The 57,671-nt window shown below is 40.8% G+C and carries 59 protein-coding genes and 4 pseudogenes (1 of these 63 running past the window's edge); 42 read left to right on the top strand and 21 right to left on the bottom strand.

Translation table 11 applies throughout. The features are described from left to right. On the top strand, positions 1–1,197 hold the 3' portion of the coding sequence (locus AC3WLU_RS13910; protein WP_063574873.1) for an ethanolamine ammonia-lyase subunit EutB. Its footprint begins 168 nt before the window's first position; 1,197 of the gene's 1,365 nt are visible here — the last part of the coding sequence; the start codon falls outside the window, past its left edge; its stop codon occupies positions 1,195–1,197. Positions 1,198–1,220: 23 nt separating this feature from the next. After that, a pseudogene (gene eutC, locus AC3WLU_RS13905) lies at positions 1,221–1,955 on the top strand (ethanolamine ammonia-lyase subunit EutC); the annotation flags it as partial. Between the two features lie 320 nt (positions 1,956–2,275). Here eutC and AC3WLU_RS13900 read toward each other — a convergent pair. Beyond that, positions 2,276–3,001, bottom strand: a complete 726-nt coding sequence (locus AC3WLU_RS13900) for a DUF4261 domain-containing protein (protein WP_098865850.1) — start codon at positions 2,999–3,001, stop codon at positions 2,276–2,278. 259 nt (positions 3,002–3,260) lie between these two features. Here AC3WLU_RS13900 and AC3WLU_RS13895 point away from each other — a divergent pair, with 259 nt between their 5' ends. Then, positions 3,261–3,980 (top strand): YebC/PmpR family DNA-binding transcriptional regulator, encoded by a 720-nt coding sequence (locus tag AC3WLU_RS13895; RefSeq protein WP_492597423.1) that lies wholly within the window; start codon positions 3,261–3,263, stop codon positions 3,978–3,980. Positions 3,981–4,079: 99 nt separating this feature from the next. Here AC3WLU_RS13895 and AC3WLU_RS13890 read toward each other — a convergent pair whose 3' ends face one another. After that, on the bottom strand, positions 4,080–5,486 hold the full coding sequence (locus AC3WLU_RS13890; RefSeq protein ID WP_400449006.1) for a polysaccharide deacetylase family protein: 1,407 nt from the start codon (positions 5,484–5,486) through the stop codon (positions 4,080–4,082). Between the two features lie 185 nt (positions 5,487–5,671). On the opposite strand from AC3WLU_RS13890, the gene sigV reads away from it, so the two are divergent. Then, positions 5,672–6,187 carry an RNA polymerase sigma factor SigV gene (gene sigV / locus AC3WLU_RS13885; RefSeq protein ID WP_492597422.1) on the top strand — a complete coding sequence of 172 codons (516 nt, stop codon included), beginning with the start codon at positions 5,672–5,674 and terminating at the stop codon, positions 6,185–6,187. Further along, the gene (gene rsiV / locus AC3WLU_RS13880) at positions 6,172–7,041 is read left to right on the top strand and encodes an anti-sigma-V factor RsiV (protein ID WP_400449005.1); all 870 of its coding nucleotides are present in this window, start codon (positions 6,172–6,174) and stop codon (positions 7,039–7,041) included. The genes sigV and rsiV overlap by 16 nt, the downstream gene beginning before the upstream one ends. Positions 7,042–7,125: 84 nt before the next feature. Here the strand turns inward: rsiV and AC3WLU_RS13875 are convergent, their stop codons facing one another. Next, the gene (locus tag AC3WLU_RS13875) at positions 7,126–7,350 is read right to left on the bottom strand and encodes a hypothetical protein (RefSeq protein WP_057279147.1); all 225 of its coding nucleotides are present in this window, start codon (positions 7,348–7,350) and stop codon (positions 7,126–7,128) included. Between the two features lie 339 nt (positions 7,351–7,689). Here AC3WLU_RS13875 and AC3WLU_RS13870 point away from each other — a divergent pair, with 339 nt between their 5' ends. Then, entirely contained in the window at positions 7,690–9,183 is a 1,494-nt protein-coding gene (locus AC3WLU_RS13870; RefSeq protein ID WP_440438788.1) for a peptide MFS transporter, read from the top strand. 4 nt (positions 9,184–9,187) lie between these two features. Here AC3WLU_RS13870 and AC3WLU_RS13865 read toward each other — a convergent pair whose 3' ends face one another. Further along, positions 9,188–9,319: a hypothetical protein gene (locus AC3WLU_RS13865; RefSeq protein WP_492597421.1), complete on the bottom strand. Its 132-nt coding sequence runs from the start codon at positions 9,317–9,319 to the stop codon at positions 9,188–9,190. 38 nt (positions 9,320–9,357) lie between these two features. Continuing rightward, positions 9,358–9,630: a YesK family protein gene (locus AC3WLU_RS13860; protein ID WP_440438786.1), complete on the bottom strand. Its 273-nt coding sequence runs from the start codon at positions 9,628–9,630 to the stop codon at positions 9,358–9,360. Positions 9,631–10,416: 786 nt separating this feature from the next. On the opposite strand from AC3WLU_RS13860, the gene AC3WLU_RS13855 reads away from it, so the two are divergent. After that, positions 10,417–10,608, top strand: coding sequence for a hypothetical protein (locus tag AC3WLU_RS13855; protein WP_063574880.1), 192 nt, complete (start codon positions 10,417–10,419; stop codon positions 10,606–10,608). A 210-nt stretch (positions 10,609–10,818) separates the two neighbouring features. Here AC3WLU_RS13855 and AC3WLU_RS13850 read toward each other — a convergent pair whose 3' ends face one another. The 4 genes from AC3WLU_RS13850 to AC3WLU_RS13835 form a co-directional block, all read right to left on the bottom strand. Then, complete coding sequence (locus AC3WLU_RS13850) at positions 10,819–11,766, bottom strand: hypothetical protein (RefSeq protein WP_098865844.1); 948 nt, start codon at positions 11,764–11,766, stop codon at positions 10,819–10,821. A gap of 225 nt (positions 11,767–11,991) precedes the next feature. Then, on the bottom strand, positions 11,992–13,374 hold the full coding sequence (gene bioA, locus AC3WLU_RS13845) for an adenosylmethionine--8-amino-7-oxononanoate transaminase (RefSeq protein WP_492597420.1): 1,383 nt from the start codon (positions 13,372–13,374) through the stop codon (positions 11,992–11,994). After that, entirely contained in the window at positions 13,371–14,078 is a 708-nt protein-coding gene (gene bioD / locus AC3WLU_RS13840) for a dethiobiotin synthase (protein WP_053536598.1), read from the bottom strand. Before bioD ends, bioA begins: the two co-directional genes overlap by 4 nt. Next, positions 14,057–14,641, bottom strand: a complete 585-nt coding sequence (locus AC3WLU_RS13835; RefSeq protein WP_034310656.1) for a biotin transporter BioY — start codon at positions 14,639–14,641, stop codon at positions 14,057–14,059. Before AC3WLU_RS13835 ends, bioD begins: the two co-directional genes overlap by 22 nt. 496 nt (positions 14,642–15,137) lie before the next feature. Here AC3WLU_RS13835 and bioB point away from each other — a divergent pair, with 496 nt between their 5' ends. From bioB to modA, 5 genes are all read left to right on the top strand, one after another. After that, positions 15,138–16,103, top strand: coding sequence for a biotin synthase BioB (gene bioB / locus AC3WLU_RS13830; protein ID WP_218013321.1), 966 nt, complete (start codon positions 15,138–15,140; stop codon positions 16,101–16,103). Positions 16,104–17,054: 951 nt separating this feature from the next. Next, positions 17,055–17,753, top strand: a complete 699-nt coding sequence (locus AC3WLU_RS13825; protein WP_492597448.1) for a polysaccharide deacetylase family protein — start codon at positions 17,055–17,057, stop codon at positions 17,751–17,753. Positions 17,754–17,770: 17 nt separating this feature from the next. Further along, positions 17,771–18,370 carry a DedA family protein gene (locus tag AC3WLU_RS13820; protein WP_492597419.1) on the top strand — a complete coding sequence of 200 codons (600 nt, stop codon included), beginning with the start codon at positions 17,771–17,773 and terminating at the stop codon, positions 18,368–18,370. Positions 18,371–18,502: 132 nt separating this feature from the next. Next, the gene (locus tag AC3WLU_RS13815; RefSeq protein ID WP_492597418.1) at positions 18,503–19,669 is read left to right on the top strand and encodes an MGDG synthase family glycosyltransferase; all 1,167 of its coding nucleotides are present in this window, start codon (positions 18,503–18,505) and stop codon (positions 19,667–19,669) included. An 82-nt stretch (positions 19,670–19,751) separates the two neighbouring features. Beyond that, a complete protein-coding gene (gene modA / locus AC3WLU_RS13810; protein WP_492597417.1) occupies positions 19,752–20,543 on the top strand; it encodes a molybdate ABC transporter substrate-binding protein in 792 nt (263 codons plus the stop codon). Between the two features lie 231 nt (positions 20,544–20,774). Here the strand turns inward: modA and AC3WLU_RS13805 are convergent, their stop codons facing one another. Continuing rightward, on the bottom strand, positions 20,775–21,557 hold the full coding sequence (locus AC3WLU_RS13805) for a COG4705 family protein (RefSeq protein WP_492597416.1): 783 nt from the start codon (positions 21,555–21,557) through the stop codon (positions 20,775–20,777). A 362-nt stretch (positions 21,558–21,919) separates the two neighbouring features. On the opposite strand from AC3WLU_RS13805, the gene AC3WLU_RS13800 reads away from it, so the two are divergent. The 10 genes and pseudogenes from AC3WLU_RS13800 (at position 21,920) to AC3WLU_RS13755 (ending at position 30,321) form a co-directional block, all read left to right on the top strand. Beyond that, a complete protein-coding gene (locus tag AC3WLU_RS13800) occupies positions 21,920–22,618 on the top strand; it encodes a response regulator transcription factor (RefSeq protein WP_492597415.1) in 699 nt (232 codons plus the stop codon). A 3-nt stretch (positions 22,619–22,621) separates the two neighbouring features. After that, positions 22,622–23,983: a sensor histidine kinase gene (locus AC3WLU_RS13795; protein WP_492597414.1), complete on the top strand. Its 1,362-nt coding sequence runs from the start codon at positions 22,622–22,624 to the stop codon at positions 23,981–23,983. An 84-nt stretch (positions 23,984–24,067) separates the two neighbouring features. Next, entirely contained in the window at positions 24,068–24,757 is a 690-nt protein-coding gene (locus AC3WLU_RS13790; protein WP_492597413.1) for a polysaccharide deacetylase family protein, read from the top strand. A gap of 19 nt (positions 24,758–24,776) precedes the next feature. Further along, complete coding sequence (locus AC3WLU_RS13785) at positions 24,777–25,376, top strand: DedA family protein (RefSeq protein ID WP_413003117.1); 600 nt, start codon at positions 24,777–24,779, stop codon at positions 25,374–25,376. 259 nt (positions 25,377–25,635) lie between these two features. Next, complete coding sequence (locus AC3WLU_RS13780) at positions 25,636–26,802, top strand: MGDG synthase family glycosyltransferase (RefSeq protein WP_492597412.1); 1,167 nt, start codon at positions 25,636–25,638, stop codon at positions 26,800–26,802. Positions 26,803–26,983: 181 nt separating this feature from the next. Beyond that, complete coding sequence (gene uptA / locus AC3WLU_RS13775; RefSeq protein WP_492597411.1) at positions 26,984–27,586, top strand: undecaprenyl phosphate transporter UptA; 603 nt, start codon at positions 26,984–26,986, stop codon at positions 27,584–27,586. 562 nt (positions 27,587–28,148) lie between these two features. Further along, positions 28,149–28,639 (top strand): annotated as a pseudogene (locus tag AC3WLU_RS13770) (GNAT family N-acetyltransferase). Between the two features lie 119 nt (positions 28,640–28,758). Continuing rightward, entirely contained in the window at positions 28,759–29,106 is a 348-nt protein-coding gene (locus AC3WLU_RS13765) for a hypothetical protein (protein ID WP_413003123.1), read from the top strand. 61 nt (positions 29,107–29,167) lie between these two features. Then, a complete protein-coding gene (locus tag AC3WLU_RS13760; protein WP_413003125.1) occupies positions 29,168–29,668 on the top strand; it encodes a hypothetical protein in 501 nt (166 codons plus the stop codon). A 143-nt stretch (positions 29,669–29,811) separates the two neighbouring features. Further along, a complete protein-coding gene (locus tag AC3WLU_RS13755; protein ID WP_492597447.1) occupies positions 29,812–30,321 on the top strand; it encodes a GrpB family protein in 510 nt (169 codons plus the stop codon). Positions 30,322–30,389: 68 nt separating this feature from the next. On the opposite strand, the gene AC3WLU_RS13750 is transcribed toward AC3WLU_RS13755, so the two are convergent. The 3 genes from AC3WLU_RS13750 to kduI all read right to left on the bottom strand — a co-directional run bounded on the left by AC3WLU_RS13750 (position 30,390) and on the right by kduI (position 33,234). Beyond that, complete coding sequence (locus tag AC3WLU_RS13750; protein ID WP_063589890.1) at positions 30,390–31,397, bottom strand: LacI family DNA-binding transcriptional regulator; 1,008 nt, start codon at positions 31,395–31,397, stop codon at positions 30,390–30,392. A 184-nt stretch (positions 31,398–31,581) separates the two neighbouring features. Further along, positions 31,582–32,358, bottom strand: coding sequence for a 2-dehydro-3-deoxy-D-gluconate 5-dehydrogenase KduD (gene kduD / locus AC3WLU_RS13745; RefSeq protein ID WP_492597410.1), 777 nt, complete (start codon positions 32,356–32,358; stop codon positions 31,582–31,584). A gap of 45 nt (positions 32,359–32,403) precedes the next feature. Further along, positions 32,404–33,234: a 5-dehydro-4-deoxy-D-glucuronate isomerase gene (gene kduI / locus AC3WLU_RS13740; RefSeq protein ID WP_492597446.1), complete on the bottom strand. Its 831-nt coding sequence runs from the start codon at positions 33,232–33,234 to the stop codon at positions 32,404–32,406. Between the two features lie 309 nt (positions 33,235–33,543). Between kduI and AC3WLU_RS13735 the strand changes: the two genes are divergently transcribed. The 9 genes from AC3WLU_RS13735 (at position 33,544) to AC3WLU_RS13695 (ending at position 41,021) form a co-directional block, all read left to right on the top strand. After that, complete coding sequence (locus tag AC3WLU_RS13735) at positions 33,544–34,509, top strand: sugar kinase (protein WP_268592061.1); 966 nt, start codon at positions 33,544–33,546, stop codon at positions 34,507–34,509. A gap of 84 nt (positions 34,510–34,593) precedes the next feature. After that, positions 34,594–35,619, top strand: a complete 1,026-nt coding sequence (locus tag AC3WLU_RS13730) for a 2-keto-3-deoxygluconate permease (RefSeq protein WP_034310693.1) — start codon at positions 34,594–34,596, stop codon at positions 35,617–35,619. Positions 35,620–35,762: 143 nt separating this feature from the next. Next, positions 35,763–36,317: a GrpB family protein gene (locus tag AC3WLU_RS13725; protein WP_492597409.1), complete on the top strand. Its 555-nt coding sequence runs from the start codon at positions 35,763–35,765 to the stop codon at positions 36,315–36,317. After that, positions 36,289–36,627, top strand: a complete 339-nt coding sequence (locus AC3WLU_RS13720) for a DUF4937 domain-containing protein (RefSeq protein ID WP_492597408.1) — start codon at positions 36,289–36,291, stop codon at positions 36,625–36,627. The genes AC3WLU_RS13725 and AC3WLU_RS13720 overlap by 29 nt, the downstream gene beginning before the upstream one ends. Before the next feature lie 338 nt (positions 36,628–36,965). After that, entirely contained in the window at positions 36,966–37,721 is a 756-nt protein-coding gene (locus AC3WLU_RS13715; protein WP_034310704.1) for an AAA family ATPase, read from the top strand. Between the two features lie 179 nt (positions 37,722–37,900). Beyond that, the gene (locus AC3WLU_RS13710) at positions 37,901–38,281 is read left to right on the top strand and encodes a GntR family transcriptional regulator (RefSeq protein ID WP_034310706.1); all 381 of its coding nucleotides are present in this window, start codon (positions 37,901–37,903) and stop codon (positions 38,279–38,281) included. Next, entirely contained in the window at positions 38,278–38,964 is a 687-nt protein-coding gene (locus AC3WLU_RS13705; protein ID WP_057279131.1) for an ABC transporter ATP-binding protein, read from the top strand. The genes AC3WLU_RS13710 and AC3WLU_RS13705 overlap by 4 nt, the downstream gene beginning before the upstream one ends. Beyond that, a complete protein-coding gene (locus tag AC3WLU_RS13700; RefSeq protein WP_278089323.1) occupies positions 38,961–39,788 on the top strand; it encodes a hypothetical protein in 828 nt (275 codons plus the stop codon). The genes AC3WLU_RS13705 and AC3WLU_RS13700 overlap by 4 nt, the downstream gene beginning before the upstream one ends. Before the next feature lie 24 nt (positions 39,789–39,812). Further along, positions 39,813–41,021 (top strand): hypothetical protein, encoded by a 1,209-nt coding sequence (locus AC3WLU_RS13695; RefSeq protein WP_492597407.1) that lies wholly within the window; start codon positions 39,813–39,815, stop codon positions 41,019–41,021. Between the two features lie 59 nt (positions 41,022–41,080). On the opposite strand, the gene AC3WLU_RS13690 is transcribed toward AC3WLU_RS13695, so the two are convergent. From AC3WLU_RS13690 to AC3WLU_RS13680, 3 genes are all read right to left on the bottom strand, one after another. After that, complete coding sequence (locus tag AC3WLU_RS13690) at positions 41,081–42,280, bottom strand: MFS transporter (protein ID WP_492597406.1); 1,200 nt, start codon at positions 42,278–42,280, stop codon at positions 41,081–41,083. A gap of 12 nt (positions 42,281–42,292) precedes the next feature. Then, entirely contained in the window at positions 42,293–42,712 is a 420-nt protein-coding gene (locus AC3WLU_RS13685; RefSeq protein WP_048686687.1) for a MarR family winged helix-turn-helix transcriptional regulator, read from the bottom strand. 178 nt (positions 42,713–42,890) lie between these two features. Continuing rightward, a complete protein-coding gene (locus AC3WLU_RS13680; RefSeq protein WP_492597405.1) occupies positions 42,891–43,079 on the bottom strand; it encodes a hypothetical protein in 189 nt (62 codons plus the stop codon). A gap of 82 nt (positions 43,080–43,161) precedes the next feature. On the opposite strand from AC3WLU_RS13680, the pseudogene AC3WLU_RS13675 reads away from it, so the two are divergent. After that, positions 43,162–43,555: pseudogene (locus AC3WLU_RS13675) on the top strand (VOC family protein). Here AC3WLU_RS13675 and AC3WLU_RS13670 read toward each other — a convergent pair. After that, on the bottom strand, positions 43,552–44,196 hold the full coding sequence (locus AC3WLU_RS13670; protein ID WP_098864699.1) for a DUF6944 family repetitive protein: 645 nt from the start codon (positions 44,194–44,196) through the stop codon (positions 43,552–43,554). The pseudogene AC3WLU_RS13675 and the gene AC3WLU_RS13670 overlap by 4 nt on opposite strands. A gap of 135 nt (positions 44,197–44,331) precedes the next feature. Between AC3WLU_RS13670 and AC3WLU_RS13665 the strand changes: the two genes are divergently transcribed. The 9 genes and pseudogenes from AC3WLU_RS13665 (at position 44,332) to AC3WLU_RS13625 (ending at position 53,680) form a co-directional block, all read left to right on the top strand. Next, entirely contained in the window at positions 44,332–44,814 is a 483-nt protein-coding gene (locus tag AC3WLU_RS13665) for a DUF4306 domain-containing protein (RefSeq protein ID WP_492597404.1), read from the top strand. 216 nt (positions 44,815–45,030) lie between these two features. Continuing rightward, positions 45,031–45,678 carry a pentapeptide repeat-containing protein gene (locus tag AC3WLU_RS13660; protein ID WP_492597403.1) on the top strand — a complete coding sequence of 216 codons (648 nt, stop codon included), beginning with the start codon at positions 45,031–45,033 and terminating at the stop codon, positions 45,676–45,678. 168 nt (positions 45,679–45,846) lie between these two features. After that, the gene (locus AC3WLU_RS13655; protein ID WP_492597402.1) at positions 45,847–46,428 is read left to right on the top strand and encodes a VOC family protein; all 582 of its coding nucleotides are present in this window, start codon (positions 45,847–45,849) and stop codon (positions 46,426–46,428) included. A gap of 233 nt (positions 46,429–46,661) precedes the next feature. Beyond that, a complete protein-coding gene (gene plsY, locus AC3WLU_RS13650; protein WP_492597401.1) occupies positions 46,662–47,246 on the top strand; it encodes a glycerol-3-phosphate 1-O-acyltransferase PlsY in 585 nt (194 codons plus the stop codon). 84 nt (positions 47,247–47,330) lie between these two features. Beyond that, the gene (locus AC3WLU_RS13645) at positions 47,331–48,608 is read left to right on the top strand and encodes a family 8 glycosyl hydrolase (protein ID WP_492597400.1); all 1,278 of its coding nucleotides are present in this window, start codon (positions 47,331–47,333) and stop codon (positions 48,606–48,608) included. Between the two features lie 45 nt (positions 48,609–48,653). After that, positions 48,654–49,048, top strand: a pseudogene (locus tag AC3WLU_RS13640) (VOC family protein). Between the two features lie 743 nt (positions 49,049–49,791). Next, on the top strand, positions 49,792–50,154 hold the full coding sequence (locus AC3WLU_RS13635; RefSeq protein WP_371748549.1) for a thioredoxin family protein: 363 nt from the start codon (positions 49,792–49,794) through the stop codon (positions 50,152–50,154). A 167-nt stretch (positions 50,155–50,321) separates the two neighbouring features. Further along, positions 50,322–50,828, top strand: coding sequence for an Rrf2 family transcriptional regulator (locus tag AC3WLU_RS13630; RefSeq protein WP_063574903.1), 507 nt, complete (start codon positions 50,322–50,324; stop codon positions 50,826–50,828). A 2-nt stretch (positions 50,829–50,830) separates the two neighbouring features. Continuing rightward, complete coding sequence (locus tag AC3WLU_RS13625) at positions 50,831–53,680, top strand: YhgE/Pip family protein (protein WP_413003190.1); 2,850 nt, start codon at positions 50,831–50,833, stop codon at positions 53,678–53,680. A 39-nt stretch (positions 53,681–53,719) separates the two neighbouring features. On the opposite strand, the gene AC3WLU_RS13620 is transcribed toward AC3WLU_RS13625, so the two are convergent. The 4 genes from AC3WLU_RS13620 to AC3WLU_RS13605 form a co-directional block, all read right to left on the bottom strand. After that, entirely contained in the window at positions 53,720–54,091 is a 372-nt protein-coding gene (locus tag AC3WLU_RS13620; RefSeq protein ID WP_098864694.1) for an ArsR/SmtB family transcription factor, read from the bottom strand. Next, positions 54,092–54,520, bottom strand: coding sequence for an SRPBCC family protein (locus AC3WLU_RS13615; RefSeq protein ID WP_095391274.1), 429 nt, complete (start codon positions 54,518–54,520; stop codon positions 54,092–54,094). It abuts the gene before it with no gap. A 119-nt stretch (positions 54,521–54,639) separates the two neighbouring features. Continuing rightward, positions 54,640–55,083, bottom strand: a complete 444-nt coding sequence (locus tag AC3WLU_RS13610; protein WP_054399099.1) for a DUF6376 family protein — start codon at positions 55,081–55,083, stop codon at positions 54,640–54,642. Between the two features lie 34 nt (positions 55,084–55,117). Next, a complete protein-coding gene (locus AC3WLU_RS13605; RefSeq protein WP_057279117.1) occupies positions 55,118–55,723 on the bottom strand; it encodes a protein kinase family protein in 606 nt (201 codons plus the stop codon). Between the two features lie 584 nt (positions 55,724–56,307). On the opposite strand from AC3WLU_RS13605, the gene AC3WLU_RS13600 reads away from it, so the two are divergent. Then, positions 56,308–57,671, top strand: a 1,364-nt coding sequence (locus tag AC3WLU_RS13600; RefSeq protein WP_492597399.1) for an SH3 domain-containing protein, incomplete at its 3' end; no start/stop codon positions are given.

Below are 57,671 nucleotides of genomic sequence, written 5' to 3'. Positions count from 1 at the left end.
GCGGACATCAGGAACTATCCCCTGCTTTCCCCGGAAGAGGATGAGGTGTCGCGGATCATAGATGGTCTCATCAATGGAACCATCTATCAATCCGTGAAGAATTGGAGCGTTGCCGAACTGCGTGAATATATTTTGAGTGACGAAACGACAGGCGAGGACTTAAAGCGATTAAGCAGGGGATTGAATAGTGAAATGATTGCAGCGGCAGCCAAGTTGATGTCGAACCTCGACCTTATCCATGCAGCCAATAAAATCGAAGTGCTCACCAAGAATAATGGCACGATCGGATACAAAGGAACGCTTGCTTCGCGCCTTCAGCCTAACCACCCGACAGACAATGTGGATGGTATGCTGGCTTCTTTAAAAGAAGGCCTCTCCTATGGAATCGGGGATGCACTCATTGGAATCAACCCTGTCGATGATTCGGTCGAAAGCGTAAAGCGGCTGCTTCATGCGACACAGGATGTCATCCAGAAATGGAACATCCCGACACAAAATTGTGTGCTTGCGCATGTGACCACGCAAATGAAGGCCGTTCAGCAGGGGGCGCCTGCTGATATGATCTTTCAAAGCATAGCCGGAACGGAAACGGCCAATCGCTCTTTTGGAATTAACGTACAATTGCTCGAAGAAGCTAATGAGATAGCGAAGGCCTATGGCACCGGCACAGGCCCGCAGCATCTTTATTTTGAAACGGGGCAAGGCTCCGAGTTATCGGCCGAAGCGCATTTCGGTATCGATCAGGTGACGCTTGAAGCCAGGAACTATGGATTTGCCCGTTATTTTGACCCGTACATTGTCAATACGGTCGTCGGTTTCATCGGACCTGAATATCTATATAACAGCAAGCAGGTCATCCGGGCTGGGTTAGAAGATCACTTCATGGGGAAAATGCATGGACTGCCGATGGGGGTGGATATTTGCTATACGAATCATATGAAGGCGGATCAAAATGATATCGAGGACTTGGGTGTACTTTTAACGGCGGCTGGTGTGAATTTCATCATCGCTACTCCGATGGGTGATGACTGCATGTTAAACTATCAGTCTTTGAGTTATCACGATATAGCGACTTTGAGGCAAACGATGGATAAGCGGCCTGCCCCATTATATGAAGCTTGGCTGGAGAAGATGGGGATTATGGAGAACGGAAAATTAACGAAGCTTGCCGGTGATCCAACTATATTTAACCATTAGGAGTGGATGATATGGGAATGAATAATAAGGAAGATTTGGATGCCATGATAGCGAAAACCCCTGCGCGGATAGGGGTAGGCAGGTCAGGGACCCGGCCGAAAACGGATTCGTGGCTGAAATTCCGTTTTGACCATGCAGCGGCCGTCGATGCTGTATATGGTGAAGTCAGTGATATTCTTTTGAAGCGCTTGGATTTATTCAAGGTGAAAACGAAGGCCGATGATAAGGAAGTCTATTTACGGCGTCCGGATTATGGCAGGAAGCTTTCGGATGAAGCAAAGAGGGTGATAGATGCCAAATGCATAAAGGCTCCGACGGTTCAAATCATCATTTCCGATGGCTTAAGTGCCAAGGCAATCGAAGAAAATGTCGAGGACGTCTATTTATCTTTCAAACAATCTTTGACAGTGGCAGGTCTGGATACGGGTACACCATTTTATATTGAAAAGGGCCGGGTTGCCGTGATGGATGATATCGGTGAAATCCTTGGACCTGAGGTCATTGTCCTGTTGATCGGTGAACGGCCCGGTCTTGTCAGTGCTGAATCATTGAGCGCTTACATTTGCTATAAACCACGTTTGGGCACCATTGAAGCGGAGAGGATGGTCATTTCCAACATCCATAAAGGAGGGATCCCCCCTGTTGAAGCTGGAGCGCATCTTGGCACGGTCATTCAAAAGATCCTCAAATACCAAGCGAGCGGCATGTCCCTCGTGAAGAAGGAACATGAAGAAGAAAAGCGTGAAAAACTCGGTTGAACCCCTAGTGTCTAAAAAAGGAAGTTCGGATGGTCTCATTTGACGATCATTAAGAATAGGTCGTTGATTTCCTCTCCAGGCACTCGCTTTATATGTTTTTTTATTGTTTTATGAATCCGTTATTGGATGGAAGAAAAGTGCGACACTCCTGCCGAAAAGCTGGCTAGCCAAGACCCCACAGGCGCTTGAGCCGAGGAGGCTTGGCAGACAGTCGGCGGAAATGGAGCGGATTTCTGGAATCGACTGGAGTACTTTTTAAATAAAAAAACTGCAGGCACTCGCTTTATTTGCCTGCAGTCTGGGGGGAGCAGATCGCTCCCCTATTTACTTGTCCCTAAATTCCATAAACCAAACGGGTTGTAGAAGGGATGTTCTTCTTCATATCTAAAGTCTTGAAGGCCCGTCAATATAAAGTCGGGTGCATCTTGCTGAATGCTAAAGGTTTCGCCATTCTTAAAGAGAGGCCGTTCACCTACATGGTAATAATTAAATGTGTTAAGCAGGGCAGCCGCCTCTTTCGGACTCATTGTGTTAAGTGTCACGGCATCCGGAAGACCAAAGGCTTTCATTCCGAAAGAACAATAATAGTCTTCCTCTCCGATGATCGTGACAAAATGGGCATATACCGAGAGAATATCCGGGCTATGATGAAGATGCAGCCAATCTTCCTTTGAATGGGCAATTCCCGCCGTTTCTATTTTCACTGCCATTCCGCCTGCCTTGAGGATCGCTGCCCCGGCATCGATCAAATCGATAACAGTTCCGGTATCGGATACATCGGCTATTATATAAACGGTAAAGGTATGGCCATTGATTTCCTCTAATGCATTCTCTGAAAAGGCGTCTTTACTGGCGTAAGAAAAGCTCTCTTTTAAAGTGGGTTCATAATCATGGATCTCCGCCTGAAACGTAATGTTCTTATCACTGTTATGAAAAACATTCCCGGCTAACAGATACCCTTCGCTTTGGGAAGCAACCGTTTGAATCAATTCTGTCCGGTCCTTCCATTTCCCGGGTATCCCGATGATGATTTGGTTGTCCTTCATGGATCATCTCTCCTTTCCAATCACTTCATACTATACCACTACTGATGTTTTCCATAGCATTTCATGAAAAATGGCGTAAAGTACCGATAAATGCCAGTGAGGGATGTGCAGGACTTTTTCAAAATTATACAATTGATGTATAATATAATCTAGTAAACGTATAGCCTATCTTCAAAGGAATTCCCCTTGTGGGTTTTCTCATAGGGCCGTATCTTAATTATCTATTCGTATATATCAATGATGAAAGAGAGTGTTTATAATGGGTCGTAAGTGGAATAACATTAAAGAAAAAAAAGCGTCAAAAGATGCTAATACTAGTCGGATTTATGCTAAGTTCGGACGGGAAATATATGTAGTGGCAAAACAAGGCGAACCAGATCCAGAATCCAATCAGGCATTAAGGGTCGTACTTGAGCGTGCTAAAACGTACAATGTTCCAAGAGCGATCATTGACCGTGCGATTGAAAAAGCCAAAGGCGGTTCGGAAGAAAACTATGACGAACTTCGTTATGAAGGATTCGGTCCAAATGGTTCAATGGTCATCGTGGATGCATTGACAAACAACGTGAACCGGACGGCATCCGATGTACGTGCCGCATTTGGGAAAAATGGCGGGAATATGGGTGTCAGCGGATCTGTTGCTTATATGTTCGATGCAACGGCTGTCATCGGGATTGAAGGTAAAACGGCTGATGATGTTCTTGAACTGTTAATGGAAGCGGATGTTGATGTACGTGACATCATTGAAGAAGAAGAAAGTATCATCGTTTATGCCGAGCCTGAACAATTCCATGCTGTACAACAAGCATTCAAGGATGCAGGAATCAGCGATTTTACAGTGGCAGAGCTGACGATGCTTGCACAAAATGACCTAACCCTTCCGGAAGATGCACAAGCACAATTCGAAAAAATGATTGATGCATTGGAAGATCTGGAAGATGTTCAACAAGTTTATCATAATGTAGATCTTGGTGAATGATAAAATGAGCAGGCCTTTGCTATATGATCAAAGGCCTGCTTATTTCATTTGAAAGGAAAGAGCCTGTTTACGAATCACGAAACAGGCTCTTTCCTTTTATTATTCACTTATGGTGATTCCGGAAAGTTCACGGTCTTTCTTTACCTTTTCCAATTCTGAAATAGTGACAAGTTGATAATCTTGGTCATGCAGTTGTTTAATGATTTTTCCTGCAGCCTGGGCGCTAGTTTGATAGATATCATGCATTAATATGACTCTGCCATCTTTGGCTTTGCTCATCACTTTGTTTACGATTTTCTTTTCATTGCGTTCTTTCCAATCCTCTGGATCGACATCCCAAAGTGAGACTTTCATATCCTCCATGTATTCCCGCACATTATGGTTAATCGCTCCATATGGGGGACGGACGAGATTTGGCTCAGTACCTGTAGCTTTTTTTACAGCGTCTTGGGTCTTTTCGATTTGATCTTCGATTTTGTTCTTGCTTAAGCGCGTCAGCTGCGGATGATCCCATGAATGGTTGCCGATCTCATTTCCTTCCTGCAGCATTTTTTGCAGAACTTCCGGATAGTGCTGTACGCGGCTTCCAAGTACGAAAAACGTCGCGTGACCATCATACTTTTTCAGGACTTCCAGGATGGACATGGTATGACTTGGATGCGGCCCGTCATCGAACGTCAAGGCAATGACCTTTTTTGAAGGGTCGATCCATTCATTTTGCACGGGCAGTTTGGCGACGATGTGTTTCGGCTGCCATTCCTTTACACGATCCTCATTCAAATCTTGACTTTGATATGAATCTAGCAAACTATCTTTAAAAAGATCCTTCTTGATGGCTATTGTATGGGTCTTAGTTGAATCATCAGTCTTAACGTAGAAAACGAGCGTATTTTTCAAGACTGAAAAAGAATTGAAGTTGGCTGCCTTCAGTTTGTTTTCCTTTTTAATGAGACTGTTTGAAATGCCTTCTTCTTCCTTCTGCGTTAACTCTTCAAAAACAATATCGGATAAAACGGATAAATAATCAGTATCCGTGGCAAAGATGTCTTCTATGGAGAGCTTTTGCTGAGATGGAATATCATAAGTGAAGATCTGGGTTCCAGACTGCTTCTTTCCTTCCACTTGCTCATATTTATCGAAGGAAATCGTAATGGTCTGTTTGCTGAAATGGAGGATCGTATAGGTGAGGTTAAGCTCGGAAGCTTTTCCGTCGGATGCTTTCCATTTCTTTTCATAATCCTTAATTTCTTTCTTTATGTAGGCTTCTAGCTGCTTGTCGATATTTTCTAAATGCAGAACGGGCCTGCTGGCTGAATACCCGCCTTTCGTATTATCTTTCACATACGTTTGAATATCGGCTTCTGGGTAATTTTTATCAGTTGTATAGGCCGAAACGGTTCTCTTCTTATCAAAAGCAAGGCTTTTGATGGCTAACCCCATCGTTCCTGCAGCAGCTGTTAGACAAAATAGAAAAATAAAGACTTTTTTATAATTTAATTTCCTCATGATGCACTCCACCTCGATAATCATTCTACTATATAGACGCGCCAAAAGCCTTAAAAGTTTGTAAAAAATTTCATTTTTTTATATTTATATATTTTCTTGCTCAGTTTCAAACTTTTATGGCTGCACCAACGTCTATTCTTTGTACCCAGGATACGTAATTTAAATGTAAGGAGCTCTAACATGTAATGAAAAACCCAGAAATGAATCAATTAATCGCGGCCCGGATAACCGAAAGGCAAGAGAATTTGTACAGACTTGCTTTTTACTATGTCAAAAACCAAGAGGATGCCCTGGATATCGTGCAGGAATCAATCAGGAAAGCGCTAGCCTCCAGCAGCAAAATCAAAGACGCCGCTTCTATAGATAGTTGGTTATATAAGATCATCGTCCGAACGGCACTGGATGTTTTGCGGAAGCAGAAGAAACTGACCGTCGCCGATGATGAAACAATAGAATACTTGCGCCGCGGTGAGGAGGATCACTATCCTGACCTGGATTTGCAAAAGGCCCTGGAAGGACTTTCAGTCAAGTACAAAACGGTAGTCGTCCTCCGTTTCTTTGAGGACCTGAAGCTGGACGAGATAGCGGAAGTGCTGGAAGAAAACGTAAGCACGATTAAAACGAGATTATATAAAGCGCTGCAACTATTGCGGATCAACATGACTGAACGGGAGGAAACGAAAAGATGGAAAAAAAATTAAAAGATCTGCGGGAAGAATATCTTAAAATACCGATACCAAAGGAATTGAATGATGTCGTTCAAGCAGCCTTGAATGAAAAGCCAAGGAAAAAGCCGAGGATTGGCAGGAATATCCTCGTGACAGCGGCTGCAGCGCTCCTGATCGTGACAGCTTCCGTAAACATCAGTCCGGCAGCGGCGAAAGCCATGAGTGATATACCGATAGTCGAGAAGGTCATTAAAGTGATTACCTTCGTCGAATGGAAAGAAGAAGCGAATAATTCTTCGGCAGTAATCAAAACGCCTGCAATATCCGGTCTCGAGAATAAACAGCTCGAAGATAGCTTGAATGAAAAATACTTATCGGAAAGCAAGCAGCTTTATAAGGAATTCACGGATTCCATGTCAAAACTGAAGGAAGGGGAAAAGGGCAATATCTCGGTGGAAAGCGGATATGTGATATTGACGGATAATGAAACGATATTATCCGTACAGCGTTATACGGATACGATTTCTGCTTCCAGTTCTACAGAAAGTCAATTCGATACAGTCGACAAGAAAAACGAAGTGCTGTTAACGCTAAATAGCTTATTTAAAGATGATCGCTATCTTCAGGTGATCAGCGAAAACATCAAGGAACAGATGAAGCGGCAGATGGCTGAAGATCCGGAAAAGATATATTGGGTGGAAGATGATGATTTTACTGCTTTTAAAGGCATCGATGAAAACCAAAACTTTTATATAAACGAAGATGGCAAGCTAGTCATCGCCTTTAACAGCTATGAAGCTGCGCCGGGGTACATGGGGGCCGTCGAGTTCATCATCCCGACAAAGGTGCTGTCAGACCTTCTTGTTGGCGATCAATATATCCATTAAAACGGCCCTATTGTAATTCTATGATGGGCGGAAGGTTTTTAAAACGGCACAATATCCATTAAAAAAGACGAACAACGTTACTACTTACAGTAACCTTGGTTCGTCTCTTTTTTGTTCGAATTTCATCTGGTCCAGTTCCAGCCTCATTTTTTCCGTCTCCATAAGGAAGTTTTCATGTTTAAGTTTTTCAAGCTCCAGTTCAACTTGCAGCATCTTATGTTTGTTTTTTGACTGTTTTTCGAAATGGCTTGTCAGTATTCCGAGTATAGGGATGGAAAAAATCATTACCACGGTTATGATCCCGAACATTATGGTGCCTCCTCTTTTTTTATATCTATTATACGGTGAATATAACGGTTGTGGTGGGGTTATTTCAAAATTCATCATTTCCTTTTCTCGTTAAAAAGTACATGGCAACCAAAGTGATATCAAGCGTAATACCATGGATGAAGTTAGGGTAATATATCATTGATGGCCGCTTTCTATTAGATTATATGGACTGTTTTTTAGTGCGAAATCCGGACTTTTGCTTGTATGGTGGAAAGTCTACTTCTATTTATTTTGAAATTAATTATTTAAATATACTAAATATTTGTTTACAATAGTGAAATTTAAAGTTATTATACAATAATAAAAGGAGGGCTAGGTATGGCAACGATAAATAAACAGAAAATTGTGGATAGTGTACCTCAAAAAGGTTTTTTTGGAAACCCTAAAGGATTATTCACCCTTTTCTTTACTGAGTTCTGGGAGCGTTTTTCCTATTATGGCATGAAGGCCATTCTTGTTTACTATATGTATTACGAAGTTTCTAAAGGGGGATTAGGCCTTGATGAACCCACGGCCCTTGCCCTTGTATCCATCTATGGATCTTTAGTATATATGTCAGGTATAATTGGCGGCTGGCTCGCCGATAGGATTTTCGGGACTTCAAAAGCCGTATTTTACGGCGGTATCTTGATCATGCTCGGGCATATTGTCCTTGCTGTACCAGGCAGTCTTTCCATGTTCTTTGTGTCCATGGTACTCATTGTTCTGGGTACTGGTTTATTAAAACCGAATGTTTCCAGCATTGTCGGGGAAATTTACGCAGAAAATGATGAACGCCGGGATTCCGGTTTCAGTATATTCTATATGGGTATCAACATGGGTGCATTCCTTTCACCATTTGTTGTCGGTACAGTCGGTATGGACTACAGTTTCCATCTTGGTTTTGGACTTGCAGCAATTGGTATGTTGATTGGTCTCATTGTCTTTGTTACAACAAAGAAAAAGAACCTGGGCTTGGCTGGAACTCTTCCTGCTAACCCATTATCACAGGATGAAAAGAAAAAAGTATTCACTAAATTGGGGATAGCCGCACTTATCATAGCTATCATCATTGGCATCACTGCTTCTGCAGGCATCTTAACGATTGAAACTTTTATTAATCTTGTAGGTATTCTAGGAATCGTAATTCCGACCCTTTATTTCATTTTCATGTATCGCAGCCCGAAAACGACTTCTGTTGAACGTTCACGCTTGATTGCCTATATTCCTTTGTTTATAGCAGCTGTCATGTTCTGGGCGATTCAAGAGCAAGGTGCAACAATATTGGCAAGCTATGCAGACAAACGGACACAGTTGAACTTTGCAGGATTGGAAATAAACCCGGCATGGTTCCAATCTTTGAACCCTTTGTTCATAATCACCCTTGCACCAGTATTCGCATGGTTATGGATTAAATTAGGAAAGCGTCAGCCGACCATTCCTCAAAAATTCTCGATAGGCCTACTGTTCGCCGGTTTATCATTCCTGGTGATCCTGCTTCCTGTTTATTTCAGTGGATCAGACGCATTAGTCAATCCGTTATGGCTTGTACTTAGCTATTTCCTTGTAGTGCTTGGAGAGCTTTGCTTATCGCCAGTCGGACTTTCAGCCACTACAAAATTGGCTCCGGCCGCATTCTCGGCACAAACGATGAGCCTGTGGTTCCTGGCTAGTGCAGCAGCACAAGCACTGAACGCACAAATCGTCAGATTCTACACTCCTCAGACCGAAATGGCTTATTTTGGAGTGATCGGTGTTGCTTCAATCGTCCTTGGACTAGCCCTGATGGCCTTATCACCAAAGATTCAAGGTTACATGAAAGGCATTCGCTAACACATTAAAAAAGATGACCTCCGAACTTAACGGGGTCATCTTTTTTGTTTTTGATAATATGGGCAAACGCCCAACGCATTCGGCTATTTGCCATTTCATCAATGGTTTTCTTATTGGTTTTATTCGTTTTAGTCATTGAATATATTCCTGCTTTTATAGTATTTGAACTGAATTTTATCTTTGTACACCTTTGTTTTTGCTCGCAATAATTGAAGCTGCAATTGCAAAGGGAAGTAAAAAGAAAGCCAATATTCCATATCCAGCTCCTTCAAACCCTCTGATGTTCACAAAACCGATGTAAAACAAAATAATTGAAGTTATAACGGTTAATATGCCTGGTAAAAGCCTAACAAATAAAGATAAATGTAATTTCCTAAACCACCATGCTAAAAGTATTACTAGCATACCAGGGACGCAAGCAACCAGGAGGGGAACTCCGAACATCATTTTGTAACCTCCTCTAATTCATCATGTGAATAATGCCATAATAAGTAAATTTTATATTGTATTTTAACATGAAAAAGACAGCCGGTGGTGGTCATTTTCTTGGATGCGTGCGTGAGGGAAACAAAAGTCGAACGTAAAGGTGAGGTTAACTAAATTCTTAATATTGTTGGATAGGGGTTCTATTAAATTTTAAAACAAAGTTGATTGGAACAGGTGTGCGAGACTACTACGGAAAAGCGTGTCTAGAGGAGACCCCGCAGGCGCAAGCCGAGGGCAGACCGCCTACGGAAAGCGAGTGCCTGAAGCGAAAATCAACATGCAATTCGTAAAAGACCTCAAAAAAACTGGAGGCAAAATCAATTAGTTACCGGGTTTGTACAGACAGACAAGTTCACTTACACGGGTGATCGGCCTTTTTTTTATCAAAATCTCCAAATAGCCAGCTGAAAAGTACAATACCTGCTACAAAATAGAATGCATATCCTAAATTCCCTGACCACCTTATCGTTTCGCCACTGAAGTATTGCAGACCAGACTTAGCAAGAAACACGAATATGATACCCACTATACATCTTATGAAAAATCTTTTCTTTGTTATCGACATACTGCAAATCTTCTCCTTTGCTTATCCAGTTTACAATAAATATCCAATCATTTACATCTGTGGATATTTTAGTGAAACAGTCTTTTTACAATGAGGAGTGGATGACCAATGGCTCCGCATAAAAAAGTCATTTAAACATAATTATATATAACGATAGGTGTTTTATGGGTAGGAGGGAAGATATGGAGGGAAGGAAGTACAAGTATGAGCTACTATTGAGAAGCGCCAGGAAAGTCGGGTCCAAACCTAAAGGTACTGAAATGCCATCTTCACCTGTATGGAGTCCCGATCATATAAAATCAGCTAAGGATTGGATCGGCAGGAGCCCTATTCTGGAACCGTATATTAATACATATCTTGGACTTAAAAAATAACCCCGTGAGTCATCAGGGGTTATTTTTAATTTACATGTGATAATACTTTTTTTACTGACGGACTATTCGGTGTCAACTTGTTCGAATGATAAGTTGGAATAACGACCTCGTGAGGCTGTGACTTACCAACCTTACTTGCGGATTTAAATAGTTTGGATTTACTATATTTTCTTTTAGGTAAAGACATCGTTATCACCTCTTTCCTTTATTTTACTTAATTTCTTCCTCAGATTCAACATCTTCCTCTTCTTGAATAGCCAAAGATGTGTGATATCTTCGGTATAATTCATATGTTAATGAAGCTAAGCCTGATACTAAATGGCCGTCATATTCATCAAAAATGGTTCGATAGCTCTTTAGGACAATGACATAAGTAATTAAGCATTCTTCCTCAGTCAAAAGATTTTCCTCGACGTTAATTGTGTGGATCATAAAGTTTTTAAAGTGTATGTATCTATCATTCTCTTTATTGATAGGAAGCCCGATTCCTTTCACTTTTGCAGAGGGAAGAGATTTTTTAACAAGTTTAGGAGCTGAATAATTCTGTTTAAACTTGGTTTCCGTCACTATATCAAATTCAAAATGGGAGTCCCAATTATTTTTATAGTGATCTCTCATGTAAAAGAGCATTTCTTCAAGAAAGTCCTTATAGCTTGTATTATCCCTTTCAACTTCTAAAAACAATGATTTAAAATCCTCTTTTAACCAGTAAGAGAGAAGTCCGAATTTATCTTGTTGAATGGTCAAATTCTTAGCTACCTCGATGGCTTGGGATTCTCTTTCAACTTCGAGGGTCATGAATTTAAATCTTTTAACGCTCAATAGCGGGATTGGTATGAGTATAAAAAGGAATAGCAGGATTAAAAAGTAACCGACATGTTCAAATATGATTTTTGCTTTTGGTGATTCCGCTAATGGTTTTAAAACCAGTGATGTTACGGTGGGGTCCTTTTCAATGACTTTACTTTCCTTTACTTTTTCACTGTTACTTGATTGTTCCTGTTTCGACTCTTGAACATTACCAGCAGGTGCCTGAAAATAGCGAATAATTCCAGAGACGATAATTAGAATGAGCAGACTTATATAAGCAAAAGTATAAAAAGTCCTGATCCAGTCTTTTCTGGTAGGGGAATCATACGCTTTTTCTATGCCTGACAAAACGGCTCACCTCTTTCCTTTTACCCTGATTATAGCAGAAATACCCAAAAATATTAAAAATATCAAGGTTAAAATCTATAGGTTTGTAAAACTGAAAAAGAGGCTAATGAGATTTTAGCCGTGCAGACAATGGAAGGAAATCAGGATATGTACTCCGAATTTCCAAAGTGTTTTGTGAAGAAAGGAAAGAACCGGATGAGCTCTGCTCTTCCGGTTCTTTGTGCATCAGTTTGCTGCTGGAATCAATCCTTTATGAATGGAGTCTTCCTGAATGGCACGGTAGACGGTTTCGACCATGAAATCGAGTTCTTTTTCTGACATGGAAAGGATTGGCATCATCGTGATGACTGGACCAAGTTCCCGGATGATCAGGCCATTTTCCCGTGCTGTATGGATGATTCCGGAAACGACGTTTTCTTGGAGGGTGAACGTTTCTTTTGTTTCACGGTCTTTAACGATTTCCACTCCAATCATGAAGCCGCGCTGGCGGATATCGCCGACTATCGGAAGTTCGTATAGCGCTTGCAGTCTTTTTGATAGGTATTTTGATTTTTTCTGGATGTCTTTAATGAGATTGCGGCTTTCCATTAGCTCGATATTCTTCAGGGCCAGGGCACAGGCAAGCTGATTTCCTGTATAGGTGTGACCATGATAGAAGGTTTTATGTTCTTCCCGTTCCCCCAAGAAGGATTGAAAGATCTGCTCGTTCATGATGGTGGCGGCGAGTGGCATATATCCCCCAGTGATCCCTTTACCCATGCACATGATATCGGGGACGACGTCTTCCTGTTCGCAGGCAAACATCGTACCGGTGCGACCGAACCCTACAGCCACCTCGTCACAAATTAAGAGGATGTTGTACTTTTTGCATAATTGCCCGACCTCTTTCAAAAAGCCATGGGGATGGGTAATGATGCCTGCTGCTCCCTGCACGAGCGGCTCGATGATCAATCCTGCAATTTCCTCGGATTGTTTCTGCAGTAACTTCTCCAGTTCCTTCAAGCAATGGTTTTTCACGGCTTCGGGATCTCCATATTCAGTCATGTGATAGGCATATGGTGAAGGGGCTGAAATCCGTTGAAATAAGAGGGGCTTAAAGATTCTATGGAATAGATCCATTCCGCCCACACTCACGGCACCGACAGTATCACCGTGGTATGCTTCGTCAAGGGAGACGAATTTGTTTTTATTCCGATGCTTGACGGGATCGATATTCTGCCAATATTGATAAGCGACTTTAAGGGCGATTTCCACAGCGGCTGATCCCGTGTCGGAGTAAAAGACTTTCGATAAAGAACCAGGGGTGATCTCTGCCAGTTTTTTCGCCAGTAAGATCGATGGTACATTCGCAGATCCGAGCAGCGTCGAGTGCGCGACTTTATTCACTTGCTCAATTAGGGCGCCGTTTAATTCCGGATCGTTATGCCCGTGCACATTCACCCATAATGAAGCATAGCCATCGAGGTAGCGTTTGCCATCCACATCAATCAGGTAGCTGCCTTCGCCACGTTCGATGATAAGCGGTTTACTTTCCCGATACGTTTTCATTTGTGTGAACGGATGCCATACATATTCCTTATCCCATTGTTCTAAATCCTGACTGTTCATGCTTCGAACACCTCTTTCAGTTGTTGGGTATATTCTTGATCACCAAGCAAATCAAGGATGCAGATCCTCAAGTCTTTTCTAACATCGGCCAGTGTCGGGATGCAGGCTAGGCCATTCAGCCCAGTCAGCTTTTCAATGGTTTCGATATTGTCTTGGTGAATCCGATCTTCTGCCCGGTAATGATTATACAAAATGGTTTTCACGTTTATATCATGGACTTGGGCATAAGAATGGGTCGTCACGACATCATGAATCGCCCCTAAACCGCTTGTGGATACGAAGAGGACAGGCATCCCGCAATCCCTTATGAAATCGGCCGTCATATAGAAACCTTCCGTTCGTTCAATAAGCGGCACAGCCAATCCTCCAGCGCCCTCGACTAATACGATGTCATACATTTCCTCAAGTTCATGAACCCTTTCCACGACTTTCTTCTCATCGATGAGACTGCCGGTTAATTTAATCGCCAAATGTGGGGAGGTTTCGGGTTCCAGTGTGTAAAACCCCGATTCCTTTACACCGAGTTCCTGCTCAAACCAAGATATATCCGGGTATGTATGATTTTCCTCATTGATACCAGTTTGAAATGGTTTGAATATCGTAACGCTTTTTCCCAATGTTTGAAGAGACAGATAGAGTGCACTCGTGACGATGGTCTTTCCAATATCCGTGCCAGTTCCGGTTATAAAGTAGGCTTGGCCCATGGGTGATTCAGCTCCTTTACGTTTATATATCTTGCAATTCGCGGACGTACTTGCTGAATGATGACAGCACATAGAATGCATAGCATTAAATCACCGGGTACAGGTAACAAAAAGCCGTAAAGAATCGTTTGGCTGATGGAAAGCGGCGTTTCCACAATCCACTTCATGGCACCATACAGCCAGATGCAGCCGAAAAGGTAAACGGTCAGCAAAGTGGCGGCATTAGCAAAGAATATGGAACGAATCGTGGAGAGGGAAAACCGGTTGATCAGCCATCCATTTACATAGGCTCCCAGTATATATCCGAGCAAATAGCCGAAAGTGGGTTTGAATATATAGCCGAATCCCCCGCCTTCAGCAAACACGGGCACCCCGATAAGTCCGATCAGGACGTAGCATAACTGACTGAGCATCCCAAGCCGGGGCCCCAACAATGCGCCTGCCAAATAGACTGCCAGAATTTGCAGCGTGAATGGTATGTAAGGGATAGGTATCTTAATAAAGGCGCCAATGGCAGTTAGCGCGGTAAAAAGGGCCACATAAGAAATCGTCCTTGCTTTCAAGTTTTTACCCCCCCTTTTTTTGAAAGTGTTGGCAGAATGCCCACTATTAGTTTGCCTGATTCCTGTTTTATATGTCAACTAATTTGTTATTCGGTTAACATATAAAGTGCCAGTTTTTTTAGGATTTAAAGGACAACTAGGAAAATATTGAAAAAAGGCCATTGAATAATATTTTGTATGTATGTTATTATTCTAACGATATGTTAACTTGTTGTAATTTAGGTTAACAAATATTATCGCTCCATTGATACTGCTAAATGTTAATTGCCCATTGAGGCTGATGGTGCACATGCAACCGGTTGGTTGGAGGGGAAAGTGATTTAGGTAAACTCGCGGCTGGAGCAGCAGGTTGCAGGAAGCGGGTCTATTACTGGATATCTTCCGTTTTATGTGCGGAGAACCGGAACAGGATATGTTCTTTTTCAAGGAATGGCGATTCGGCACAAAATAAAAGAAAAGAGGGATAGGTTTGGAAACATTGGTAAGGGATTGGAAGATGTTAGCGGAGAACGTTATCAAAGGATATAAAGTGACGGAGGAAGAGGCATTATCCATCGTCCAAGCCCCAGACGAAGAGGTTTTGGAAATTCTGAATGCAGCCTATCTCATACGTAAACATCATTATGGGAAAAAGGTAAAATTGAATATGATCATCAATACAAAATCAGGATTATGTCCCGAAGATTGCGGCTACTGCTCGCAGTCGATCGTCTCGGAAGCCCCGATCGATAAATATGCTTGGCTGACTAAAGAAAAGATTGTCGAGGGAGCGCAAGAATCAATTCGCCGGAAAGCGGGTACTTATTGCATTGTCGCTTCTGGCCGTCGTCCGACCAACAGGGAAATCGATCATGTCATTGAAGCGGTAAAAGAAATCCGCGAAACGACGGATCTTAAAATCTGCTGCTGTTTAGGTTTCCTGAATGAGGAACATGCCGGTAAACTAGCGGAAGCAGGCGTTCATCGCTATAACCACAACTTGAATACATCACAGGAAAACTACAGTAAAATTACATCGACACATACATATGAAGACCGGGTAGATACAGTGGAAGCTGTGAAAGAAGCCGGAATGTCCCCATGCTCTGGAGCCATTTTCGGAATGGGTGAATCTGAGGCGGAAGCGGTGGAAGTCGCTCTATCCTTACGCAGCCTTGATGCAGATTCCATTCCTTGTAATTTTCTCAATGCAATTGACGGAACGCCGCTAGAGGGAACTTCCGAGCTGACCCCCACTAAATGCCTGAAATTGATTTCGATGATGAGATTCGTTAATCCTAGTAAAGAAATCCGCCTGGCCGGGGGCCGGGAGGTCAATCTCCGTTCCATGCAGCCCATGGCACTTTATGCTGCCAATTCCATCTTCGTCGGCGACTATTTAACGACAGCTGGTCAAGAACCCACAGCGGATTGGGGAATCATTGAAGACCTGGGATTTGAAATTGAAGAATGTGCCCTTTAATTGATAAAGAAGATTATTGAGAGAAACTAAAAAAAACACCCTTAGGGTGTTTTTTTTAGTTTGTCGACTAAAGGGGTGGTCTGGTCCCACCCCGAACAATAATCTTAAACATAACTAGTTTATCCTTCAGAGTTTTTTACAGTAATCCTTAAAGGATGGAAGAAATTTGCGGGACTCCTGCCGAATAACTGGGTAGCCGAGCCCCCGCAGGCGCTTATGCCAAGGAGGCTCGGCAGGCAGTCGGCGGAAAGGAGCGGATTTCCGAAAGTGGGTATGTGTAATGATTTCCACTCCAGGCACTCGCTTTCCGCGGGCGGTCCGGGAAGCCTCCTCGGCGTTCGCCTGCGGGGTCTCCCTTGTCCACGCTTTTCCCGCAGGAGTCTCGTACCTTACGTTCCAATCAGCTGGAACTTCTTTTTTAAGAGATATTTTAGGAAAACTGGCTCTTCTTCTCCAATTCGTCTACAGTCTGGCGGTTCCATCAATTTTCCGGCAAAAGGAGTTTCGAATTGCTCCCACCCCGAACCATAATCTTAAACATAACTAGTTTATCCTTCATAGTTTTTTACAGTAATCCTAAAAGGGTGCAAGAAATTTGCGACACTCCTGCCGAATAACTGGCTAGCCGAGACCCCACAGCCGCAGCCGTTTACCGGCGAGGAGGCTGGCAGTCAGTCGGCGGAAAGGGAGCAGATTTCTGGAATCAACTGGAACGGTTTTTTTTAAAAAAACTTCAGACATTGCTGTAATAGAACTAATAACCATCAACCTTTACAAAAATAAAAAAATAATGATAAGTGAAAATAATGAAAAAAAAATGCTAAATTGTTAGTGAGGTTTTATAATGAATTACCTGAATACTATAACATTTGCTGCATTGTAGTAAAAGATCATGATATAGGGAAAGGAACAGTATTGGTAATATCAATAATGAGAGGATAGTTTTGTGTGATGCATATATGGCTGATTAGTTTTATTATTTTATTATTGCTATTAATATTTTATACTATTATCCCAACGGTGCTAATTCGTGTATGCAGCTTGGGAATAACCAAAAAAATCAATTCGAATAATGGGATTGCGCTAACTTTCGATGATGGCCCAAACCCTGAATATACCATAAAATTACTTGATCTTTTAAAAGAATATGAGATAAAGGCCACATTTTTTGTTGTGGGCAGTAAAGTGAAAAGTAATCCTGGGATTATTAAAAGAATGCATGAAGAGGGACATACGATAGGTATCCATCATTTTCATCATATTTCAAGTTGGGTCCTATCACCAATTCATCTGCGAAAACAGTTGGAAATGACTGAAAAGGCGATAACGGAATGCACGAATGAAAAGGTGATTTTTTATAGACCGCCATGGGGCCATTTCAATATGTTCACCCCACTATTCAGTAGGAAATATAAAGTGATTATGTGGTCCGGCATCTTTGGGGATTGGAAAGTCGAACATTGCAAAAGCACTCTGCTTGATCAGCTTCGAAGCGCTTCAACAGAAGGTTCCATCCTGTTGCTTCATGACTGCGGCGAAACCTTGGGGGCGGATAAAGAGGCACCAGGCTATATGATTGAAATGTTAAAAATATACCTGCAGGAAAGTAAGGAAAAAGGAACACGCTTCATTTCTTTAAAAGACTTATAACTAATTCTGGGGGTATTATGGATATAGATACGCTTTTACATTTTATTGATTCATATGGATACCTGATCATTTTTCTTTTTTTATTCTTCGGCATTGTGGGAGTGCCTGCCCCAGAAGAATCACTTCTATTTCTAATTGGGGTGCTGGTTGTCCAAGGTAAGCTCTCTATGGGTTTAGCGATGCTGTGTGCAATTCTCGGTGCCTTTATCGGAATGCTTGCAGCTTATGCATGCGGAAAATATGTGGGGTATCCATTTATAAATAAATATGGAAGATTCATTGGGATTACGGCTGAACGCTGGGAGAAAGCAAAGAGAAACTATACGGATAATGCACGAAAAACGTTAGTGTTGGGATTTTATATTCCGGGGATGAGGCAAATAAGTCCATATTTTGCAGGAATCTCTTCTATACCCTTTCGGAAATACTTCCTCTTTTCCCTATTAGGCTCTATACTATGGACCGTCCCTTTTATAGTGGCCGGTTATTATGTGGGGGATGCTTTTAATGTTAATCCCAAATATGTTCCATATTTAGGTGTTGTATTTTTAGTTATTTTTGTACTCTATGTTACTATCAAATACATTAAAAAGAGAAAACAAAGATCCAAAAGTTGAGTCGGCTCCTTATTAAAAAACGTCGGAAATAAAAAATCGATTTAAGGAATTTGTTCAACGATATTGTAAGAGGAAGATATCATGAACTATATATTTTGTATTTTCAGAATGATTTCTTAGGAGATGACACATATGAAGAAGATTTTGTTTTTACCTCTCTTTCGAATGCAGTCGGGACATCATCAAGTGGCAGAGGCATTGATGGATATGTTAAAAAAGCATTCGAATGGGATTGCTTATAAAAAAATCGATCTAATCAGCTATACGAATACCTCTCTAGAAAAATTCATTGCAAATAGTTATCTGACATGGATCCGTTATGCGCCGGAAACCTATAATCTTGCCTACAAGAACCTGTTCTATGTTCACTCGCCAAAGGAAAGTGTATGTAAATGGTATCAGCAATTATTCATGAATAAGATGGAACGATTGATAGCGGAAGAAAATCCTGATTTAATTGTGTGTACACACGGTTTCCCTTCATATCTTTTGAGTCAGTTAAAGATGAAAGGGAAGTGCAGCACACCGGTAATAAACGTGTACACGGACTTTTTTATTAATAATGTGTGGGGAACCGAAGGGATAGATGCCCACTTTCTTCCTAGTCAAGAAGTGAAAGAAAAGCTGATGAGTAAGCGTCAAATACCAAAACAAACGATGATGGTCACTGGCATTCCCGTGCACGAGGAAATCACAAAAAATGCCCGTGTCCAAAGAAACACAGAACGGCCAAAAATTTTGATATCCGGAGGAAATAGCGGTCTGGGAGGGATTTTGAACTTAGGTGATGAGTTAAAGAACTCAAGAGACTTAGATTATTTAGTTCTTTGCGGAAATAACAACAAGCTTTATGAAGAAATCAATACATGGAACTTACCTCATATCAAACCATTGCCCTATATCTCATCAAGGTCTGAAATGAATAAGCTTTATGAAGAAGTTGACGCAATCGTTACGAAACCGGGCGGTGTCACGATCAGTGAATCATTGCGAAAAAGGCTTCCGATTTTTGTTCATTCCAGACTTCCGGGGCAGGAGGAAATCAATCTGCAGTATCTAAAACAGCAGGGCCTTGTATTTAAACTTAATCAGAAAACGCCTTTTGAAAAACAATTGCTGAGTATATTGAAGGATCAGAAAAAAATGAAAAAATGGAACACATCCATAGAGTCCTATCATAAGGAAATAGAGTTGGAGAAACCTGAGGGAATAGTGGAGGTCATGAAATTGATCCTTGATCTTAATCAAAAGGGTACGCCTTCCTATCTAGCCCGACAGCCCAAACTTCTTTATAGCTAAATGCATGGTGTTCCAGAATGGATACGGAAGGCTGCTGAATTAACAGCCTTCCTATAATGAAAGGTCGGAAGGAAGAGTGACTTTGAAAAAAACATACCTTATGATTTTTTTGATGATGATGCTTGTGATGGCGGGGGCAGGGTGTTCAAGTGATGAAACGGAAATGAAGCCGCAAGCCGGAGGAAAAGTGGAACTGACGATTTCGGCAGCTGCAAGTTTGCAAGATTCCTTGAATGATATAAAGAAGTCTTTTGAAAAAGAGAATGAAAATGTGAAAGTTCATTATAACTATGGAGCCTCTGGAGCGCTTCAGCAGCAGATATCCCAAGGAGCACCTGTTGACCTGTTTTTCTCAGCTGCAGAAGATAAATTTGATAAATTAGTAGATGAAAATCTGATTGAAGAGAAAAATGGAATCGACTTAGTAGGAAATGAACTGGTGCTGGTGGTCCCAAAGGATTCTGATAAAGGGATAAAATCGATAGAAGACCTTACTAAATCTACTAAAATTTCCATAGGTACCCCTGAGTCAGTACCTGCAGGACAATACGCAAAGCAAACATTAGAAAAACTAAACCTCTGGAAAGAGATTGAAGGAAAACTGGTCTATGCTAAGGATGTTCGTCAAGTGCTTACATATGTAGAAACGGGAAATGTGGACGCAGGACTTGTTTATAAAACAGATGCCTTAAGCTCAGAAAAAGTAGAAATCGTTGCAGTGGCTGATAAAGACTTGCACGATCCTATTATCTATCCGGTAGGCATGATTAAGGATAGTTCTCATCCAAAAGAAGCACAGCTATTTTACGACTATCTTCAAAGTGAAGATTCTATCAAGGTTTTTGAAAAATATGGATTTGAAGATTTAAATTAATGCCGAAGTTTTGTAAAATAAAGATAAATTGCATTCTATAACAAAGGCCACCAATTTGGTGGCCTTTTCTTTTGTGCGTCCGGCATGGGTGCAATCTATAGGGTGAAACCCGAATAGGAAAGCTATATCAAGTAAACGTAGGAGCTAGATCGGGGAAAGATTGTACTTTTTCCCAGAGGTCTGTGACCTGTTCAGTGATGGACAGCTGAATTATCAGAACTTGACCTACCTCTACTCCACAACTTTGCTTTCATCTTTTCTTGTTTTGGTCAAATAGAATACCAAGCCTAAGATAATTACGAGGAAGATCAAACTGGTTCCCGTCGTACCTAGACCAAGGCCACCCTTATCACGAGGTTGTGACAGATAGTCGCCAAGAGAGGCGCCGAGAGGACGAGTCAAGATGTAGGCGATCCAGAAGGAAAGCACTGTATTTAGTTTGAAACCGTAATGGGCGATGGTCACCACCCCAATCAATGCCGCAAACATAAGTGCTGACTTCCAATAGCCCATGTTGAGACCTTCAGCTATGAGATCACCAGCTGCGGTACCCAAGGCGAAGGTGAACAAGATGGCCAACCAGTAGAACGCTTCTCGTTTGGACGTGTAGATAGAGTGAATGGACAGTGTCTTCTCACTCGCATACCAAGCCGCAAACGTCGCAAGCATCGCAACTGTGAAGATGATAGTTGTCGTCACCAGACTGACCCCAAGATTGTCCACGAGGTTGTCGGTAATCAGCGTGCCTACAACGCTAATCATCACTACCGTAAACCAGTAAATCCTTGGCACATACTTACTCGCTTTGAATTGGAAGAAAAGCGTTATGATCAAAAGGACACTCATGATTAAAGTTGTGTTGGTCAAGCCCAATTTCAGATATCCAATCAGGAAGTCTGCGGCCGTCTCGCCCACAGTGGTTGCCATTATTTTGATGATCCAGAAGTAAATGATGACTTCCGGAACCTTGTTCAACATCTGACGCCCGATGGATGGGCTTTTTGTATCATTCATTTATGAATCCTCCTTATCTTCTTTTGTTTTATTACGTTTTCGATAAAACCTTATTGGATAGTTCTTTTGATCGATATATTCACCATATCAAGTCAACCTTAACGCAACTTGAAAAAAGGATTAAAAATCAATTAAAAGGCGAAATTAAAAGCAAAATAATGCTAAATTGTAGAAAGAGCATTTCAATAATTAGTAAAAGCGAGTAAAATGCAGGACTTTGGAGCAAATATAGAAGGGTATTGAATTATAAGCGGACGACAATTTTCTGTATTTAGGATGGAACTAATATTCCTAGCTAAATTCGATAAATACATGTGGATGTGGCTTCCTTTCCATATTGCACTCAAGTAGGAGGGTTTTAAATGAAACAGCGTATTTTGGTTGTAGAAGATGAAGTCCAGATAGCAACGATATTAAAGATAGAACTCGAGTACGAAGGGTATGAAGTGCTTGTGGCCCATACTGGTAAGGCGGGGTTGGAAGCTGCATTACAGGGGAAATTAGATTTAATACTTTTAGATGTTATGTTACCTGAGATGAATGGTATTGAAGTTTTAAGAAGAATACGAAATGAGAACACCTTACTGCCAATCATCCTATTAACAGCTCGTAATATTACGATGGATAAGGTGACGGGACTAGATCAGGGAGCCAATGACTATATAACGAAGCCTTTTGAAATCGAGGAGTTATTGGCAAGAATACGTTCTTGTATTCGTCAGAATTCAATAGCTGCCAAAGCTTCAAAAGTAGAGGAATCGATCTTATCAATTAAGGATCTATTCATTAATCTCGATACTAGGGAGGTTAACAGGGGCGATTTTTCTATAGCGTTAACCCCGAAGGAATTTGATTTACTCGTTTATTTACTATCCAATAAAAATAAAATAGTGACACGAGAAAATATCTTGATAAATGTATGGGGTTATGAGTATGAAGGGGAGACCAATGTAATTGATGTGTATATCCGTCATTTAAGAAAGAAAACGGAAGAAGGTTTTTCTGATCCAACGATTATTCAGACGATAAGAGGAATTGGCTATACAGTAAGGGAGAATTAAGTAATGAAAATTACTACAAAAATTAACCTGATCACGACTGCTTGGATACTCTGTGTGTTGGTTGCCGTTAATGCAGTTGTATTTATTTCTTTTATGAAAATTACTGTAAATATGGAAGAGGATATATTAGTTCACAAAGCGCAAAATATTATTGCTGAAATTCAAAAGGATGATTCTCCTCAAGAGATAGAAAAAAAATTAACAACATATTTAACGAATCATTCATTTATACGGATCATTCAACCTGATTCTCAAATTAGTAGTGAAGTATCCAGTGACCATTATTTGATTACCAAATTTAAAGGAGAATTTTCAAGCGAACAAGAATCGCAAAGAAGTACAATTAGACAAGTTCATAAAGAAGAGCAAATATTAATTGTTAGGGTTCCTATCCTATCTAAAGGTAAAGTTGTTGAAACTTTAGAAATTGGAGATAGATTACTAGGACTGGAATTAGGGAAGGATGTATTACTTTCCATTTTGACATTTTGTACGCTATTAGGGGCGGGGTTATCGTTGCTAGGAGGCAGGTGGTTATCGAATGTGATTATGAGACCCATTTCCAATATGATTGATACGATGGAGGATATTGAACAAAGCGGTATACCAAAAAAAATCATCATCCAACATGAAACAAAGGATGAACTGCAAAAAATGGCTGTTACATTCAATCGGATGATGGGCAGATTGGATGCAAATTTGGATAAACAGAAACAATTTATTTCGGATGCTTCTCATGAAATAAAGACCCCGCTTACGATTATAAAAAGTTATGCTGATCTACTGCGTAGACGTCGTATACAAAACGAAGAGAAAGCACTTGATGTTATAAATGTAATTCATTCAGAGGCAACCCGTATACAGAAAATGACGGAAAGGCTGCTAGAATTAGCCGATACAGAATTGGAAAATACTATGGATTATAAATCATTGAATGTAATAACTTTATGTCAGAACGTGTTTAATCAATTCAAAGAAGTCTATGATCGGGAAATAGATTTTCATTATCAAGAAGATTCCATTATGGTTATAGCAGATGAATTGAAGATAAAACAGGTGATCATTATCCTTTTAGATAACGCAATCAAATATAGTACTGACAAAATTGATGTGTATGTAAAGGATCAGTTAGACTCTACGGTCATTAGGGTAAAAGATTATGGGATTGGAATACCTGAGAATGAAATAGAAAATATCTTCGAGCGTTTTTACCGGGTGGATAAGGCTAGAAGCCGGGAGACAGGTGGAACAGGGCTAGGTTTGTCGATAGCCAAAAATATAATGAATCAACATAATGGGGAAATTAAAGTGGTTAGTACCGATGGAAAAGGAACAGAGGTGGTATTGTCCTTACCCAAAAGGTAATCTGCTACTTGCTAAATGATTAAGAAGGAGCAAGATAATTTGCCGCTAAATACAAGAATGAGGTGTTCTGAGAGTGACACTAATATGATGGTTAGCTTGAGTTTCTTATTATTGCTATTTCTCGTTTATACGATTGTCCCAACGGTATTTATTCGTGTATGTGGACTGGGCATAACCAAAAATATCAAGAGGAATAATAGGATAGCCCTAACTTTTGATGATGGACCTAACCCTGAATATACGACACAATTACTTGACCTTTTAAAAAGGTATAAGTTAAAGGGTTCGTTTTTTGTTGTGGGCAGTAAAGTGAAAAATAACCCTGATATCATTAAACGAATGCATGAAGAAGGACATACAATTGGAATCCATCATTTTGATCATATTTCAAGCTGGGTCCTTTCGCCATTTCATTTAAGGAAACAGTTAGATATGACTGAAAAGGCCATAATGGAATGTACCCATGAAAAAGTCACTTTTTACAGACCTCCATGGGGCCATTTTAATATTTTTACGCAAATTGCCAGTAAGAAATTTCAAGTGATCATGTGGTCAGACATTTTCGGAGATTGGAAAGTGGAAACATGTAAAAATGACCTACTTGATCAATTGCGAAAAACGTCAACAGAAGGTTCCATTCTCCTGCTCCATGACTGTGGGGAAACCTTGGGGGCGGATAAAGAAGCACCTCGATATATGATTGAAGCATTGGAAGTTTACCTTCAAGAAACAATAAAAAAGGGAACACAATTTATTACATTAAAAGACTTATAAACTGATTCGAGGGGATTTTATGAATATAGATAGTATCTTACATTTTATTGACTTATATGGCTATCTTATCATTTTTCTTTTTTTATTCATGGGCATTGTGGGAATTCCCGCCCCAGAAGAATCTCTTCTATTTCTAATCGGAGTCTTGATTGGACAAAATAAGCTCTCTTTTGGTTTAGCCACGCTGAGTGCATTTCTTGGAGCCTTTATAGGGATGCTTATCGCTTATGCATGTGGGAAATACGTTGGGTATCATTTTATAAAAAAATTTGGAAAATACGTGGGCATTACAAATGATCGATGGGAGAAAGTACAGGGAAAGTATATGAAAAATGTCCAAAAAACAATTGTGTTTGGATTTTATCTACCAGGAATAAGACAAATTAGTCCGTATTTTGCAGGAATCAATCATATCCCCTTCTGTAAATTTCTCCTCTTTTCCCTGCTAGGCACGGTTCTCTGGACTGTCCCTTTTATAGTGGCAGGGTATTATATGGGCAATGCCTTTCATATAAATCCGGAATATGTTCCACTTTTAGGTGTCGTATTCATAATTTTTTTATTGATATACGTTTCTATCAATTATATGAAAAAGAAAAAAAAGAATGCCCAAAAATAGACCCCACTTCGTAAGGATGATTCCCGTCCCGATTGGAATAACCAGTTTCTACAATTGGTTTTCTAATCGGGCTATTTAGTTTAAAGAAGGGGACTTAAGATACATTGAACGTATCATTAAAAATTGATTAAAAAGAAAGTTTTTAACAAAATCAGTGATATATTGTAAGAGGAAAAAAGCTCTTGAACATGCAAATAGTCTTTTTTCTTAGTATGAAATCATCGTATTAAAAGAATGATTTCTATAGGAGATGACATATATGAAGAAGATTTTGTTTTTACCTCTCTTTCGCATGCAGTCAGGACATCATCAAGTTGCAGAGGCCTTAATGGATATGTTAAAAAAACATACAAGCGGAGTTACTTTGAAAAAAGTGGATCTGTTAAGTTATACAAGTAACTATTTAGAAAAAATGATAACAACTGGGTATTTAAAATGGATCCGTTATGCACCTGAAACCTATAATCTCGCTTATAAAAACCTTTTTTACGATTCCTTGCCAAAGGAACGTTCCTTTAAATGGTATCAATATATATTCTTGAAGAAAATGGAACAATTGATAGCGGAGGAAAAGCCAGATTTAATTGTGTGTACACACGGGTTCCCTTCCTATCTTTTAAGCCAGTTGAAAATAAAAGGGAAATGCAATATCCCAATTATCAACGTGTATACGGATTTCTTTATTAATAATGTGTGGGGAAGCAAGGAGATTGATTTTCATTTTCTTCCTACCCAGGAATTGAAAGAAAAGCTAATAATCAAGAATCAAATACCGAAACATAGTATGATGGTAACTGGTATTCCTGTGCATGAGGAAATCACTAAAAGAGCCCGAGTATTAAAAAACGCAGATCGCCCCAAAATTTTAATCTCAGGAGGAAACAGTGGCCTGGGTGGGATATTGAATTTAGCTGATGAGTTAAAGAAATCAACTGACTTTGATTATTTTGTACTTTGTGGTAACAACAAAAAGCTATATGATGCAATAGATACGTGGGATTTAGCTCATATTAACCCATTACCTTATATCTCATCAAGGTCAGAAATGAACAAACTTTATGAAGAAGTGGACGCAATCGTTACGAAACCCGGCGGTGTCACCATTAGTGAAGCACTTCGAAAAAGGCTACCGATTTTTGTTCATTCAATGCTTCCAGGACAGGAGGAAATTAATCTACAGTATTTAAAAGCCCATAAACTTGTATTTGAACTCAATCACAATTTATCATTTGAAAAACAAATACTCAGTATTTTAAAGGACCATAAAAAAATGGATCAGTGGAATATATCCATCGAATCTTATCAAAAGGAAATAGATTTGGAAAAACCTGAGGGAATGGTGGAAGTAATGAAATTGATCCTTAATCTTAAACAAGCAAGTAAGCCGTCATATTTAACCAATCAGTCAAAAGTTATTTATAGCTAGGGTTCATTCAGTTCCAGTAACATGATGTTAAAATTATCTGTTCTGTATTTAATGAATCGACGGGAAGATTCGTATAATCAGCAGCAATTTGTAGAGGGTGCCATTGAGTGATCTACAAGGGGAATTATCAACAACGGTCGAGATTTTTGAAAAGCTGAAAATGAAAGAGGGAAGCTGATTTATGAACGATTTTATCCAATCTATCCTACTTACACTTATGGATTATGGGTACCTTGGAATTACCCTCGGTCTTATGATTGAAATCATTCCTAGTGAAATTGTATTATCTTATGGAGGCTTTTTAGTATCCCAAGGAAACATCAGTTTTGTAGGGGCGGTTATTGCCGGAACAATTGGTGGAACCATCGCTCAGATTTTTGTTTATCTAATCGGATATTATGGTGGAAGACCATTTTTAGAACGATACGGAAAGTATATTTTCATACACAAGAAACATATTGAGCTATCGGAATCTTGGTTTACTAACTATGGACCAAGTGTCATTTTTACGGCTCGGTTCATTCCGGTTGTCAGACATGCTATTTCGATACCAGCAGGGATTTCTAAAATGTCTTTACTAAAATTCACGAATTATACGCTACTAGCCGTACTTCCATGGTCTGTGCTTTTTGTATTTCTCGGGATGAAGTTAGGAAGCAATTGGGGACAGATTAATGAGATGGCCAAGCCCTATATCCAGCCAATCACAGTAGTTGCGGTTCTTATTATTGCAGGAATGTTCATTCGCGGGTACATGAAAAAAAAGAAAAACAAAGTTTTATGAAGTTTATGGATTTAAGGAAGGGTTGTTATGAAAAATAATAGGATACTTACAAAAGCCTTTATAACAACAGGAACCGAACCGATAAACGTGAAAAACTTCACAACGTTTCATCGATAATGACGGTAATAGCCTTCCAAGGGGACACTTGATGGAAGCAGTTGGGTTTTATAATATGAATTAATTAAAATGACCACCAATTTGGTGGTCTTTTTTTGTGATTCATGGGGAAATAGATTGGTATTTCTTCCTTTATTTTGAAACTTTATCATCCGTAATCCGTATATAAAGTGAACGAAAGTAGTGAAAGTGAAAAATCAACAAGGCCACATTTAAGAAAACACCATTTGAAATGGATGGGGTTAACTGTCGTTGTTAGGTTTCCTCATAATATTAGGATTCTTTTATTTGTAAATTTGATTATGGGAAGGAATATAGAAGCAATAGAATACTTATAAATAGTATAGAAAATGTATTAGTAATATTTTTTAATAGGACAAATATTCAAATGGCAATGGAACTACTTACTAACATGTACTAGCCCTTAGAAAGGATGCTTTCATTCATGGAAATAAGGAAACCAACTGATTATGAACTTCAAAAGGTTGTATCACTTTCGCCACAAGCTGTTTTTGACGGCACATTAGGTGAAGTGAAGCCAACTAATCAAAAAATCAAACAACTTGTTGAACCACTGCTTGCAAAAGGGAGTTATTATGTCATTGCGATAGAAGAAAGATCAACTAATGTGGATTCTATTAGGAGCAAGTAAAGATCAGTTTACGGATAAGATGAATGGATTTATTTATGAACTTTTTGTAATGGAAGAATACAGAGGGAAATGTATTTCTAAGAGATTAATGGAGTCAGCAATTGATTTTTCTAAAACAAGATGGACAATCTGAAGTCCGTCTAAGTGCTTTTGCCCAGAACAAAGCTATTAAGCTCTACGAAAAAATGGGCTTTAACATTAGAACCATTACGATGAGTTTGCCGTTATGGCTCTTTCAGTGGATGTTTCGCAATAGAGGAATATGTACTTGGAGGATTCCTTAGTTGACTATGGGCTGATAATCCTGATAAAAAAGCAGATTTATTACATAAAAAACGATAGTAATTAACCGTCCTAAAGCTTTTATCTATTAGTGTTAGACCTAAACAGGGGGGATAAAAAAGTGAATGAAGCAATAATTAGTTTTCTTATTATTGTAATGTTGATCATTGCGTTCACATACGGTCTCATAAGACAAATACGGCAAATAGTTAGTATCAGAAAAGGAAATAAATCAGATTATGTTCATTACAAAAGAACAGTAGTTGGAAACTATCTGAGCTGCATTTCATATGCGGGTTTTCTTATTGCCTATATCTTAAATGTACTTCTTGCATCACGTATTATACCTAGTGTGTTTTTTACAAGTGATAACACCAGTTTCAGTTGTTTTAGTTTTTTTGCCTTACTATCGATTGCGAAATTTGGAATTATTCCTAATGATTCAAAACAGGGGGATTTACAGAATTGATGATGTCAGAGGATGTTCAATATTCTTGTGAATACAAATACGTAATTAAGAAAGAGGAAATATGAAAAAAATTCCGCTAACACTATTAATCATCGGAATATCCATTACCTTTGTCTTAAGCTTTGCCATGCCAGAGTTGGCAGGCAAAGTAAAAAACGATATAAGCTCTATGAAAATCCTATACTCCTACAGCGTTACAAAGTCATTCTTGGAACAAACCGAAGAAACAATCGAAATGGCATCTGTACCTCTGGGTAAAATAAAGACCCAAGATGTTAATATCCGCACAGATGTTCAGCTTGAAGAAACACCACTGAATATTCAGGGGGTAGTGAAGGGAAACCTAAACAAGCCAGAAGAGTACAAACACGAAGTAACCTTAACTGGCCCCGAAAAAGGTTTTACCTATCGGAAATATTATCTTACCAAAAATTACGATAAAGGAACTTACACAGTTATACGGACTAATAAAATAACTGGAAAAGAAAAGGAGTATGCCGGAACGTACTATGAACCGAGTATTCAGGATCCTATCATCGCGTGGTCACGTGACAAAAAGTAAAAAAGGTATGTGATTGATTACAGCTCTTATTACTACGCTTATCCCATTGTTACAATAGTAAAAACGATAGTCTAAAACAAGAACCCCATTCTAGGGGGAGTTTTTAATTAATGAACATGATTAACATGAAAGTCGGGGGGGAAATGGAAAAACCAATTATGATTGAGAATTACAACCCTAATTGGGTTACTGAGTTCGAACAGGAAAAAGCAAAGATTAAGGAAGTCCTAAAGGACAAACCTATTTGTGTTGAGCACATTGGGAGTACATCCGTCATGGGGTTGGGGGCTAAACCGATTTTGGACATCATGGCTGAAGTCCAGCATTTAGATGAAGTGGACAAGTTTATTGATCCCTTAAAAACCATTGGCTATGAATTTGTGGCACACAAGGAGTTTCCCGAAAGGCGTTTCTTTAGAAAAGGCCAATGGAGAGCAGGGACGCATCATTTGCATATCTATAGATTCGGAAGTGAACAGTGGAAGAATCAACTTTCATTCAGGGACTATTTAAGAAGCCATCCGGACGTACGGAAACAATATCAGCAATTAAAAATGTCCTTAGCAGAAAAGCATCCTGCAGATATTGTGGGGTACACAAAAGCGAAAGCGCCATTTATCCTAAATGTCATGGAATCAGCAAAAGGCGGTTGACTTCCAAGGTGAAGTTCCTTGAAAAATGGTAACGGCAGTGGTATAAACTGCCGTTTTTGTATGAACAATTAGCATGAACTTCGAACGATGAGTTCGGGGGCAAACCGATAAGTAATGTACGGGGCCTGATCCGAATTGGTTATCCGGTTCAATAGTAACTCAGCTGTTTTAATTCCCATTTGCTGAATGGGCTGTCCAATTGTCGTGATGGATGGTTCATAAAACTCCGTATAAGCGACATCATCAATGCTGACAATGGCCACTTCCCCAGGAATCGAGATTTTTTGCTTTTTTAAATAGCTAAGGATTTCACGTAATACTAAATCATTTCCTGCCACAATGGCTGTCGGTGGATTTTCTGCATCGAGTATCCGGGCCAATTTTTCTTGAATTTGGTTTCGGGGTAAAGAATGAATATCATCCTCCCTTACTTCCAATTTATGAGATGCCATCGCTTTTTTAAATCCTTCGATCCTCTCCAGCCTTGGTGTGATCGGGATATCAATCGGTAAGGTTAAAAATGCTATGTTTTCGTGTCCTTTTTCGGCCAGCATGGAAACAGCTAAAAAGATTGCAGCATGATTATCTAAAAGAACGGAATCGGAAGTTACCCCATCAACCAATCGATCGACGAATACCATTGGAATGGAATGATCGATCAAGTAATTATAGACTTTAAAATCATTTCCTACCGGAAAGATGATGATTCCATCCACTTGCGTAGAAACGAGCAAATCAAGGTATTCTTTTTCTTTCTCTGGATCATCGGCAGAGTCACATATGAATACTTTCATGCCGTGCTGCTGAAGCTGTTCTTCTACGGTACGAATGATTTCAGTGGATAAAGTATGTAAAATATTAGCTACGAGTATGCCAATGACCTTTGTTTTTTTCACTTTTAAATTCCGGGCATTATCATTGGGACGAAAGTCAAGTTCTTGGATGACTTGCTCGATTCTGTCCTTTGTTTCAGCACTCATATAACGAAAACGCTGGTTAATATATTGAGAAACCGTACTTTTGGAAACACCGGCCTTCTCAGCAACATCTGATATGGTAGTTTTCTTTTTTTTCATGATGTTCTCCTAAAGGATATTATTTCTTGAACTAGAACGGGATACCTTCATCATAACAAAGGAGCATGACGATTCCAACGCCAGTTACCTGATTTTGTTAAACATTGGATGTAAGAAACACCCTAAGCACTTTGGCTAAGGGTGTTAACCTTAAACTATTGATTTAAATATCTTGATCAGCGGATTAACGAACGAGCCAGCCTCCATCAACAGCGAGGATATGGCCATTCATATAATCAGAGGCCTTGCTGGAAAGAAAAACGACAGTTCCCATGACATCAAAGGGTGTTCCCCATTTTTCAGCCGGGATCCTTGAGAGAATGTCTTTGTTCCTTAACTCATCTGCACGAAGCGCGGCAGTATTGGCCGTTTCAATATAACCTGGTGCAATCGCGTTTATTTGAATGTTTTTAGACGCCAATTCATTAGCGAAGGCTTTGGTCAGCCCGGCAACGCCATGTTTACTCGCAGTATATGCGGGAACGAACTTGCCTCCTTGGAAGGTGAGCATCGAAGCGATATTTATGATTTTCCCGCTGCCTTGTTCAACCATTTCTTTGGCGACGAGCTGACTGAGAAAATACAAGGAATTAAGGTTAATGTCCATTACTGCATTCCAATCCTCGTCTTTATATTCCAATAAAGGGGCACGGCGAATCGTTCCTGCATTATTAACAAGGATATCGATTTTTCCGTATGCATCAAGACAGCCTTTTACAACACCTTTAAGGCTTTCCTTATTCGTGAGCTCCGCCTGATAAAAGACAGCTTTTTGCCCGGTCGTTTCGATTAAATCCTTTGTTTCCTGCCAATTATCACCATGGGCAACGATAAAAAGATCTGCACCCGCCTTTGCTAATGCAACCGCATACCCTTGGCCCAATCCGGTATTTCCTCCTGTTACGATGGCAACTTTCCCTTTTAAACTGAAAAAGTCCATTGAAAAATCCAGTAAACTCATCTTGTTTCCCCCATCCCCATATGGATTAATAAACCACTCTTAGTCTTACTTCATATCTGAAATAGGAAAGGTATCCATATCTTCATATGTATAATTCTCTCCAGCCATTGCCCAAATGAATGTGTAGTTGCTTGTAGCGGAACCACTATGTATGGACCATGGAGGTGAAATGACAGCCTGTTCATTTTTCATGACAATATGCCTTGTTTCATCGGGTTCACCCATCATGTGGAACAAAACTGCATCATCTGCCAAGTCAAAATACATATAAACTTCCACTCTGCGGTCATGAACATGGGGGGGCATGGAGTTCCAGACATTTCCTGGAGCCAATTCAGTCATCCCCATACACAGTTGGCAGCTTTGGATTCCTTTTTCATGAATCATTCTGCGAATCGTCCGCTTATTTGCCGTTTCCTGTGATCCCATTTCATCACCTTGCACTTCCTTGAACGCTACGTGTTGAATAGGGTAATTTTTATGTGCCGGAGCAGAGGCTAAATAAAATTTAGCAGGTTCGGAGTCTGTGTCACTAATGAAAATCAGCTCCTTACAACCTAATCCTATATACAGACAATCACGATTTTGAAGGGGATATACTTTCCCATCAACTGAGATCCTTCCTGATCCCCCTATATTAAATACACCTAATTCTCTTCGTTGGAGAAAATAATCAGCTTTAATGAAATCATGGCCCTCAAGCTTGACCTCTTTAGAAACAGGTTTGATTCCTCCTATGATGATCCTGTCATCAAGGGAATAGCATAAAGAAACGTCGTCATCGAGAAATAATTTTTCCACTAAAAAGTTTTTGCGGATTTCACTTGTATCAAAGTGTTTGGCTTGTGACGGATGAATGGAATAACGTTTTTCCATATGCATATAAATAACCTCCTATTTAGTAAAACGGTTTATCGTGAATAACCAAAATGTTAGCGCTACCAATATTAAAAATATATATAATATTTTCCAAATAGTCAATGATAATAGAAAAATTTAGTAGATTAATCAGTATAAAAGAAGAAATTAATGATTGAAACTATGCTTTTATACAAAATAAAAATATAAAGATTAGTATTGTTAAAAACTGGTTTATATGGTAATCTGACTTTATTGAAAAGAAAGCGCTTTCTTATGGTTTTGGTTTACTAAACCGTAATACACCTTTTTCAGGGGGAATTAGGAATGAAAGAATTAGATGTGATCACCTTTGGGGAACCGATGAACATGTTCTATGCAAATGAAGTAGAGCCTTTACATGAGGCTAAATCCTTTTCCCGGGCGATTGCGGGAGCCGAATCAAACGTGGCTTGCGGATTGGCGCGTCTTGATTTAAATGTTGCTTATATGACGAAACTTGGCAACGATAGTTTCGGAAAGTTCATCATCGGAGAATTGAATAAAGAAAAAGTCGACACGACAGGTATCCGTTTTACAAGTGATCACCCGACAGGAATGCTCATTAAATCTAAAGTGCATGACGGAGACCCGGAAGTGGAATACTTCAGAAAAAATTCAGCTGCTTCCACTCTGAATATCGACGACCTTTCAGAAGAGTATTTTCGGCAAGCTAAACATCTGCATGCAACAGGTATCCCATCCGCATTATCTGAAAGCTGCCATGAATTTACCGTTGCTGCCATGAAACTTATGAGGAATCAAGGAAGAACCGTTTCATTTGACCCGAATTTACGGCCTAACCTATGGCCGGATAAACAAAAAATGGTGGATTGCATTAATGAGCTTGCTTACATTTGTGATTTATTTCTGCCAGGCATGTCCGAAGCGGAAGTTTTAACAGGGCTCCGAACACCTGAGGAGGTGGCCGAATTTTACTTGAACAAAGGAGTTAAAATGATTGTCATCAAGCTTGGAGCAGAGGGAGCTTATTATAAAAATGCCAATGAAGAAGGGTATGTTAAAGGATTCGCACCTGAAAAAGTCATTGATACGGTAGGTGCCGGCGATGGTTTCGCCGTCGGTGTGATCAGCGGCTTGCTTGAAGGGAAGTCCACGATTGAAACCGTTACTCGGGGCAATGCGATTGGCGCCCTTCAAGTCATGGCTCCCGGTGATATGGATGGCATGCCCAGCCGGAAAAAATTGCAGGACTTTATTGAAAGCCAGAACAAACTATTAAACGTTGAATGATCGATAACAGCAGCCAGTTAACTCCACAACTAGACTTCCAATTACAAATAATCATAAATTTGATAATGAAGTGGAGAGATTGTGATGAGAATAAAAGCCGCAATAGAAAAAATCCCTGGTGGCATGATGGTTGTCCCGTTGTTCATAGGTGCTTTGATACATACTATTTTTCCTGACACGGCAACCTTCTTTGGTGGTTTTACAGGTGCCATGCTAACAGGTACCGCATCGATATTAGCCGTCTTTTTCTTTTGTGTCGGAGCTACGATAGATGTTAAGCAATCCGGTTATATTGCAAGAAAAGGATTTACATTGCTTATCGGTAAAGTCGTATTTGCGGCATTATTGGGATATGGTGCAGCTTTGCTGCTTCCGGAGAATGGGATTCAAACCGGTCTCTTTTCCGGTCTTTCGGTTTTAGTGCTGATAGCGGCTTTTAATGAAACGAATGGCGGTCTTTATACCGCACTCATGACAAAATTGGGCAGAACGGAAGATGCTGCTGCATTCCCGTTCATCAGTATTGAAAGCGGTCCGTTCTTCACGATGATCATCCTCGGTGTTGGAGGGCTTGCAACGTTTCCGTGGCAAACAATTGTCTCCACATTGATTCCATTTGCAGTCGGGATGATTGTAGGGAATATTGATAAAGAGTGCCGGGAATTCTTTGGACAGGCCGTACCGGTCCTTATCCCGTTCTTCGCATTGGCTCTAGGATTCGGGTTGGATTTTGGCATGATTCTAAAATCCGGATTCATGGGTATTTTAATGGGCGTTGCCGTCGTCTTCCTGTCCGGTGGCGTCTTATATCTACTGGACCGTTACGTTACTGGCTCCGATGGTGTTGCTGGGGTCGCCGCTTCTTCAACGGCGGGTGCCGCAGTTGCTGTACCTTTCATCATCGCCGAGTTAAACCCGCAATTCGCTCCTGTAGCAGAATCGGCAACAGCAATCATCGCAACAAGTGTATTGGTGACGGCAATCCTGACACCGATGCTGACAATGTGGGTTGCCAAGAAACAGGAGGAAAGAGGCATTCCGCAGCGAAGAGGCATGAAACCAACTATTTTGAAAGATCAAAATGTGGCTTCCATACAAAAAGCGAAGTAAAACAAATGAAATGTAAGCGTTATCCAAAAAGCAACTGGGGTTATTATCCCGGCTGCTTTTTTGTGATGCATGCACATTGGTGTTAAAATTAGGAAATGGTAAAACGGAATGGGTAAACGCGAATTCCTATCAAGGAGGCTTTCATGAGAAAGGTAGAGGTCGTACCATATAAGAAAGAATGGTCAAAGCTATTTCATGATGAATGCCAAAAATTAGAGGATATTTTCGGGCCTGAAATGATGAATGTATACCATATTGGCAGTACGGCCATCCCGGCAATACATGCCAAGCCTGTAATAGATATTTTGGCAGTGGTGAAAGATGTGGAATGTGTCGCTGACTTTAATAAAGAGATGGAAGAGCTGGGGTATGATGCCAAGGGGGAGAACGGAATCGCTGGACGACGGTTTTTTCGAAAAGGCGGGGATGAGAGGACGCACCATATTCACATGTTCCAAAAAGGACATGAAGAAATTGCCCGACACCTCGCTTTTCGGGATTATTTGCTATCACACCCTGATGAAGCACAAGATTATAGTAGGCTGAAGCAACGCTTGGCAGCGGAATTTCCAGATGATATTAAAGGATATGTAAACGGGAAAAATGATTTTATCAAAAAGGTCGATGAAAGAGCGAAACATTGGGCGAAGCGTGGTGGTCATCATGTTAATGAAGTGGATCAAATGCCAAGTGAATGAGGAAAACAAGCGTTCATTTTCAAAAGCACAAGAGAGATGGGGACAGATGCGCCATTGTGATGGCTTCATCGGTCAAATCGGAAGGTGGAATAGAAATGAACCCTGTGAAGCAGGCATTCTCTCCGTTTGGAAAGATCTCCATTGTTATCAACGTTTCATGCAGCATCAGCATGCGCCAGTAGTGACCAGGGAAGTACGTATTTCTTTCGATATATTCGAGAGCATATCCAATATGGGAAGAACGGACATTACGGATATTGTTGATAAGGAAAATTACTTTGAGTGGCTGAATGTTCTGTTGAAAATGTAAAACAAGCCCGTTTTGAGCAGGTGCTAAAAGACGCAGGGAACAGGGCATAACACCGGGCATGCTGTCAGGCGCATTCGGTAAAAGGCAAAACGGCAGATATCTGGCTGCATCATATGGGACAATGCATATTCACATCAACGGTATGCGGATAAGGAATTGCCTGCATTGATAAAAGAATCGGGAGTGAAAGATTCAACCCAGCGAATTTCAGTAAGTTTAATTGAATTGCATCCAAAGTGGATGTTCATTTAGAATCAAACATTATCAATCTATCAATTTGAATAATCTATGGCGTCTTGGATTGTTACAGTCTAAATGGCTACAGAAGGGGATAACAAATGAAATTAGATTATGATTCACAGTATATCAGGGGCATCTACCTCAATAGAGACCGAATATCTTCTTATGACCATTTCCCACTTGATCTTCCGGTTATCAGGCACCTTCAGGAAGTGGCTTTTCATCCCAGTGTTACATATGTCATCGGGGAAAATGGAATGGGGAAGTCCACCTTGCTTGAAGGTATTGCGATAGCGTATGGCTTCAATCCAGAAGGCGGAACGTTGAATTTCAATTTTTCCAATTATGATTCACATTCCAATTTGGACGAATACCTCCGTTTGAAAAAAGGCGTATACAAACCGAAGGATCATTTCTTCTTTAGGGCGGAAACCTTTTATAATTTAGCTACGAATATAGAGGAATTGGACAGGGAGTCATCGTTTGGGTCGAAAATCATCGATTCCTTCGGTGGAAAATCGCTACACCAGCAATCTCATGGGGAATCGTTTTTTTCTGCTTTTGTAGAACGATTTCAAGGCGATGGATTGTATATTCTCGATGAGCCTGAAGCTGCTTTATCCCCATTGAGACAAATATCGATGTTGGCCAGGATAAATGAGCTTGTTCAACAAGGATCCCAATTCATCATTTCCACCCATTCCCCGATCATCATGGCCTACCCGGATGCTAAAATCCTCCAAATTTCAGATGAGGGAATGAGTGAGGTGGCATTAGAGGAGTCCAATCACTATTTGTTAATGAAACAGTTTTTCGAGGATAAAGATCGGCTACTTCATCATCTGTTTCAATGAGATTTTAGCATCTCCAACGAAAAACCCCGTCTGCACTGCGCATTCGGGGTTTTCATTTTTTTGGAATTGGTTGTTGACAGCTTAGGTGTATTACGGGTATAGTACATCTATAAGGTGTATGAACCACTTAGTACATACACGCATATCAGACTTTTTTAAATAAATAGGGGGTGGTTTTAATGAACGTAAATACCCGGGAACCGGTATATCTGCAAGTCGTTAGGCATTTCAAAGAACAAATAGCCATTGGTAATTTCGTGGCGGGGCAGGAAATTCCCTCACGAAGAGAACTGGCGGCTTCACTCAATATAAATCCCAATACCGCTCAAAAAGCGTATAAAGAAATGGAGGAACAGGGCTTGATTCATACAGAACGAAATTTCCCCAGTCAAATCACGACGAATGAAACGATTTTACAGGCTGTAAGGCAGGAATTGATTTTGGCGGCCGTTGATACATTTGTCGATGCGATTCGTCCGATTAATGTACCGGTTGATGAACTGCTTCGTGTGGTTAAAGAAAAATACTCGGAAGAAATAAGGGAGGAGGAAGAAAAATGATAGAAGTAAAAAAGATCTCCAAGAATTATGGACGGAAAAAGATCTTGGATGATGTTTCATTTACAGCCAATAAAGGAGAAGTCACTTGTCTGATCGGGATAAATGGTGTCGGTAAAACGACTACACTCAAAGCGATCATGGGATTGACGCCATATAAAGGTGAAATCCTGATCGATGATCAAAAGATGACAAAGGACAGTTATGAAAAAATCACCTTCATTCCGGACGCACCAACCATGCTTCCGCAAATGACCATTAAACAGGCCATGGTTTTCATGTCGGATTTCTATACGTCATGGAATCCGGAAAGAGCTAACCAGCTAATGGGGTTTTTCAAGCTTAAAGAGGAGAATCGCATTTCGGAATTGTCAAAAGGGAATACAGCTAAGCTCAACCTGATGCTTGGTTTGTCCCTTGACGTCGATTATGTGCTGATGGACGAACCATTTTCGGGAATCGATATGTTTAGCCGCGAGCAAATTGCCGATGTCTTTGCGAGCCACCTGATTGAAGATAGAGGAGTCATCATCACGACCCATGAAATCGGTGATATTGAACATTTGATCGATAAGGTCATTTTATTGGATAACGGTTCGGTGCTTAAAGAGTTCAATACAGAAGAAATGCGGGAAGAGGAAGGGAAATCGGTAGTCGACGTAATGAGAGAGGTGTATCAATCATGATGCGATATATAAAACTAGTGAACTTTGAAATCAATCGTTTCAGTAAAATCTATCTTAGCTTATTGTTGATCACCTTGGTTTCGCAATTTGCCGGAGTGATCATCGTAACGAAGAGCCTTCTTAATGATGCCAGGGATATCATGAAAGAAGAAAGATTATCTGAAGCCGCTTATATTACCAATTATGGAGCCATTGATTTTAACCATATCGCCAATAGCCTCTTGTTTGTAGGACCGATAGCGCTGAGTGCGGTTGCCCTAATTTTTTACATTTTCCTTATTTGGTATCGTGATTGGTTTGGAAAGAATACGTTCATTTATCGTCTATTGATGTTACCGACATCGAGATTATCGATCTACCTTTCAAAAGCTACGTCCATCTTCCTGATGGTATTAGGGTTGATTGCTTTCCAAATCATCATTTTACCTATGGAAAATGCACTATTTAATTCGAATGTGCCGGAAGCGCTCTTGAATGAAATGTCAATTTCTACTATCACGATAGCCAATCCGATTTTGTCATTGATCATCCCAAGCACATTCACGCAATTCCTGCTTTCCTATGGCATCGGTCTTATGATCATGTCGATATTATTCACGGCGATCATGTTTGAAAGAAGTTTCCGCATAAAAGGAATCATAATGGGCTTGTTATATTGCGGAATCGCTGCTGTGTTGTTTTTAGCCCCAGTTTTAATGGAAATCGGGAATTTCTATTTCTATCCTAATGAATTATTTGGCCTGATGCTCGCAATAGGGATCATTTTGACAGGATTATCGGTTTGGCTTGGTGCTTGGTTATTGAAAAATCGGGTTACCGTATAACAACTTTAAAGGAGAGTGAACAAGGTGAAACGTTATTTATGCAGCATCATTATTGGAATGGTTGTCATCTTAAGCATCGGGACCTATTATGTCAAAGTAGCTTCCTCCGCTTCCAGCCTTCCAAAGTATACGTTCAAGACACTAGAAGGCAGCGATAAAGAGCTCGATCCGGTTATCATAAATGCTACGCTTCAAAGCGACAGTACATTTTATGAACCATTAACAATTGAATCCAATACAACGACATATGCCAGCGAAAGGTCTTACTTGGAGAAATTAACTGGAAGACAAGGTCATGAAATTGAAAGATTGGTAAAAGAACATCGTTCATTTATGCGTGGCAAAGATTCCATTAGTTCTTTATATGAAGACGATGATTTTCTTGCTTACGCTAGGGTGAATAGCGAATATACAAAGAGCGGGAATATGGATGCAGAGTTTGATATCGGTTTACTGGAGAAGAAGGACGAAGAGGAAACTTCATTCCAAATTGAACTTCCGAATCAAGGGAGAATCATGAATGCTGATGTCAGGGATGTGCAGTTGGTCCATTCAAAACTACAGGTTTTAACGATGAATGATGTGAATTCCAACAATGAGAAGCAGACAAAAGAGGTTCATCTATATACGATCGATGTAGCCAATAAAAAAGTCTTGAGCGATAAAACCCTTGTATCTGAAACCTATACTGACCCTAATCAAGTTGATTTAGAGATGCCAATCGATCTTGCTCCCTCACAGCCAAACAACATAGTATTCATTTCGGTAAATAAAGGGGTAAATCATGAGGATGGCTTTAAGGAAAAACTAAAGGAAAGCAAGCTTTTATCTTATAATTATGAAACGGAAAAATTAGAAACGGTTAAAAAAGGACCACTTAGCCTGGACATGGCTAGATCAGGATATGCAGACGGGAAAAACCTTTATGCAGTTGAAATGAAGTCAGGTAAATATCGCATTAAAACGTTTGACCTCAGCAGTCAAACGTTAAGGAGTGATACGGAGCTTGATATAGCTGTTAATGAGGAAGAACAATATACCGCTGCCTTTAAAAACGGGCGTGTGTACTTCCTATTAAACGAAATGAATCAAGAGGGCAAATCAAACAAGCCTGCCAAACTTCTGATTGCAGATATAAAGACTGGAAAGACTTTATATAAAGGTGAAACAGTCATAAATAAAAAGAACAGCAAAAGTTTTCAACTTTTTATAGATGAATTGGAAATAAAATAAGGACCAAAAAAGCTTTAAATAAAAAAGGGATATCCTCCAATGGGATATCCCTTTTTCATTTAAATGGAAGCCAAGTTCGTTCTGGCTTTACGTTCCTTCTTGCCGTGCAGGAAGTGGTAAAGGACGGAGGTCAAGATGACCAAAACGCCCAAGATGACATAAAGTGTGCTGTAACCTGTAATCGGAATGATGAATCCCAGAATATAAGGGCCGAAGCCAAGTCCTGCATCAAGCATGATAAAGAAGGTGGACGTTGCCATCCCCATTCGGTGAGGCGGTGTCAGTTTAACGGCAATCGCCTGCGAGCTTGATTGCATATTACCGAATCCGAGGCCAATGAGGAAACCAGCTGCCAGTAAAGTGAAACTATTGGTTGTCATACTTAGAAGCAGCAAGCCGACTCCGAAAATAATGAAAGCCGGATACATAATGAAGTTCGATCCTTTCCGGTCCATCAATGGTCCTGAGAAAGGCCGTGATATCAATACGGCTACTGCGTACACTACAAAGAAGAAGCTTGCCGTATTGACCAGATCGATTTCGATGGCATAGAAACTGATGAAAGAAAGGACACTGGAATAACAGAATGCCAATAACAGAGTGATGATTGAAATGGGCAGTGCCTTAGGTTCAATGAAATTGGAAAGCTTGAATCCTTTGCTTTCCGTAACTTTTGCCGTTACTTTTAATGCCGGGACATACAGGAAGAATGCTGTAATCAGGGAGATCACACCTAAAGCCAGGCAGAAACTGAAAATGATTTGGAAGCTTGTATGTTGGGACATAAACAGACCGATGAAAGGACCGATAGCCGTCGCAAGTGTTGCGCTCATGCTGTAATAGCCGATGCCTTCACCCTTTCGTGTCGGCGGAATGATCTGCGCGACGATCGTGCCTGTCGCAGTACTTGCCATCCCCATTGCCATCCCATGGATCAGGCGGTTAACAAGCAGGAAGCCGATTCCAAGGTCCACGAAATAAAGAATTGTTGTCAAAGTGAAAAAGATCAAACCTATGAATAACGTTTTCTTGCGGCCGATTGAATCAATGAAACGGCCAATGAACAGACGTCCGATCAACGTCCCGATAATAAAAATTCCCGAAATGAGTCCGGCTTCGCTTGTAGAAGCATCCAATTCATTAACAGCATAGATGGCAAGTGTCACCATCAGTAAATAAAAGATTAATGTTATGAAAAAATTGATGGACGAAACGATGACAAAGTCCTTCGTCCACAGTCTGGTTCTGGATTGATCCATGTTATTATCTCCTTACTTTATAATGTTATTTCTAATTTCGCCCATGATGCGTATGGCAGCGAGTTGTTCCTCTTCCGTGATCCCTTTCAAGATTTCCTGTTCATATTGATCGATTGTCACGCGGACTTCGCTGTAGACCTTTTTGCCAAGCTCCGTAAGCCGCATCCTTTTCTCGCGTTTATCTTTGCTTGGCACATGCTCGACATACCCCAGCTCTTCCAAGCGGGCAATGGTCCTCGTAATCGTGGGTTTCTCCACGCTTTGGTAATTGGCAAGCTCTACAAGCGTAGCCGAACCATAATTGTTCAAGTAATACAAAATGGACCATTGCGCCCTGTGTAAATCATGTTTGTTCAGCTGGATATTAAGATTATTTTCAAAAGGCCGGTACAGCAGCAATAATTGCTGAAAGAATTTTTGGAAAGTCTTTATCAGAAACACCTCTTATCAATATATAGTTATCATGAGTAATCGTTACCCTGAGTAACTATAATACCAAAATAAATCCATTCTGTCCACTCGGATTTGTGATGTTATTTTGATGAAATAAGGGAGAGAACGGCAGAAATCACGAGTAAAAGCACCAAATTCACGAGTAAAAGTCGAAAACTCACGAGTAAGGCGCCAATTCACGAGTAAAAGCACCAAATTCACGAGTAAAAGGCCCAAACTCACGAGTAAAAGCACCAAATTCACGAGTAAAAGGCCCAATCTCACGAGAAAGGCGCCAATTCACGAGTAAAAGCACCAAACTCACGAGTAAAACGCCCAAATTCACGAGTAAAATGCCTAAACTCACGAGTAAAAGCACCAAACTCACGAGAAAGGCGCCAATTCACGAGTAAACGCTCCAAAAAGTGATCATAAGAGGAGGATTACAGGTGTCAAAGGGATTTCTTCATCATATTGAGCTGTATGTTTCAAATTTAAAGAGGAGCATTGATTTTTGGGGCTAGTTTTTGGACGAGATGGGCTATGAGCCATTTCAGGAGTGGGGAAGCGGGAGGAGTTAGAGATTGGGTGAGATGTACATTGTTTTTGTACAAGGGGAAACAAGGTTTCTTGACATTCCCTATCATAGGGGACGAGTGGGTCTTAACCATTTAGCCTTTCACGCCACTTCCCGGCAACAGATTGATGAGGTTGCCAGGAAAGTTAAGGGGAGGAGTTACCATCATTTACGCCGATAAGCATCCATTTGACGGCGGGTAGGATCATTATGCTGTATATTTCGAAGATCCAGATCGGATGAAGGTCGAACTCGCGGCCCCTTAACAATAGTTGGCATAGCTATAACCATTATTTCCATCTTTCCCATTCTCAGGTTCGGGCTCTGGGCCAAGTGAAAAGGCCTCGATCAATATGAATGCACCGAAAACCTGGGTCCAGCTGCCTAGTAAAAGAATTTGTTCTCCCATCCGTACTTTTTCATTTAAAATGAAAATATTTCCGACCGATTCCAAAAATGAACCGGCTGCAATGAGGCCATTTCCCTTGATCTCAAAAGGTGAAATGGCCTCATCAGTCAGCGTTGCACCGAATGTTTCAAAAGCGGCACCCAGGCCTTGGATTCCACTGCCGATTGCATCGGTTCTGGTGCCTTCCTTCTCTGAACCACTCAACTGCATATCTATTCCAACTACATTTGCGGTATTGCCAATGGCCTCAAGCCAATTGCCGAATATAAAGTAAGATTCCGAACGTTCGTTTTCCGGGTTCAGCATTTTTGAACGGCCGATCGCTTGCAGGGAATTTGCAACGGCTTCAATGCCATTCCCTTTGAGGATGAGATCTTTTCCGAGATTAGTGCTCGTTAAAGTTTGCCGGGTTTGCCCGATTGCACCAACAAGAGTGCCGATGCCAAGTAACCATGCTGCTGAAATAAGGAGGTCATCTCCATTTCCATGAGTGATCATATCTTAAACGCTCCTTATAAGTGGTTAGATTATATTATTCAGGAAACAGTGTTTGTTTACTTAATGCTTTATTACTTTGGGCTCAGGTTGTAAGTTACCCATTTATTGGTATAATGACAGCTGGAGGAGATGATATTGACTTTTAACAATTTTTTGCAAATGATTATCGCAGCACTTTTCTTTATGGTTTTTACGTTTTGTACCTGGTATGAAGGAAGCGAAATTCTGGATAGACCTTGGGAATGGAAGCATTCCACGCATTTCACACACATAAATGATGAACAGGCGATAGAGGCAGATGATATTTCGAATTTCGATCATTTCGTGTATGCCGCAAAATTCAAACCGTTATTTCCATTTCTTATGGTCCTAGCCGCATCGTACTTAATCATTCTTACGGGATATATCCTGTTCCAAAGAAGGATTAAAAAGATGGCCCTATTCTTATTGGGATTTGGAGTCATTTTTCTGTTTTTTAGGGGTTATGTATCCAATTCCCCAACTGTTGGAGGAAATATCTTTCAAGCATTTTTTCTGATAGGCGGAATGATAGCGATAATGGCTGCAGCTCTCTATTATTATCGGATGCCAAGAGGATTCAATACGCTCATGAAGTAAGCAAGCTGCCGATGAGGCAGCTTTTTTTTGTGCAAATTGTTGACACAAAATAACGAAAAATAATAGTCATTTTCGCGAAATTCTTAGATTGAACTTCACTGTAATGTAGTTTATAGTTAAGTCGAAATTTAGTAGACCAGTTGTTATAATACCGGCGATGAACCCCTATCGATTGGATAAACCAGTGATTGAAGACTAAAGCGAAAAGGTGATAATATGTCAGGCAAAATCAAAATTGAACAGCCAAAGATCCCCCAAGACTTAACAGAAGCGAACTTTCAGGAAATATATTATCAAGATGAGCCTTATCTTGAGTCCTGTATCATAACAAACTGCACGATCGATAGAGAAAAAATGGACAAAATCGTATTATCACAGGTTGTTTTTAAAAATGTGACGTTCAGTGATGTATCATTCAGGAATATCGAGCTGACGGATGTCATCTTTGATCATTGCGATTTAACGAATGCCGATTTCATGGGCGGCTCGATTCATCGTGTGGAATTCAAAGAGTCCAAACTTTTAGGCATTAACCTTTCTGACACAAGCTTAGGGAATGTCTTCTTTGAGAATTGCAACCTGAATTTAAGTGCCTTTGGTTATTCCAGTTTAAAGCAAGTGAGGTTCGATCATTGCTCATTGGAAAGTGCTGATTATTATGAGTGTAAATTCATTAAAGTGAAGTTCGAAACATGCAGATTAAATGAAGTGAACTTTTCCAGGACACCGCTCAAGGGAATTGATATAAGCAGTTCTGCATTTCAAAGGATTACCGTATCCCCGGAAGATTTAAAAGGATGCGAAGTTTCCCCGGACCAAGCGATAGTCTTTGCGGCCTTGCTTGGACTGAAAATTAAAGAGTGAACCTTTCAATAAGGCTGAAGCGAGGGACCGCCGAATTTGGCGGTCCTTTTTGAGTTATTTGTGGTGAATATAGGCAGAGTGAATAAAATGATATGTATAGAAAAGTACGGAATCTTTGCACAAACGCAGTATTACTTTACAATATTTGTTAAGTGGAAGGGGGATTGAATGTTGATTATCAATAAGGTCACTTTGTATGGTCATGCCTGGAATGAAATGCGGAATTTTTATGTTGATGTGTTAGGATTTGAGTTACTATCGCAAACGGATGATGCTTTTGAAATTAAGGCAGGGGATAGTGTGCTTGAAATCAAAAAATATCATCACAAAGATAAGCCCTTTTACCACTTTGCCATGAACATTCCGACCAATTTATTTATTTCGGCAAAAGCATGGGCAAAATCAAAAGTGGAATTGACCAGGGAAGAGGATGATGACGAAGTTTATTTTAGCTTTTTAGACGCACGGTCTTTTTATTTTTTAGACCCTTCAGGCAACATTGTCGAGTTCATAGCGAGATATTCCGTATCACCCGAATCCGCGACTGAGTCTTTTTCAGCTCAAAACGTCCTGTGCATCAGTGAAATAAACATTACGACAGATGAAGTCAGGGCTTTGGGAAATCGGTTGATGCCTGTAAGGAATGGTGAAGCGATAAGAGAAGATGGATTGAATTTCATGGGTGAACATGAAGCAGGTTCGTTTTTACTTTTAGGTCCAAGGAAACGGCGTTGGATTTTCTCGGATTAAGAGTCGGAAACCTTTCCGCTTTCGCTAGTCATAAATCAGCATCTGGAAATTTCATTGGATGGCGAAGGATTTATGGAAATGAAAAAGGGGGAATGATGTCGATTTATATTTTGGCAATAAAGCAGAAGCAGGGCTGCCTGTCATTGACGTATTTCCTATGATGGTTTTGTCTTCGGGATTGTAAAAGAATGAATAAAGAATAATCTCCAATAATAACAAGAAGAAGGTAATTTATGCTTAACATGATAATTCTCCTATTAAGTTACTTAATAGGTTCCATCCCATTTGCTTTGGTCATCGGGAAATCGTTTTACAATACCGATATCCGCGGATATGGGAGTGGAAATCTTGGCGCAACTAATAGTTTTAGGATATTGGGCAAGACAGCAGGGACGATAGTAGCATTTGCTGATTTATTGAAAGGCATCATAGCCTGCGTACTCCCGATGGCGCTGCATTCGAACGTTTCCCCTGCACTATGCGGCTTACTTGCGATAATTGGCCACGCCTTTCCTGTTTTCGCGGGATTTAAAGGGGGAAAGGCCGTGGCAACATCGGCGGGAGTGTTTTTATTTTTAGCTCCATTAGGTACATTCATTGCTTGCATGGTATTTCTCATTAGTTTGCTATCTTCAAAATATGTATCTCTCAGTTCGGTGCTGGGGATTATTTCCATATTGATATACAGCTTATTTTTTGAAGGCAGGCTTATCATTGTACTCTCATCATTTATTTGTTTATTCGTCGTCATTTTGCATCGAGAAAATATAAAGAGAATATGGAAGGGAACGGAAGCAAAAGTGGGCAGGACCTTTTGATAGCAGAAATGAATTACATACAAATTTTTATGGTTCGCTCAATATTCTAAGTGAATACTGCACCATAACCCAAGGAGCAAAGCCATGAAAAAAAGAAGTTTATTGATAGCGGTGGGCGTGATCGTTTTTGGGATCATTGCCTCGATAGCATTGGTTTCTCAAACCAAAAAGAAAGAGGTCGCCGGTAAGCGGGCATTTCCCCAGCATACAGTCTATCAGGCGGGGACGATAAAACCTGACAATCTGTCACAGGAGGAAATGGATGCTGCCGTGACGACTTTTTATGAAACCTGGAAAGATAACTATCTTAAGCAGCCTGCCGATAAAAATGATGAATATTATATTTTTTACAATGACAAAGGATATGCTGAGCCCAAGAATGCAGTGACCGTTTCTGAAGCCCATGGTTATGGGATGATGATAACGGCAATCATGGCAGGCAGCGAGGACAAGAGGTACTTTGATGGGCTTTATCGTTTTTATAAGGCGCATGGAAGTGATCATGACCCTTCATTGATGGCGTGGCAGCAAGTAAAGGATAAATCGGGTAAAATCATCAATACGCCAGGGGATGCCGATTCAGCAACTGATGGCGATATGGATATCGCCTATTCATTATTATTGGCTCACCGGCAGTGGGGAAGTGAAGGGGAGATCGACTATCTTGCAAGTGCAAAGGACATCTTGGATGCGATCATGTCGAATGAAATAAATCGGTCGCAGTCCCTTGTTAAACTAGGAGACTGGGCGGAAGATGAAGATGACGTATACGGACAATCGACTCGTTCCTCTGACCTTCTTCTCAATCATTTTAAGACATTTGAGGCGGCGACTGGGAATGAAGAATGGACAGATGTAAGAGATATGGCCTATAAGGTCATTCTATCTATTTATAAGGAGAAAAGCGGCAATACTGGCCTCATCCCGGACTTCATTATACAATCCCAGGGAGAATATCAGCCGGCAGAAGCGGACTTTTTAGAAGGGGAGAATGACGGCAATTATAGCTGGAACAGCAGCAGGATCCCATGGCGCTATACGCTCGATTACTTACTGACTGGTGATGAAAGAGCGCTGCCGCAATTAAAGAAGATGAATGATTGGATTAAAGCGGAAACGGATGGCAGCCCTGAAAATATCCAATCCGGTTATACGCTAAGCGGAAAAGCCGTGGAAGAAGGGAATAGTACAAGCTTCGTCGCTCCATTCATGGTGAGTGCCATGGTGGATTCCTCCAATCAGCAATGGATTAATCGCCTATGGAACCGGACGATACAGGAAAAAGATGATGATGACTATTTTGCCAATACGATAAAATTACAGACAATGATCGTGGCTTCGGGTAACTGGTGGGCTCCATGATTCAATGGAAGAAACCAATTAAAGATGAAAAGGAGTTCGATGAGGATGATGAAGGTCACACCTTTCTTGATGTTCGAAGGTAATGCGGAGGAAGCGATGAATTATTACACATCTTTAATCGAAGGATCGAAAATAAACAGCATTGTCCGGTATGGTGCAAATGAATCAGGTACAGAGGGAGTAGCATGCAGGCTACCTTTACCTTGAAGGATCAGGAATTCATGTGCATCGATAGCAATGTTAAGCATCAATTTACATTTACACCATCGTTTTCAATTTTCCTTACATGTGATAGTGAAGAGGAAATTGACAGGCTTTATTCGAGCTTAACTGATGGAGGACAAGTGATGATGCCATTGGGTGACTATTTCTTTAGTAAGAAGTTCGGCTGGGTATCCGATAAGTTTGGTGTTTCCTGGCAGCTTACTCTTCCAATATGAATGAAATGAAAAGGCCACTGGATAGTGGCTTTTTTCAGTTTATTGACCAAAGGGGGTCCGTAAGTGACACCCCGAACCATGAGGAGCGGACGGATCGAAAAAAGTGCGTTAACAACGAAAAAACATAAACAAGACCTGGTTGTAACTATATGATTTCCACTCCAGGCACTCGCTTTCCGCGGGCGGTCCGGGAGCTTCCTCGGCGCTCTTTGCGCCTGCGGGGTCTCCCTTGGACACGTTTTTCCCGCAGGAGTCTCGCACCTTCCGTTCCAATCAACTGGAATGTTTTTTTAAGAAAGAACTGTAGGCTGGCCTCATCCTGAACCTTGATTATGTTTTTTTAGTGTTTTACCACGCGCTAGATTGAAGAAATTTGCGACACTCCTGCCGAATAACTGGCTAGCCAAGACCCCACAGCCGCTTGCGGTGAGGAGGCTTGGCAGACAGTCGGCGGAAAGGGAGCGGATTTCTGAAATCAACTGAATATTTTTTCAGACTGTAGAGGCATCGATTCACATCGTCGAAAAGATTCCTGACAGTGAATTGATCATTTTTGAAAAAAGCTGCCACTATCTTTTCATTGATGAAAATAGGAATTCATTTTTAGGATTTCTTCTTTCATTAACGAGAGATTTGGACACAAAGAAAACGAGGCATCATATCCGGGCAAGAGTTAGATACTTTTAGGATAAACCGTTTGTGCTGTGAAGGAATTAATTATATATTAATCCTTGAGTACATTAATTCATGGATTAAAGTATGATGATAAGAAAAGCCCGGAGGAGACAATCATGAAAAATATCAATACAGAACAAGAATATCGTGAACAAATCAACCAAGAGGGACTGACGGTCGGGATTTTTACGACTACATGGTGCCCGGACTGCAAACGTTTAGACATGTTCATCGATGAGATCACTCAAGAACATCAAGACAAACAGTGGTTTACAATCGATCGTGACGAATTCCCTGAGATTTCCGAAGAGCAAACGGTAATGGGAATTCCATCACTTTTAGTATTTAAAAATGGGGAAAAGGTTGCGCACCTGCACAGTGCAAATGCTAAAACTCCAGAAGCGGTCAATGAATTTTTAAAAGACCTATAAAAGAAAAGGTGAACCCCATGGTGCTGTAATGAGGGGTTCATCTTTTTTTTAGAAATTTTTTCTGGAAATGACTTGATTTCTAAGGTGAAACGGGTTTTAATTATAGATACTGAATATCCATTATGGATATGTGACATCCACATACATGCTAAAAGAGGTGAAATGATTTGCAATTAACAAAAGGGGTCGAGCAAGCTATATGCATCATCGTTATACTCTCTACCCAGGATAAAAATGTCCCGCTTTCGTCAAATGAGATCAGCAGGCGATTAGAGGTGTCTCCTTCTTATTTGAAAAAAATCATAAGGAAATTGGTCGTAAAGCAGTTAATCACTTCCGTTCCTGGTAATAACGGCGGCCTTACTCTTGCCAAAAGTGTAGATAAGATTAAAAACCTTGAAATTATTGAGGCGATGGAAGGTCCCATTTCGATGTTTCCGGATACAGGACTTATAGAAAAAGCGTTTAAAGATGGAGAGTATGCAGAGAAGGGAATGGACGTCCTTCGTCGGATGTTTTCTCGGGCGGATCAACTTTTAATAGAGTTCTTTTCCAGCCAAACAGTGGCGGATTTGCTTAAAGAAAGCTTTGGCACCACGGACATACCGACCCTTAATTGGAATACCGCGTCATTGAGTGATGTACTGCGTGAAAAGAAAGGTGAAAAGAAGTGAATATGCTTAAACAAGAATGGAAGCTTTTCCTTACGAATCGAAAATTAGTCGGTGTCGCAATCGTTTTACTGTTCGTCCCGATTATTTATGGGGGGTTATTCCTTAGTTCCGCTTGGAATCCATACGGAAAAACAGGCAAATTGCCCGTTGCAGTCGTGAATAAGGATGTAAAGGCCGAATATGAGGGGAAAACCTTAACAGTCGGTAATGAGCTAGTCGAGCAATTAAAGGACAATGATGATTTAGAATGGCATTTCGTAACGGAAAAAGCGGCGAAAAAAGGGTTCGATGATGGTACATATTATATGGTCGTCACCATTCCGGAGGACTTTTCAAAAAATGCTTCTACCGTAATGGATGATGAGCCTAAAAAAATGAATCTGACGTATGATGTGAATCCTGGACGCAGTTTCGTTTCTGAAACGGTCGGGAAACAGGCAACGAATAATTTGAAAACGGAAATTGCCGAAAGTGTCACAAAAGAATATGCGGAAGCGATCTTCTCCCAACTGGATGAAATCGGTGAAGGATTCGGCGATGCGGCAGATGGGGCATCCAAGCTGGATGACGGTGCAAAAAAACTGCATGATGGAAACAAAGAAGTGACGGAAAATCTGAATAAGTTAGCTTCGAGCACATTAACTTTTAAAGATGGAGCGAATAAACTCCAAGTGGGCGTTGGCGAGTTTTTGGAAGGAGCCAACAAGCTTGAAAGTGGCGCGTCGGAATTGAATAAGGGTATTTCACAATATACCTCCGGTGTCGGTCAGTTGCAAAAGGGTGCGAACGAACTCGCATCAGGCACAGGGGAATTGACTAATAATAGTGAAGCACTTATAGAAGGTTCTTCCCAGCTTTCCACTGGGCTGGCCAAAGTGGTTCCAGGAGCGCAAACTTTGAATACTGGATTGGCACAAGCGCAAACAGGCAGTGCGAATTTGAATGATGGGTTGAATCAATTATCACAAAATGCAAGCCAGCTGACGGATCAATCGACAGGAATTCCAAAATTGGCAGCAGGTCAGCAGAGTTTAAATGATGGAATCAATAAACTGGCAGGAGGAAGCCAGGCGCTAAATGACGGCCTGAAAAAAATGGATGGTCAATTGCCCGGAGAAGAACAGCTGGATCAGCTTAAGCAAGGACTGACAAGCATTCAAAGCGGTGTAAATCAATTGCAAGAAGCGGTTCCAGCAGGAAGCAGCGCGTCCGGTACCGTATCCGGCATTACCGAAGACCTCAATAACAGTCAAGCGGCGTTAACGGAACTTCAATCAACGATTGCGAATAATGGTCAGAGCACGATCAGTGCCGTTCAAAACACGGAAGCCTTCAAAAGCATGACCAGTGAACAGCAATCAGAAGTAATCGGAGCCATTCAAAATGAACTTCAAAGCCAAGCGGAGGCACAAAAACGAATTGCATCGGCTCTTGCTGCAAGTGTATCAGACTTATCAACGCAATTAACGGATAAGGTAATGCCTGTATTGAATGGATTAGGGCAGCTTCCGGAACAAGTGGCCCATTTAAATAATGCGGTGAATAAAGTCAATCCAAACGCCGTTTCAGCGTTAAACGGCTATACGTCAATAAGGAACGCACTGGAAGAACAATTGATTCCTGGTGCGACCCAATTAAATGGCGGCTTGAATGAAGCTGTAGAAGGCAGCAATCAATTAACTGCGGCAACGCAAAGTTTAAATGAACGGACACCGGAATTAGTGAAGGGGATCAACCAGTTAGCACAAGGCGGTTCCTCGTTGAATAATGGCCTTTCAAAACTAACTGAGGGTTCTGGTCAATTGGTTGATGGAGTTTCACAACTGCAAGCAGGTTCATCCTCCTTTGGGAGTGGTCTTGAGAAGTACGCATTTGGTGTTAGCCAAGTTGGAGAAGGGGCAAGCAAACTGGCTAATGGGGCCAATCAACTGGATGCCAACTCAGCGGCCTTGAACGAGGGCTCATCAGCACTTGTTAAAGGAACTGAACAATTGGCAGGCAATCTGCCTACTTTGAGCAATGGGGTCATCCAGCTTGCTGATGGCGCGGGTAAGATCAATGAAGGTTCATCAGCACTTGCTGAAGGTTCCGGTAAATTGGGTGAGGGAATCTCCTCACTTCAAGATGGAACGGTCGAGCTTTCGGAAAAACTCAGTGATGGTGCAAAAGAAATTAGTGAAAATAAAACAACCGATGATAACTACAGCATGATTGCTGAACCGACACAGGTCAAAGAACAAAAAAGCAGTGACGTGCCGAATTATGGTCATGCACTGGCTCCTTATGTCTTGTCTCTAGGGTTATTTGTTGGAGCCATTGCCTTCAATATGGGATTCCCTACAGGCTTGCCTTCTACTAGGCCAACATCAGGAGTGGCATGGTGGTTCAGTAAATTTACGGTCCTATTCATCCAAGCGACGCTTTCTGCATTAGTGTTGGATGCGATCATGATTTGGGGAATGGATTTACAGGTAGAGAACATGGGGCAATTCATTGGGGTTTCCATACTGACTTCCCTAACGTTCATGTTCATCGTTACCTTCTTGACCGTAGGATTTGGAAATCCAGGTCGTTTATTGGCGATGATATTCCTTGTATTACAGCTAGGTGCAAGCGGAGGAATGTTCCCTGTGGAACTGACAAATAACTTCTTCAGTCATGTTCACCCGTTCATTCCGATGACATACTCTGTCATGGGCTTCCGCCAGGCGATGAGTACGAGCCTTGGGGCGGATGCATTGACAGCAAGTATAGTGTTCCTTACTGGATGCATCATTGTCTTTAATCTGCTGCTATTGCTAACGATGGTCATCAAGAAGCGCAAAGCACATAATATTGAGATGAATGCATAAACAAAAACCCCCGGTGCAATGCGCCGGGGGTTTTTGTCATTATGTTGGTTCAGTCGTGTCCTTTTCTTTTTCGATGACTTTCAATCCATTTTCCCCTGAATTTTCAATCACATGTTTAAGGATGGATAATTTGTTATCCCAGAATTGATCGTAAAAAGAAAGCCACTGTTTCAATTCCGCTAAAGGTTCCGGCTGAAGCCGAAAGCGTTTCTCTCTTCCTACCTTCCGGCCACTGACCAATTCAGCTTCAGAAAGGATATGAAGATGCTTGGCAATTGCCGTACGGCTCATGGAAAAGTGAGAAGTGATTTCTGAAATGGGTAAATCCCCTTCAGCAAGCAATTGCAGGACCTTTCGGCGGGTTGGGTCGGCGATAGCCTGGAATACATCGTGTTTTTCTGATGCAGACACTTAGCCCTCAACAGCCTTTTTAAGACCCTGATTAACGATCTGTTCCCAGCCATGATTCATTCTATCGCGAATCACTGAGCTTTTTTCGTTCGGTTTCGTAAGAATCGTATCAGGCTCTTTCCAGCCGCCATGAATAAGGGTGAACTCCGTTTTGCCATCCACTTCTTTTAAAAGGAAGGAAATGAACCAACCGTCCGTATCCCAACTGAATGAAAGGCGATGAGGAGCATCTAACTCCGTTACCTTACATGGAGATGGGCCGAAGGGTGATTGCACATGGAACTCATGTCCCACTTTCGGTTGAAAATCATTTGGCATGAACCATGAAGCTATGCCCTCTGCAGTGGAAACTGTATCCCAAACTTTTTGGATAGGTGCTTCAAGAATAACTGTCTTCTTGATATCCTGTAATGTATTTTCCATACTGATTCTCCTTTGTGAGTGAAAATATGAAACCAATTGGTTTTGCTTTGTTGATTATATAAAACCTTTTGGTTTCATGTCAATAATTTGTTTCAAGCGATTCCTTTTTATTCATTGCAGGAGGCTTAATTTCCCAACTCTTCGATTTGTTTTGCCAATCCCGTTATATTATCGATTGATTTCATTATCTCTGAATCTTCCAATGCCTTAGGATCAATTTGGCCCTTTTCAATATTATTTAGATATAATTCAATTCCATCTGACAGCTGTTGATTTGAGCTGACGATCTTCTCATGGATGCCTTCAGCGATTTGGGGTGGTTCAGTTGCATTGAATTCTTCAATCTCCGTTTTCATCAATTCCAGTTCTTTTTCAAGATTTGCTCTTGTTTCGGCATTCGTGATGGCATCCTGTGACATGGCGGGAACCTCATTGGCAAAATCCTGAACGGTATTTACATACTCCGTCGCATCATCTGCATACTCCAATGATGAATTGACTTCTTCTAAAGCTGAGCATCCGCTTAATGTAAGGATGGACAGCAGAGCAATGGTCATTATTTTTTTCATATGTGCCTCCAATGTGATTTTTTTATAGTAAGGATCAGATGGGCAGAAATCTTTTTTTATAAATTGCTGCAATGGAATTGAGTATGAAGCTGGGAATCTTCTTCGGAAAAAACGACTTCGAATAGAATAGGTGAAAAGCACTTTTCAAGTCGTGCCACTGATTACAGGATTTCACTTGCTTAAACCTTGCAACGTCAATGATCTTCACCTTTTTTTCAGAAGTGATGAAGATGTTTCGTAAGTGGATATCCGAAGGGTTCAATCCCTCTTTCCTTGCCAATTGCAGCGCATGGTCTATCTCCGCAATGTTTTCTTCCGTTATCGGGATTCCCAATGTTAAACATTCAAAAAGAGTGTTGCCTTCAATGTGATCTATAACCAGGTAATTTACCCCCGCATCATATAGGGTTGGATAGTATTCGATGGATTGGACGGTTTTGTATATTTCAGCTTCAACTTTAGCTGTGTGAGTATGATCCGGGAAAAAGACTTTTAGTGCTTTATTGGTGGAATGTATTCGGAAAACATATGCGCTTCGGCCTTTTCCGATCAGTGATAAAGATGGGTCGGCATCGAGCAATACATGCTTTTTATCATCGGAAATCTTAACGCTTTGAGCTAATTCATTATAGTTCTGCATACTTTTCACCTCTATTGTGCAATTTTTCGAATCAAAAAAGACGGTATAACCGATTATTGGTTATACCGTCTTAAATTAAAAGACCTCACCAAATAATCGGCAAGGTCTTGCAAACAACTAAAATCAGTTGCCAATAAAGCCGAGGATTCAATCCTGTACTGACGACTTTATTGTATAGCTACTCCCCTTAACAGAAGGATTCTTATAAGTTATATACAGTAATTATATAGGTCATTGCCTCGATCCGTCAAATATAAGGATCGTGTGCCTACCCTATATATATATTCGATTTAGGCAGAAAGATGCTCGTCTCATTAGCATTAATTTGAGCGACAAGTAATTATATCAATATACTTAATAGTCATCATTTGCCTGTCACATAAGTTTCATTGCAAATGTTTCTATATAATTACTTAAATTTCTATTAGATTACCATTGTGTTACAATCACTTTTATCTCCCTATAGATCTAAAGGAATATGTTATATTTTAGACGAATAAGCATATTTACCTATATTACCATACTGATTTTAACCGATATTTAAATAAATGTTAAAAATATAATTCTTTAGTAGGGAGAATGGGATGAAGAAATTAATTATACCAACTTTCTGTTTTGCAGTGTTGTCCACAGTTGCTTTCGAAGAAAAAATATCTGCAGCTCCACTACATGCCGAACAGGCCAATATTGAGGACGTCATGTTTGTGCAGGTGAATTCCGGATCGCTCAATATGAGAAAAACCGGGGCGGAAGGTGCCAGCATAGTCGCAAAGCTGGTAAATGGCACACAGGTGACGGTGTATTCGGAATCCAAAGGCTGGGCGAAGGTCAAGTCCAATGGAAAAGAAGGATATGTCAGTACCAAGTATTTATCGGCAACGAAGCCAGGGACTTTAACGAAAACAGCAGTAACCATTAAAACGGCAACTAAATATGTGAATGTGAGCACAGGTCCACTTAATATGCGAAAAAGCGGGAGTGATAGTGCCAGCATAGTCGCAAAGCTGACAAGGGGTATACAGGTGACGGTGTATTCGGAATCCAAAGGCTGGGCGAAGGTAAAGGCAAATGGAAAAGAAGGATATGTCAGTACCAAGTATCTATCGGCAACGAAGCCTGGAGCGGTAAAAAAGGCTGAGGCGACCGTTAAAACGACTGTGAAATATGTGAATGTGAGCACAGGTTCACTTAATATGCGAAAAAGCGGGAGTGATAGTGCCAGCATAGTCGCAAAGCTGACAAGAGGCACACAGGTAACGGTATATTCGGAATCCAAAGGCTGGGCGAAAATCAAAGCCAATGGAAAGGATGGATATGTCAGCACGAAGTATCTATCGGCAACGAAGCCAGGAACAGTGACCAAAGCTGCGGCAACGGTTAAAACGACAACGAAATATGTGAATGTGAGCACGGGATCACTCAATATGCGAAAAAGTGGAAAAGCTACCGCAAGCATAGTTGCCATCCTTTCAAAAGGGACGAAAGTGACGGTGTACTCGGAATCCAATGGCTGGGCGAAAATCAAAGCCAATGGAAAGGATGGATATGTCAACACCAAATATCTGTCTGCTTCTAAGCCGGGCTCGGGATCAACGGCAGCCACGCCTGAAAAAACGACGACGAAATATGTAAACGTAAGCTCTGGAACGCTCAATATGCGAAAAAGCGGATCGGAAAGCGCTAGCATAGTCGCAAAGCTGTCAAAAGGAACGAAAGTGACGGTGTATTCGGAATCCAAAGGCTGGGCGAAAGTCAAAGCCAATGGAAAGGACGGATATGTCAGCACGAAATATCTATCTGCTACAAAGCCGGGATCGGGATCAACGGCAGTCACGCCAGAAAAAACGACGACGAAATATGTGAACGTGAGCTCTGGAACGCTCAATATGCGAAAAAGCGGATCGGAAAGCGCTAGCATAGTCGCAAAGCTGTCAAAAGGAACGAACGT

This window comes from Peribacillus sp. FW305-BF15 (genome assembly GCF_058783805.1).
This window is presented reverse-complemented; position numbering and strand designations above follow the sequence as displayed.

Coding starts and splice junctions, on each gene's coding strand:
- AC3WLU_RS13900 (WP_098865850.1), bottom strand. CDS start 3,001: ATGAAGGACAACCAAATCATCATCGGGATACCCGGGAAATGGAAGGAC.
- AC3WLU_RS13895 (WP_492597423.1), top strand. CDS start 3,261: ATGGGTCGTAAGTGGAATAACATTAAAGAAAAAAAAGCGTCAAAAGAT.
- AC3WLU_RS13890 (WP_400449006.1), bottom strand. CDS start 5,486: ATGAGGAAATTAAATTATAAAAAAGTCTTTATTTTTCTATTTTGTCTA.
- sigV (WP_492597422.1), top strand. CDS start 5,672: ATGAAAAACCCAGAAATGAATCAATTAATCGCGGCCCGGATAACCGAA.
- rsiV (WP_400449005.1), top strand. CDS start 6,172: ATGGAAAAAAAATTAAAAGATCTGCGGGAAGAATATCTTAAAATACCG.
- AC3WLU_RS13875 (WP_057279147.1), bottom strand. CDS start 7,350: ATGTTCGGGATCATAACCGTGGTAATGATTTTTTCCATCCCTATACTC.
- AC3WLU_RS13870 (WP_440438788.1), top strand. CDS start 7,690: ATGGCAACGATAAATAAACAGAAAATTGTGGATAGTGTACCTCAAAAA.
- AC3WLU_RS13865 (WP_492597421.1), bottom strand. CDS start 9,319: ATGACTAAAACGAATAAAACCAATAAGAAAACCATTGATGAAATGGCA.
- AC3WLU_RS13860 (WP_440438786.1), bottom strand. CDS start 9,630: ATGATGTTCGGAGTTCCCCTCCTGGTTGCTTGCGTCCCTGGTATGCTA.
- AC3WLU_RS13855 (WP_063574880.1), top strand. CDS start 10,417: ATGGAGGGAAGGAAGTACAAGTATGAGCTACTATTGAGAAGCGCCAGG.
- bioA (WP_492597420.1), bottom strand. CDS start 13,374: ATGAACAGTCAGGATTTAGAACAATGGGATAAGGAATATGTATGGCAT.
- bioD (WP_053536598.1), bottom strand. CDS start 14,078: ATGGGCCAAGCCTACTTTATAACCGGAACTGGCACGGATATTGGAAAG.
- bioB (WP_218013321.1), top strand. CDS start 15,138: ATGTTAGCGGAGAACGTTATCAAAGGATATAAAGTGACGGAGGAAGAG.
- AC3WLU_RS13825 (WP_492597448.1), top strand. CDS start 17,055: ATGCATATATGGCTGATTAGTTTTATTATTTTATTATTGCTATTAATA.
- AC3WLU_RS13820 (WP_492597419.1), top strand. CDS start 17,771: ATGGATATAGATACGCTTTTACATTTTATTGATTCATATGGATACCTG.
- AC3WLU_RS13815 (WP_492597418.1), top strand. CDS start 18,503: ATGAAGAAGATTTTGTTTTTACCTCTCTTTCGAATGCAGTCGGGACAT.
- AC3WLU_RS13805 (WP_492597416.1), bottom strand. CDS start 21,557: ATGAATGATACAAAAAGCCCATCCATCGGGCGTCAGATGTTGAACAAG.
- AC3WLU_RS13800 (WP_492597415.1), top strand. CDS start 21,920: ATGAAACAGCGTATTTTGGTTGTAGAAGATGAAGTCCAGATAGCAACG.
- AC3WLU_RS13795 (WP_492597414.1), top strand. CDS start 22,622: ATGAAAATTACTACAAAAATTAACCTGATCACGACTGCTTGGATACTC.
- AC3WLU_RS13790 (WP_492597413.1), top strand. CDS start 24,068: ATGATGGTTAGCTTGAGTTTCTTATTATTGCTATTTCTCGTTTATACG.
- AC3WLU_RS13785 (WP_413003117.1), top strand. CDS start 24,777: ATGAATATAGATAGTATCTTACATTTTATTGACTTATATGGCTATCTT.
- AC3WLU_RS13780 (WP_492597412.1), top strand. CDS start 25,636: ATGAAGAAGATTTTGTTTTTACCTCTCTTTCGCATGCAGTCAGGACAT.
- uptA (WP_492597411.1), top strand. CDS start 26,984: ATGAACGATTTTATCCAATCTATCCTACTTACACTTATGGATTATGGG.
- AC3WLU_RS13760 (WP_413003125.1), top strand. CDS start 29,168: ATGAAAAAAATTCCGCTAACACTATTAATCATCGGAATATCCATTACC.
- AC3WLU_RS13755 (WP_492597447.1), top strand. CDS start 29,812: ATGGAAAAACCAATTATGATTGAGAATTACAACCCTAATTGGGTTACT.
- AC3WLU_RS13750 (WP_063589890.1), bottom strand. CDS start 31,397: ATGAAAAAAAAGAAAACTACCATATCAGATGTTGCTGAGAAGGCCGGT.
- kduD (WP_492597410.1), bottom strand. CDS start 32,358: ATGAGTTTACTGGATTTTTCAATGGACTTTTTCAGTTTAAAAGGGAAA.
- kduI (WP_492597446.1), bottom strand. CDS start 33,234: ATGGAAAAACGTTATTCCATTCATCCGTCACAAGCCAAACACTTTGAT.
- AC3WLU_RS13735 (WP_268592061.1), top strand. CDS start 33,544: ATGAAAGAATTAGATGTGATCACCTTTGGGGAACCGATGAACATGTTC.
- AC3WLU_RS13730 (WP_034310693.1), top strand. CDS start 34,594: ATGAGAATAAAAGCCGCAATAGAAAAAATCCCTGGTGGCATGATGGTT.
- AC3WLU_RS13725 (WP_492597409.1), top strand. CDS start 35,763: ATGAGAAAGGTAGAGGTCGTACCATATAAGAAAGAATGGTCAAAGCTA.
- AC3WLU_RS13720 (WP_492597408.1), top strand. CDS start 36,289: ATGAAGTGGATCAAATGCCAAGTGAATGAGGAAAACAAGCGTTCATTT.
- AC3WLU_RS13715 (WP_034310704.1), top strand. CDS start 36,966: ATGAAATTAGATTATGATTCACAGTATATCAGGGGCATCTACCTCAAT.
- AC3WLU_RS13710 (WP_034310706.1), top strand. CDS start 37,901: ATGAACGTAAATACCCGGGAACCGGTATATCTGCAAGTCGTTAGGCAT.
- AC3WLU_RS13705 (WP_057279131.1), top strand. CDS start 38,278: ATGATAGAAGTAAAAAAGATCTCCAAGAATTATGGACGGAAAAAGATC.
- AC3WLU_RS13700 (WP_278089323.1), top strand. CDS start 38,961: ATGATGCGATATATAAAACTAGTGAACTTTGAAATCAATCGTTTCAGT.
- AC3WLU_RS13690 (WP_492597406.1), bottom strand. CDS start 42,280: ATGGATCAATCCAGAACCAGACTGTGGACGAAGGACTTTGTCATCGTT.
- AC3WLU_RS13670 (WP_098864699.1), bottom strand. CDS start 44,196: ATGATCACTCATGGAAATGGAGATGACCTCCTTATTTCAGCAGCATGG.
- AC3WLU_RS13660 (WP_492597403.1), top strand. CDS start 45,031: ATGTCAGGCAAAATCAAAATTGAACAGCCAAAGATCCCCCAAGACTTA.
- AC3WLU_RS13655 (WP_492597402.1), top strand. CDS start 45,847: ATGTTGATTATCAATAAGGTCACTTTGTATGGTCATGCCTGGAATGAA.
- plsY (WP_492597401.1), top strand. CDS start 46,662: ATGCTTAACATGATAATTCTCCTATTAAGTTACTTAATAGGTTCCATC.
- AC3WLU_RS13645 (WP_492597400.1), top strand. CDS start 47,331: ATGAAAAAAAGAAGTTTATTGATAGCGGTGGGCGTGATCGTTTTTGGG.
- AC3WLU_RS13625 (WP_413003190.1), top strand. CDS start 50,831: ATGCTTAAACAAGAATGGAAGCTTTTCCTTACGAATCGAAAATTAGTC.
- AC3WLU_RS13610 (WP_054399099.1), bottom strand. CDS start 55,083: ATGAAAAAAATAATGACCATTGCTCTGCTGTCCATCCTTACATTAAGC.
- AC3WLU_RS13605 (WP_057279117.1), bottom strand. CDS start 55,723: ATGCAGAACTATAATGAATTAGCTCAAAGCGTTAAGATTTCCGATGAT.